At 37.2% G+C, this 57,671-nt stretch carries 54 protein-coding genes (1 of these 54 running past the window's edge); 27 read left to right on the plus strand and 27 right to left on the minus strand.

What is annotated here, in order from left to right:
* The 3 genes from ACFQO1_RS02290 to ACFQO1_RS02300 all read left to right on the plus strand — a co-directional run.
* Nucleotides 1–3,606, plus strand: a 3,606-nt coding sequence (locus ACFQO1_RS02290; protein WP_380216305.1) for a T9SS type B sorting domain-containing protein, incomplete at its 5' end; no start/stop codon positions are given.
* A 58-nt stretch (nt 3,607–3,664) separates the two neighbouring features.
* Complete coding sequence (locus tag ACFQO1_RS02295; protein ID WP_380216307.1) at nt 3,665–4,609, plus strand: PorP/SprF family type IX secretion system membrane protein; 945 nt, start codon at nt 3,665–3,667, stop codon at nt 4,607–4,609.
* Nucleotides 4,610–4,628: 19 nt separating this feature from the next.
* A complete protein-coding gene (locus tag ACFQO1_RS02300) occupies nt 4,629–6,593 on the plus strand; it encodes an OmpA family protein (protein WP_380216309.1) in 1,965 nt (654 codons plus the stop codon).
* 63 nt (nt 6,594–6,656) lie between these two features.
* Here ACFQO1_RS02300 and ACFQO1_RS02305 read toward each other — a convergent pair whose 3' ends face one another.
* From ACFQO1_RS02305 to ACFQO1_RS02320, 4 genes are read right to left on the minus strand one after another with little or no spacing between them, the layout of a single operon-like run.
* A complete protein-coding gene (locus ACFQO1_RS02305) occupies nt 6,657–6,887 on the minus strand; it encodes a hypothetical protein (protein ID WP_380216311.1) in 231 nt (76 codons plus the stop codon).
* 46 nt (nt 6,888–6,933) lie between these two features.
* On the minus strand, nt 6,934–7,188 hold the full coding sequence (locus ACFQO1_RS02310; RefSeq protein WP_380216313.1) for a hypothetical protein: 255 nt from the start codon (nt 7,186–7,188) through the stop codon (nt 6,934–6,936).
* Between the two features lie 43 nt (nt 7,189–7,231).
* A complete protein-coding gene (locus ACFQO1_RS02315) occupies nt 7,232–8,005 on the minus strand; it encodes a TIGR03915 family putative DNA repair protein (RefSeq protein WP_380216315.1) in 774 nt (257 codons plus the stop codon).
* The gene (locus ACFQO1_RS02320; RefSeq protein ID WP_380216317.1) at nt 8,002–9,288 is read right to left on the minus strand and encodes a putative DNA modification/repair radical SAM protein; all 1,287 of its coding nucleotides are present in this window, start codon (nt 9,286–9,288) and stop codon (nt 8,002–8,004) included. Before ACFQO1_RS02320 ends, ACFQO1_RS02315 begins: the two co-directional genes overlap by 4 nt.
* A gap of 99 nt (nt 9,289–9,387) precedes the next feature.
* Between ACFQO1_RS02320 and ACFQO1_RS02325 the strand changes: the two genes are divergently transcribed.
* Nucleotides 9,388–10,158, plus strand: a complete 771-nt coding sequence (locus tag ACFQO1_RS02325) for an XRE family transcriptional regulator (protein ID WP_380216319.1) — start codon at nt 9,388–9,390, stop codon at nt 10,156–10,158.
* Nucleotides 10,159–10,203: 45 nt separating this feature from the next.
* On the opposite strand, the gene ACFQO1_RS02330 is transcribed toward ACFQO1_RS02325, so the two are convergent.
* The 4 genes from ACFQO1_RS02330 to ACFQO1_RS02345 form a co-directional block, all read right to left on the minus strand.
* Nucleotides 10,204–10,443, minus strand: a complete 240-nt coding sequence (locus ACFQO1_RS02330; protein ID WP_380216320.1) for a hypothetical protein — start codon at nt 10,441–10,443, stop codon at nt 10,204–10,206.
* Between the two features lie 41 nt (nt 10,444–10,484).
* Complete coding sequence (locus tag ACFQO1_RS02335; RefSeq protein ID WP_380216322.1) at nt 10,485–10,691, minus strand: hypothetical protein; 207 nt, start codon at nt 10,689–10,691, stop codon at nt 10,485–10,487.
* Nucleotides 10,692–10,710: 19 nt separating this feature from the next.
* Nucleotides 10,711–10,932 carry a hypothetical protein gene (locus ACFQO1_RS02340; RefSeq protein ID WP_380216324.1) on the minus strand — a complete coding sequence of 74 codons (222 nt, stop codon included), beginning with the start codon at nt 10,930–10,932 and terminating at the stop codon, nt 10,711–10,713.
* Between the two features lie 125 nt (nt 10,933–11,057).
* Nucleotides 11,058–12,299, minus strand: a complete 1,242-nt coding sequence (locus ACFQO1_RS02345) for a 3-deoxy-D-manno-octulosonic acid transferase (protein WP_380216326.1) — start codon at nt 12,297–12,299, stop codon at nt 11,058–11,060.
* Nucleotides 12,300–12,436: 137 nt separating this feature from the next.
* On the opposite strand from ACFQO1_RS02345, the gene ACFQO1_RS02350 reads away from it, so the two are divergent.
* The 3 genes from ACFQO1_RS02350 to ACFQO1_RS02360 all read left to right on the plus strand — a co-directional run bounded on the left by ACFQO1_RS02350 (nt 12,437) and on the right by ACFQO1_RS02360 (nt 14,892).
* Nucleotides 12,437–13,594, plus strand: a complete 1,158-nt coding sequence (locus ACFQO1_RS02350; RefSeq protein WP_380216328.1) for a DegT/DnrJ/EryC1/StrS family aminotransferase — start codon at nt 12,437–12,439, stop codon at nt 13,592–13,594.
* A complete protein-coding gene (gene galE, locus ACFQO1_RS02355) occupies nt 13,581–14,612 on the plus strand; it encodes a UDP-glucose 4-epimerase GalE (RefSeq protein WP_380216330.1) in 1,032 nt (343 codons plus the stop codon). Before ACFQO1_RS02350 ends, galE begins: the two co-directional genes overlap by 14 nt.
* Nucleotides 14,613–14,697: 85 nt before the next feature.
* Nucleotides 14,698–14,892, plus strand: coding sequence for a hypothetical protein (locus ACFQO1_RS02360; protein WP_380216332.1), 195 nt, complete (start codon nt 14,698–14,700; stop codon nt 14,890–14,892).
* Between the two features lie 66 nt (nt 14,893–14,958).
* Here the strand turns inward: ACFQO1_RS02360 and fabD are convergent, their stop codons facing one another.
* The 4 genes from fabD to ACFQO1_RS02380 form a co-directional block, all read right to left on the minus strand.
* Nucleotides 14,959–15,840 carry an ACP S-malonyltransferase gene (fabD, locus tag ACFQO1_RS02365; RefSeq protein WP_380216334.1) on the minus strand — a complete coding sequence of 294 codons (882 nt, stop codon included), beginning with the start codon at nt 15,838–15,840 and terminating at the stop codon, nt 14,959–14,961.
* A gap of 81 nt (nt 15,841–15,921) precedes the next feature.
* A complete protein-coding gene (locus ACFQO1_RS02370) occupies nt 15,922–16,422 on the minus strand; it encodes a pyridoxamine 5'-phosphate oxidase family protein (RefSeq protein WP_380216336.1) in 501 nt (166 codons plus the stop codon).
* Nucleotides 16,423–16,521: 99 nt separating this feature from the next.
* Entirely contained in the window at nt 16,522–17,004 is a 483-nt protein-coding gene (locus ACFQO1_RS02375; protein WP_380216338.1) for a dihydrofolate reductase, read from the minus strand.
* A complete protein-coding gene (locus tag ACFQO1_RS02380) occupies nt 17,001–17,480 on the minus strand; it encodes a 2TM domain-containing protein (protein ID WP_380216340.1) in 480 nt (159 codons plus the stop codon). Before ACFQO1_RS02380 ends, ACFQO1_RS02375 begins: the two co-directional genes overlap by 4 nt.
* Before the next feature lie 61 nt (nt 17,481–17,541).
* Between ACFQO1_RS02380 and ACFQO1_RS02385 the strand changes: the two genes are divergently transcribed.
* Entirely contained in the window at nt 17,542–18,615 is a 1,074-nt protein-coding gene (locus tag ACFQO1_RS02385) for an aminotransferase class V-fold PLP-dependent enzyme (protein WP_380216342.1), read from the plus strand.
* On the opposite strand, the gene ACFQO1_RS02390 is transcribed toward ACFQO1_RS02385, so the two are convergent.
* The 10 genes from ACFQO1_RS02390 to ACFQO1_RS02435 form a co-directional block, all read right to left on the minus strand.
* The gene (locus ACFQO1_RS02390; RefSeq protein ID WP_380216344.1) at nt 18,616–18,897 is read right to left on the minus strand and encodes a DUF427 domain-containing protein; all 282 of its coding nucleotides are present in this window, start codon (nt 18,895–18,897) and stop codon (nt 18,616–18,618) included.
* Between the two features lie 68 nt (nt 18,898–18,965).
* Complete coding sequence (locus tag ACFQO1_RS02395; RefSeq protein WP_380216346.1) at nt 18,966–19,937, minus strand: L-histidine N(alpha)-methyltransferase; 972 nt, start codon at nt 19,935–19,937, stop codon at nt 18,966–18,968.
* A 17-nt stretch (nt 19,938–19,954) separates the two neighbouring features.
* A complete protein-coding gene (gene egtB / locus ACFQO1_RS02400; RefSeq protein ID WP_380216348.1) occupies nt 19,955–21,118 on the minus strand; it encodes an ergothioneine biosynthesis protein EgtB in 1,164 nt (387 codons plus the stop codon).
* A 90-nt stretch (nt 21,119–21,208) separates the two neighbouring features.
* Nucleotides 21,209–21,655, minus strand: coding sequence for an energy transducer TonB (locus tag ACFQO1_RS02405; protein ID WP_380216350.1), 447 nt, complete (start codon nt 21,653–21,655; stop codon nt 21,209–21,211).
* A gap of 3 nt (nt 21,656–21,658) precedes the next feature.
* Nucleotides 21,659–22,090 carry a TonB family protein gene (locus ACFQO1_RS02410; RefSeq protein WP_380216352.1) on the minus strand — a complete coding sequence of 144 codons (432 nt, stop codon included), beginning with the start codon at nt 22,088–22,090 and terminating at the stop codon, nt 21,659–21,661.
* A gap of 24 nt (nt 22,091–22,114) precedes the next feature.
* Nucleotides 22,115–22,939, minus strand: a complete 825-nt coding sequence (locus ACFQO1_RS02415; RefSeq protein WP_380216354.1) for a thymidylate synthase — start codon at nt 22,937–22,939, stop codon at nt 22,115–22,117.
* A 142-nt stretch (nt 22,940–23,081) separates the two neighbouring features.
* Nucleotides 23,082–24,821: a NupC/NupG family nucleoside CNT transporter gene (locus ACFQO1_RS02420; RefSeq protein ID WP_380216356.1), complete on the minus strand. Its 1,740-nt coding sequence runs from the start codon at nt 24,819–24,821 to the stop codon at nt 23,082–23,084.
* A 14-nt stretch (nt 24,822–24,835) separates the two neighbouring features.
* A complete protein-coding gene (locus ACFQO1_RS02425; protein WP_380216358.1) occupies nt 24,836–25,465 on the minus strand; it encodes a bifunctional nuclease domain-containing protein in 630 nt (209 codons plus the stop codon).
* Nucleotides 25,466–25,581: 116 nt separating this feature from the next.
* On the minus strand, nt 25,582–26,550 hold the full coding sequence (locus tag ACFQO1_RS02430) for an electron transfer flavoprotein subunit alpha/FixB family protein (protein WP_380216360.1): 969 nt from the start codon (nt 26,548–26,550) through the stop codon (nt 25,582–25,584).
* 30 nt (nt 26,551–26,580) lie between these two features.
* A complete protein-coding gene (locus ACFQO1_RS02435; RefSeq protein ID WP_380216362.1) occupies nt 26,581–27,321 on the minus strand; it encodes an electron transfer flavoprotein subunit beta/FixA family protein in 741 nt (246 codons plus the stop codon).
* Nucleotides 27,322–27,611: 290 nt separating this feature from the next.
* Between ACFQO1_RS02435 and ACFQO1_RS02440 the strand changes: the two genes are divergently transcribed.
* The 6 genes from ACFQO1_RS02440 to ACFQO1_RS02465 all read left to right on the plus strand — a co-directional run bounded on the left by ACFQO1_RS02440 (nt 27,612) and on the right by ACFQO1_RS02465 (nt 36,828).
* Complete coding sequence (locus ACFQO1_RS02440) at nt 27,612–28,592, plus strand: pyruvate dehydrogenase complex E1 component subunit beta (protein ID WP_380216364.1); 981 nt, start codon at nt 27,612–27,614, stop codon at nt 28,590–28,592.
* 113 nt (nt 28,593–28,705) lie between these two features.
* A complete protein-coding gene (locus tag ACFQO1_RS02445) occupies nt 28,706–31,192 on the plus strand; it encodes a DUF5686 family protein (RefSeq protein ID WP_380216366.1) in 2,487 nt (828 codons plus the stop codon).
* 115 nt (nt 31,193–31,307) lie between these two features.
* Complete coding sequence (locus tag ACFQO1_RS02450) at nt 31,308–31,835, plus strand: inorganic diphosphatase (protein ID WP_380216368.1); 528 nt, start codon at nt 31,308–31,310, stop codon at nt 31,833–31,835.
* A gap of 109 nt (nt 31,836–31,944) precedes the next feature.
* Nucleotides 31,945–34,443 carry a sodium-translocating pyrophosphatase gene (locus ACFQO1_RS02455; protein ID WP_380216370.1) on the plus strand — a complete coding sequence of 833 codons (2,499 nt, stop codon included), beginning with the start codon at nt 31,945–31,947 and terminating at the stop codon, nt 34,441–34,443.
* An 80-nt stretch (nt 34,444–34,523) separates the two neighbouring features.
* Complete coding sequence (locus ACFQO1_RS02460; protein ID WP_380216372.1) at nt 34,524–35,792, plus strand: MgtC/SapB family protein; 1,269 nt, start codon at nt 34,524–34,526, stop codon at nt 35,790–35,792.
* Between the two features lie 16 nt (nt 35,793–35,808).
* Nucleotides 35,809–36,828 carry an App1 family protein gene (locus ACFQO1_RS02465; RefSeq protein ID WP_380216374.1) on the plus strand — a complete coding sequence of 340 codons (1,020 nt, stop codon included), beginning with the start codon at nt 35,809–35,811 and terminating at the stop codon, nt 36,826–36,828.
* Here the strand turns inward: ACFQO1_RS02465 and ppk1 are convergent.
* The 3 genes from ppk1 to ACFQO1_RS02480 all read right to left on the minus strand — a co-directional run bounded on the left by ppk1 (nt 36,803) and on the right by ACFQO1_RS02480 (nt 40,339).
* Nucleotides 36,803–38,845 carry a polyphosphate kinase 1 gene (ppk1, locus tag ACFQO1_RS02470; RefSeq protein WP_380216376.1) on the minus strand — a complete coding sequence of 681 codons (2,043 nt, stop codon included), beginning with the start codon at nt 38,843–38,845 and terminating at the stop codon, nt 36,803–36,805. The genes ACFQO1_RS02465 and ppk1 overlap by 26 nt on opposite strands.
* A gap of 95 nt (nt 38,846–38,940) precedes the next feature.
* Nucleotides 38,941–39,558 carry a deoxynucleoside kinase gene (locus ACFQO1_RS02475; RefSeq protein ID WP_380216378.1) on the minus strand — a complete coding sequence of 206 codons (618 nt, stop codon included), beginning with the start codon at nt 39,556–39,558 and terminating at the stop codon, nt 38,941–38,943.
* A 4-nt stretch (nt 39,559–39,562) separates the two neighbouring features.
* On the minus strand, nt 39,563–40,339 hold the full coding sequence (locus ACFQO1_RS02480; RefSeq protein ID WP_380216380.1) for a hypothetical protein: 777 nt from the start codon (nt 40,337–40,339) through the stop codon (nt 39,563–39,565).
* Nucleotides 40,340–40,427: 88 nt separating this feature from the next.
* Here ACFQO1_RS02480 and ACFQO1_RS02485 point away from each other — a divergent pair, with 88 nt between their 5' ends.
* From ACFQO1_RS02485 to ACFQO1_RS02510, 6 genes are all read left to right on the plus strand, one after another.
* Nucleotides 40,428–41,261 carry a GLPGLI family protein gene (locus tag ACFQO1_RS02485; RefSeq protein ID WP_380216382.1) on the plus strand — a complete coding sequence of 278 codons (834 nt, stop codon included), beginning with the start codon at nt 40,428–40,430 and terminating at the stop codon, nt 41,259–41,261.
* Between the two features lie 89 nt (nt 41,262–41,350).
* The gene (locus tag ACFQO1_RS02490; RefSeq protein WP_380216384.1) at nt 41,351–42,259 is read left to right on the plus strand and encodes a GLPGLI family protein; all 909 of its coding nucleotides are present in this window, start codon (nt 41,351–41,353) and stop codon (nt 42,257–42,259) included.
* A 72-nt stretch (nt 42,260–42,331) separates the two neighbouring features.
* Nucleotides 42,332–45,058, plus strand: coding sequence for a carboxypeptidase regulatory-like domain-containing protein (locus tag ACFQO1_RS02495; RefSeq protein ID WP_380216386.1), 2,727 nt, complete (start codon nt 42,332–42,334; stop codon nt 45,056–45,058).
* A 70-nt stretch (nt 45,059–45,128) separates the two neighbouring features.
* Complete coding sequence (locus ACFQO1_RS02500; RefSeq protein WP_380216388.1) at nt 45,129–46,625, plus strand: C1 family peptidase; 1,497 nt, start codon at nt 45,129–45,131, stop codon at nt 46,623–46,625.
* A gap of 7 nt (nt 46,626–46,632) precedes the next feature.
* On the plus strand, nt 46,633–49,908 hold the full coding sequence (locus tag ACFQO1_RS02505; RefSeq protein WP_380216390.1) for a caspase family protein: 3,276 nt from the start codon (nt 46,633–46,635) through the stop codon (nt 49,906–49,908).
* A gap of 106 nt (nt 49,909–50,014) precedes the next feature.
* The gene (locus ACFQO1_RS02510) at nt 50,015–50,626 is read left to right on the plus strand and encodes a DUF4230 domain-containing protein (RefSeq protein ID WP_380216392.1); all 612 of its coding nucleotides are present in this window, start codon (nt 50,015–50,017) and stop codon (nt 50,624–50,626) included.
* Here ACFQO1_RS02510 and ACFQO1_RS02515 read toward each other — a convergent pair.
* The gene (locus ACFQO1_RS02515) at nt 50,621–50,926 is read right to left on the minus strand and encodes a rhodanese-like domain-containing protein (protein ID WP_380216394.1); all 306 of its coding nucleotides are present in this window, start codon (nt 50,924–50,926) and stop codon (nt 50,621–50,623) included. The two genes, ACFQO1_RS02510 and ACFQO1_RS02515, sit on opposite strands and share 6 nt — an antisense overlap.
* Nucleotides 50,927–50,931: 5 nt before the next feature.
* Nucleotides 50,932–52,659 carry an aromatic amino acid hydroxylase gene (locus ACFQO1_RS02520; RefSeq protein WP_380216396.1) on the minus strand — a complete coding sequence of 576 codons (1,728 nt, stop codon included), beginning with the start codon at nt 52,657–52,659 and terminating at the stop codon, nt 50,932–50,934.
* A gap of 70 nt (nt 52,660–52,729) precedes the next feature.
* On the opposite strand from ACFQO1_RS02520, the gene ACFQO1_RS02525 reads away from it, so the two are divergent.
* The 7 genes from ACFQO1_RS02525 to ACFQO1_RS02555 all read left to right on the plus strand — a co-directional run.
* Entirely contained in the window at nt 52,730–53,296 is a 567-nt protein-coding gene (locus ACFQO1_RS02525; RefSeq protein WP_380216397.1) for a TetR/AcrR family transcriptional regulator, read from the plus strand.
* A gap of 70 nt (nt 53,297–53,366) precedes the next feature.
* Nucleotides 53,367–54,440: a 1,2-phenylacetyl-CoA epoxidase subunit PaaE gene (gene paaE / locus ACFQO1_RS02530; RefSeq protein ID WP_380216398.1), complete on the plus strand. Its 1,074-nt coding sequence runs from the start codon at nt 53,367–53,369 to the stop codon at nt 54,438–54,440.
* Nucleotides 54,441–54,481: 41 nt separating this feature from the next.
* Complete coding sequence (gene paaA, locus ACFQO1_RS02535) at nt 54,482–55,438, plus strand: 1,2-phenylacetyl-CoA epoxidase subunit PaaA (protein ID WP_380216399.1); 957 nt, start codon at nt 54,482–54,484, stop codon at nt 55,436–55,438.
* Nucleotide 55,439: 1 nt separating this feature from the next.
* Nucleotides 55,440–55,724, plus strand: a complete 285-nt coding sequence (gene paaB / locus ACFQO1_RS02540) for a 1,2-phenylacetyl-CoA epoxidase subunit PaaB (RefSeq protein WP_380216400.1) — start codon at nt 55,440–55,442, stop codon at nt 55,722–55,724.
* A gap of 93 nt (nt 55,725–55,817) precedes the next feature.
* Nucleotides 55,818–56,573: a 1,2-phenylacetyl-CoA epoxidase subunit PaaC gene (gene paaC / locus ACFQO1_RS02545; RefSeq protein WP_380216401.1), complete on the plus strand. Its 756-nt coding sequence runs from the start codon at nt 55,818–55,820 to the stop codon at nt 56,571–56,573.
* A 37-nt stretch (nt 56,574–56,610) separates the two neighbouring features.
* Nucleotides 56,611–57,114 carry a 1,2-phenylacetyl-CoA epoxidase subunit PaaD gene (paaD, locus tag ACFQO1_RS02550; RefSeq protein WP_380216402.1) on the plus strand — a complete coding sequence of 168 codons (504 nt, stop codon included), beginning with the start codon at nt 56,611–56,613 and terminating at the stop codon, nt 57,112–57,114.
* Between the two features lie 126 nt (nt 57,115–57,240).
* A protein-coding gene (locus ACFQO1_RS02555; protein ID WP_380216403.1) for an enoyl-CoA hydratase-related protein crosses the window boundary here: on the plus strand, nt 57,241–57,671 show its 5' portion. Its footprint extends 352 nt past the window's final position; the window shows 431 of its 783 coding nt (coding positions 1–431); its start codon is at nt 57,241–57,243; the stop codon falls past the right edge of the window.

The raw sequence follows: 57,671 nt of genomic DNA on the forward strand, positions 1-57,671 counted from the left end.
GGTGGTGATGGCGGACAGTATGGAACGGGTGATCCACTTACATTATCAGGTGGCGGAGTAGATGCCAACGGAGCAGTGACTGCTTCGGGAGCGTATCCAGCCCTTTCATCTACCTTCCCTGCAGATACAAACGGAAACAGCATTTCTAATCACTTAGAAGATGGTCCAGATTTCGACATGGATGGACAAGTAGACGGATGTGACAATGATGATGATGGAGATGGTGATCCAGATGTATCAGATCCAGATCCACAAGATCCTTGTATTTATGATCCATCTAATCAGGAGTATTCTAATACTTCTCTTTCCTATCAAAATTTAGATTGTGATGGTGACGGAGTAACCAATGGCGATGAGATAGATCCAGATGGTAATGGTATCGACGAAGGTAATGGTACAGATCCATTAGACCCATGTAGTTTTAATCTAGATGATCAAAATTATACTTTAACAACTCAAGAGTTTAAAGACTTAGACTGTGATGGAGATGGAGTAACTAATGGAAATGAAATTGATCCTGACGGAAATGGTATTGATGAAGGAAATGGTACAGATCCATTAGATAATTGTAGTCTTGTATACACAGATCAAACTGTTGACCCAAGTACAGCATGGATAGATGGTGATTGTGATGGTGACGGAGTAACCAATGGTCAAGAGGTTATAGATGATACAGATCCCACAGATCCATGTGAGTATGATTCAGATAGTCAAGATACTGCAACAACAAGTGCGGTGTGGGATGCTTTAGATTGTGATGGAGATGGCGTGACGAATGGCGATGAAATAGATGATATGACAGACCCATTAGATGAATGTAGCTTAGACTATACAAGTCAGACAATAACGCCAAGCGCAGCTTGGTTAGCAGGAGATTGTGATGGCGATGGCGTAACGAATGGCGATGAAGTTTCAGATGATACCGATCCAACGGATCCTTGTGAATATGATCCGGCAAGTCAAGATGTAACAACTGTTTCTTCGGAATGGGAAACATTGGATTGTGATGGCGACGGAGTAACCAATGGAGATGAAGTTTCCGACGGAACAGATCCACTAGACGAATGTAGCTTGGATGTTACAAGTCAGACTGTTGATCCAAGTACAGCATGGATAGATGGAGATTGTGACGGAGATGGAGTAACCAATGGTGATGAAGTGATAGATGGTACAGATCCTGTAGATCCTTGTGAATATATGGCAAGTAGTATCTCTGGTCCTCAGAGTGCTGCATGGGAAGCTTTAGATTGTGATGGTGACGGAGTAACCAACGGACAAGAAGTAGCAGATGGAACAGATCCACTAGATGAATGTAGCTTAGACTATACAAGTCAGGATACAACTGCAAGTCCAACTTGGTTAACAGGAGATTGTGATGGCGATGGCGTAACGAATGGCGATGAAGTTTCAGATGATACCGATCCAACGGATCCTTGTGAATATGATCCGGCTAGTCAAGATGTAACAACTGTTTCTTCGGAATGGGAAGCACTGGATTGTGATGGCGACGGAGTAACCAATGGAGATGAAGTTTCCGACGGAACAGATCCACAAGACGAATGTAGCCTGAATGTTACAAGTCAAACAGTATCTCCAAGTCCAACTTGGATAGATGGAGATTGCGACGGAGATGGAGTAACCAATGGTGATGAAGTGATAGATGGTACAGATCCTGTAGATCCTTGTGAATATATGGCAAGTAGTATCTCTGGTCCTCAGAGTGCTGCATGGGAAGCTTTAGATTGTGATGGTGACGGAGTAACCAACGGACAAGAAGTAGCAGATGGAACAGATCCACTAGATGAATGTAGCTTAGACTATACAAGTCAGGATACAACTGCAAGTCCAACTTGGTTAACAGGAGATTGTGATGGCGATGGCGTAACGAATGGCGATGAAGTTTCAGATGATACCGATCCAACGGATCCTTGTGAATATGATCCGGCTAGTCAAGATGTAACAACTGTTTCTTCAGAATGGGAAGCACTGGATTGTGATGGAGATGGCGTAACCAATGGAGATGAAGTTTCCGACGGTACAGATCCACTAGACGAATGTAGCCTGGATGTTACAAGTCAGACTGTTGATCCAAGTACAGCATGGATAGATGGAGATTGCGACGGAGATGGAGTTACCAACGGTGATGAAGTGATAGATGGTACAGATCCTGTAGATCCTTGTGATTTTATGTTAGAGAATGCGACGGTTCCAATGACTCCTGAATGGGAAGCACTGGATTGTGATGGAGATGGAGTTACTAATGGTGATGAACTAAATGACGGAACCGATCCTTTAGACCCATGTGATTTCTTAGTGGCAAGTCAAACACTTCCAACTACTGGTGACTTTATGTTAGCCGATTGTGATGGGGATGGTGTGACAAATCAAGACGAAATCAATGATGGAACAGATCCAACAGATCCTTGTGACTTTGTACAGACTAGTCAGGACTATACAATAACTACTCAAGAATTCCAAAACCTAGATTGTGATGGTGACGGAGTTACAAATGGGAATGAAATAGATCCAGACGGAAATGGTATAGACGATGGTAATGGTACCGACCCATTAGACGAGTGTAGTTTAGAGTATACAGATCAAACCGTAACGCCAAGCCAAGCTTGGTTAACAGGAGACTGTGATGGTGATGGAGTAACCAATGGTCAAGAAGTTATAGATGATACCGACCCTACAGATCCATGTGACTATGATCCGGACAGTCAAGATCTTACTACAATTAGTTTTGAATTTGATCAATTAGATTGTGATGGCGACGGAGTTCTTAATGGTGATGAAATCGATGATGGAACAGATCCTAATGATCCTTGTGATTTTGTATTGACAAGTCAAAGTGTTGCGCCTTCAGATGAATGGAATATGTTAGACTGTGATAACGACGGGTTAACGAATGAAGAGGAAGTAACTATTGGTACAGATCCATTAGATGAAGATACTGACGGAGACGGTGTCATAGACGGAGATGAAGTTAATGACAATACAGACCCATTGGATGAATGTGATTTGGTATTTGAGAATCAATCGGTCACTCCTTCAGATGAGTGGTTTACATTGGATTGTGATGGTGATGGTGTAACAAACGATCAGGAAATAGAGGATGAAACAGACCCAACAGACCTTTGCAGCTTTAATTGTGAGAGTATAAATCTAGAAATTGTGAGTCAGGAATTCCTGGATGCAGACTGCGATGGAGATGGGATCTCTAACGGTGATGAATTGAGTGATGATGATGATGATGGATTGTGCGATTTTAATGAAGACAACAATGGAGATCCAAACGATGATGTAACGATTTTCGATATTATTACTCCAAACGGCGATGGACTAAACGATGTATTTACCATTAGAGGATTACAAAATTTCCCAGATAATACTGTTGAAATTTACAACCGATGGGGAGTGTTGGTATTCGATACTGTAGGATATGGTCAAAGCAACAATTTCTTTAGAGGGTTCTCTGATGGAAGATCGACCATAGACAGAGATGAAGCATTGCCAGTTGGTACGTATTATTACATAGTTAATTATGTGAATGATGCTGGTGAAACAGTACGTCTTGCAGGTCCATTATACATTAATAGAAAATAAATTATATAAAATATCCTGTCGGAAAATTATGCTTTCGGCAGGTTAAATAATCATAACTATGAGAAAATTATATATAACTGTTTTAGCACTGTTGTCTCTTGGGTTTTATTCTGAAAATTCTCAGGCACAACAAGATGCACAGTACACGCAATATATGTACAATACATTGAGCTTTAATCCTGCTTACGCAGGGGCGAGAGATGTTCTGAGTTTTGTGGGAATATATCGCAGTCAATGGGTGGGTCTTGAAGGAGCGCCTAGAACTTTTACTGCATCATTACATTCTCCTATTGGAGAGCGTGTAGGATTAGGATTGAATGTGACCAACGATGAAATATTTATTGCAAGAGAAACATACGTTGATATAGATTTTAGTTATACCATACCAATCTCAGATAACGGAGGTCAGTTGGCTTTTGGTCTTAAAGGTGGAGCGCATCTATTGGATATTGACTCTAATCGTTTAAATACTGGTGGGTTTAACAGCGGTGATCCCGATGCAGAAATTAATGTAGACAATAAATTCTCTCCGCAAGTAGGAGTAGGCCTCTACTATTATACCGATAAATTTTATTTGGGTGCAAGTGTTCCTAATTTGATTGAAACCGAACATTTTGATGACTCTAATAATAGTAATAGCTCTAGTACCGCTTCGGAAAGGGTCAATTACTATTTTATTACAGGATATGCTTTTGATCTTTCTGAAAATTTAAAGTTCAAACCAGCAGTACTAACAAAATTTGTTAGCGGAGCACCACTCCAAGTTGATGTTTCAGCAAACTTTTTAATCAATGAAAAAATAACATTAGGAGCTGCCTATCGATGGAGCGCGGCTTTTAGTGGAATGGTTGGGTTACAGGTTACAGACCAATTACTACTTGGTTTTGCTTATGACAGAGAAACAACAGAATTACAACAATACAATGATGGCTCTTTTGAAGTGATGTTACGATACGAACTGTTTAATAGAAAGAAGCGATTAATTTCACCAAGATTCTTTTAATCGAAAAAAACAATTACACATGAAAAATTATTTTAAAAAGTCTCTTGTTTTTGTTTTCCTATTTTCCATTTCATTCTCTATTGCTCAGGAGAAGAAGATGGCAGATGCAAACCAAGATTTTAATGATTATGCATTTATAGATGCTAGAGAAGCCTACTTAAAAGTGGCAGAGGACGGGTACCGTGACGAGAAACTACTGGAGCGTCTTGGCGATTCGTATTACTTTACAGCAGATTATAAAAATGCTGCAAAATGGTATGGAGCCTTGTATGATACTTCAGAAAGCATAAAACCTGAATATCTATACAGATATGCACTCTCATTAAAGAGTAATCAACAATACAACGCTTCTGATGCGATTATGGAGGAATTTCTAAATGCAAAAGGCTCAGATTATCGTGCAAAGCTGTACCAAAATGAACGAAACTATTTACAGGAAATCGAACAACAATCTGGCCGATTTGAAATGATGTCTATTGGATTTAATTCCGCCCTTTCAGATTTTGCCCCTTCTTTTTATCAAGGAAACTTGGTGATTTCTTCCAACAGGAATAAAAATGGCGTGAGCCGACTAATCCATGACTGGAACGACCAACCTTTTTTAGACCTTTATTTTGTTCCTACAGGAAAAGAAGATTCTTTAGATGACGTGGATAAAATGACAAGCGCAATTAATACAAAATACCATGAGTCGACATCGGTCTTTACCAAAGATGGAAATACAATGTATTTCACTCGGAATAATTTTACCGAAGATGATTATAAATCAGACTCGAATGGAACAAATCGTTTAAAACTGTACAGAGCTAAGAAAAATGGGAAAGGGGACTGGGAAGTTTCAGAATTGCCTTTTAACAATGATGAATATTCAGTGGCGCATCCTGCTTTAAGTAAAGATGAAAAAACGTTATATTTTTCAAGTGATATGCCAGGAGGCAAAGGGATGAGTGATTTATATAAAGTTACAATTGAAGGAGATGGTTTTGGTACTCCTGTTAGTTTAGGTGATGGAATCAATACCGAAGGAAGAGACACGTTTCCTTTTATAAGCTCGGAAGATCGTTTGTATTTTGCTTCAGATGGACATATAGGTCTTGGAGGTTTGGACGTATTTGTAACCGATAGGGAAGGTGATGGTTTTGGTAATGTATACAATGTAGGGAAACCTATAAACAGTCCTATGGACGATTTTAGTTTTATTATTAACGGAACAACAGGATTAGGATATTTTGCAAGTAACAGAGAAGGGGGTGCTGGTGATGATGACATTTACAGTTTTCAAAGGTTAAAGGATCCTATGAATAGTAGTACAGCGTGTACTCAAAGGGTAGAAGGGAGTGTGTTGGACAAAGAAAGTAATGAAGCCATAGCGGGTGCCAAAGTAATGCTTCTGAATGATAGTGGAGATGTCATTGAGTCTGCACTTTCTGGCGCAGATGGAAGTTTTAGTTTTTTGACTCTTGAATGCTCTAGCCAATACGCTGTACGTTCTTCAAAGACAAATTATACAACAGCCGAAAAACCTTTCGCTACTCCAAATTCTTCAGGAGTCATTAAAAAGACACTATTTATGAGTGGGGGAGCAGATCTTGGAGTAACCCCTGCAGGGATTGGTACAGATTTAGGGCTCGTTTTAGGACTCAACCCTATCTATTTTGATCTGGATAAGTCAAACATTAGATATGATGCAGAAATAGAACTTCGAAAAGTAATCGCAGTAATGAAAACCTATCCATCAATGAACATTGATGTACGGTCACATACAGATAGCCGCGCAGATGATGCCTATAATATGGCGCTTTCAGAAAGACGTGCAGCTGCAACAGTAGAATATCTAGTAAATAATGGAGGAATTGACCGAAGCAGACTAACAAGCAAAGGATACGGTGAAACACAATTAACCAATGGTTGCGTAAACGGAGCAACCTGCGATGAAGGAGCACACCAGCTAAACCGAAGAAGTGAATTTATCATAATTCGGTAATTCTGAATAAAAATAAAAAATCCCGCTACTAGCGGGATTTTTTTATGGGATTTGTTGACAAGATTAATCGTCATCGCCATTTACATCATCCGTATTATTGATTTCTTCATCAATTTCCTGTCCTGCGTTGTCCGCAGCGTTTTCGATTTCATCTCCAGCTCTTTCAAGATTGTTTTCTGCGTCTTGTGCAGCAGATTCTACAGTGTCTTCTGCTTTTTCTTCTGTAGTTTCTCTACATGAAGAAATAGAAACGATTAAAGCTAATGCTGCAAATGTGGTAACTAATTTTCTCATTTTCTTTTTGTATTGGTTTATATATTTTAGTAAGATACTATTTTTTTTAATTATCATCGTCACCATTGACATCATCGGTACCGTCAATTTCTTCTTCGATCTCATCTCCAGCATTTTCAATAGCATCTCCTGCGTCTTCGACTGCTTCTTCAATGGCTTCACCTGCTTTTTCGAGGTTATCTTCTGTGTCTTGCGCTGCAGCTTCCAGAGCGTCTTCTGCTTTTTCACCCGTAGTTTCTCTACACGAAGAAATAGATACGATAAGCGCTAAGGCTGCAAGGGTTGTCATTATTTTTTTCATTATTGGTTGGTTTTAAATTAGTAATGGTTAAAAATACCAAAATTTAAGAAAATGGAGACTTTTCAGAAAGATATTTCCAATATCTCTTAGGAACATGCTGCACGTGAAGTTTCATATTCTTTCGGGATTCAATATTGGTGCTCTTAAAATAATTTTTCCAGAGTGTTTGGTATTGAAGTTCATGTTCGGTAAAATAAACAGAACTTGCAGAAGCAGTATTTACATCAGATGTAAGATCAAGAGTCACAGTAGTCACTTTTTTTAGATCGTAATAGATACCATAAGTGCGTTTTAGATCGTAAATAAGCCATCGCTGATCTGCATACCTGTTCTTAAAATGTGCAGCATTTAATGGTAGCACATTAAAATCTGGACTAACGGTTGCCATATACATATCATCTTTTGTTAGTCTGAAACGCACAAAAGCATCCATTCTGTGCTTTTCTCTGTCTACCATTTTTACAATTTTGCTGATCTTAAGTATCGTAGGATTCGCAAAATTGCCTGCGATATTTTTTTCTGAAGCGATAGCGTTTTGAATATACCAAAGCAGGTCATTTTCAATAGAAGGAAGTTCACTTAAATATGCTTTGTAAAGCTTTGTTCTTTCTGAAGCTTTAATATACTTTAGTAAGCCTTTCCAGACCCTGTCTGCTTTTTTTTCTTCAGTAATGACCATTTGAGTAGCGTCAAAAAAAGTTTCCGAAGCTATGGATTCTTTCTGAATAATCACATGTTTCAGCTTGTACTCAAACACATAAAAAACCACACTCAAAAATCCTTCAAAAGTTTCATCATATACCAAAATAGTTCTCATACTACCATTAAACTTTCCGAAGAACTAAACAAATTCAACTGATTTCCATACGTTTTCTGAAACTTGCTTTTCGATTCTTGAAGAATTAAACCTTTGATTTGTGCAGCAGTTCTGTCTTTTACTTCAAAATCTCTGGAATCACAAACCATAAAGTATTTGGCGCGATTAAAAGCAATTCCAATCGCTTTTAGATGCTCCCAATTGAGCTTTCGATACCTTCTGGCTTGTGTGATCTTATGCACACTTTTCATTCCCACTCCCGGAATTCTAGCAATCAATTTTGGATCTGCTTTATTAATGTCAACAGGAAAATGTTCAAGATTACGTAGTGCCCAACTTAATTTCGGATCAATATCAGTATCAAGATTTGGATTTTCTTTAGTTAAAATCTCTCGAATATCAAAACCGTAAAACCGTAATAACCAGTCTGTCTGATACAATCTATTTTCGCGTAAAACGGGGACATCGGTACCAATAGAGGGGAGCCGCTCGTCATAACTAATGGGAACATAACCTGAATAATACACCCGTTTCAGTTTAAATTTTTTATAAAAATAGGCAGATGTATACATGATTTCCGCATCGGTTTCGCCACTGGCTCCTACGATCATTTGTGTGCTCTGTCCAGCTGGTGCATACACGGGAGTACTTTTAATAAGCTTTTTTTCATTTTTATACTGAATGATCTCGTTGGTCACTTTCTGCATCGGTTTGATAAAATCTTTCCTGTCTTTGTCGGGTGCCAATAATTTGAGTCCTTTTTCTGAAGGAATTTCGATATTGACACTCAGTCTATCTGCATATAGGCCAGCCTCTCTCATTAATTCATCACTCGCTCCTGGAATCGATTTTAAATGAATGTAGCCATTAAAATTCTCTTCTTCCCGTAGCTTCTTGGCCACTGCTATGAGTCGCTCCATAGTATAGTCGGCATTTTTAAAGATGCCACTGCTTAGAAAAAGACCTTCAATATAGTTGCGTCTGTAAAAGTTGATGGTAAGATCCACAACTTCCTGAACTTTAAAGGCAGCCCGTTTGATATCATTACTTTTTCGTGTCACACAATAAGCGCAATCAAAAATACAGTGATTGGTAAGTAGAATCTTTAAAAGTGATACGCATCGTCCGTCTTCGGTATAGGTATGGCAGATGCCCATACCGCTGCTATCGCCCAAGCCTTTATTCTTGTTGGTTCTTTTGCTTCCGCTGGAAGAGCAGGAAACATCATATTTTGCTGCATCTGCAAGAATGTTTAGTTTTTCTTTAATACGTTCAAAATTCATAGACTTGGATTTATGCCAAAAATATGGAATAATTCCGATTTAATGGAAAATATCCACTAACTTATTTGGATATATTCCTAATAATAGTAACTTTACAGTATGGATACAGAACTTTCTATTGAAGCAAGACGTTTTAAAAAGGTGCGTGAAGAGCAGCACCACACACAACAATCATTTGCAGAATTACTGGAGATTGGGGCTACTACGGCAGATATTGAGCGTGGAAAAACCAAAATTACTGGTAAAGTAGTTATGTTATTACTACATCTTTTTAATATTAATCCGATGTGGCTCTATGGAAAGAGCTACACTAAGATTGTAAATCTAGAAGGTGGGGATGTAAGTCCTAAGGTCGTAACATTAGATATTGAAGAGCGCGATACCATTGCATTGGTCAATCAGAAAGCTGCTGCCGGTTATCCGCATAATATACAGGATGTAGAATGGTATGAAACATTACCTGCATTTTCTATTCCATTACCAGAATATCGTAATGCTACATATAGAGGTTTTCAGGTAGAAGGAGATAGTATGCTCCCCAATATCAGACCCAATGAGTGGGTATTAGGAAGAGCGGTACCTAGTATTGCCGAAGCAACAGATAGTAAGATTTATATAGTCGTATTACACGATTCGGTATTAGTGAAAAAGTTACAAAAAGTACCTAATTCACCTCATAAAGTACGCTTGATTTCTTTGAATACGGAATATATCCCCATAGACGTTGATATAAAAAATATTCAAGAATTGTGGCAAGTAAACAGTAAGTTAACTTTTGGTGTTGAAGAGCCTTCCGAAAGTAATCTATTGCGACAACTCCAACAATCCATGGATGATTTAAAGGGACAGATTACAAAGTTAAATACATAAAAAAAGACCTCATTTTGAGGTCTTTTTTTATTGATCGATTAAGATCTAGTTGTTGTCATCCGTTTTGATTTTAAGATCACCATCGTCGGTCTTGATCTTAATTTCATCACCGTCTGCTTCTTCGATCTTGATCTTGTCACCGCCATCTTTAATTTCGATGTCGGCACCTTCTGCTCTCGCATCTTCCAGAATTTGTTCTGTTTCGGTTTTAGCCTCTTCCTTCTCTCTGCAAGAAGTAAAAGAAACCGTAGCGATTGCTGCTAGTAATAAAATTACTTTTTTCATTGTTTTATAATTTAAAAAGTTAGGGTTAGATTGTTATGATTTTAGTTGTCGTCTTCACCCGTCATAGTGTCTTCAACGTCATCTGCTGCATCTTCGATCGCATCACCTGCGTCATCGATTGCATCTTCAACGTCATCTGCAACATCGTCTGCTTCAATTTCTACTTTTGTTTCTTTTGTTTCTCTACAGGATACAAAAGAAGTAGCAAACATTGCTACAATAGCTAAACTTAAAAATACTTTTTTCATAATGGTTTGTGTTTATTAGTTAATCGTCGTTTCCTATTTTGTCAATTTCTTCGTTAATTTCTTCATTGACTTCTTTGTCAATTTCTTTTGCAGTTCTTTCCAAAATACCTTCTGCATCATCATCAGTAGCTTCTACTTCTACTTCTCTTACAACTTCTTTCGTTTCCGTTTTAGTCTCTCGACAGCTTGTAGTTGCAAATGTTGCAAAAACTAATGCCGCAGCGATCATTACTTTTTTCATAATAAGTGGGTTTGTGTTATTTATGTTCAAAACTACGGATTTTAACATTTGACCAATGATAAAGTTTTATTAAAGTTTCTGTAGTTCTTAGGGAGTCTTTTTTTAAAATTCCATCAAACGGAGCTTTAATTCAGTAACTTAGAGATATGATTTAGTATAATTTTTGTTGCTCCCGTATTTTTATTTACAAAGTGCCCAGCAATCATTCCTGTTTTACTTCTAAAAACGGAATCTTCTATAAGTTTATCTATGATGCTAGTGCATTCTTCTTCTGAAGCAATAGAAAACAAGCCGGCAAGGGATTGGAGTCGGGCTGCTTCGGGGAATTCTTTATGATGTTTCCCTATAATTACAGGAACACCAAAAGTAGCAGCTTCCAATATATTATGTAAACCCGTAGAACCCATGGCGCCACCTACGTACGCGATATCTGCATAACTGTATATTCTGGTAAGTAACCCAATATTGTCTATAATCAATACGGAATATTCATCAAGTTTTTTTCCTTCCTTTTCTGAAAATAAGACCGATGGCACCTTGAGTTTATTTCTAAAACGTTCAATTTTGGATGCATCCAGTTTATGTGGAGCAACAATATATTTTACATTTTCTGAAGCTTTTTGCATTGATTCTAATAAAACAGCTTCATCCTCTGGCCATGTGCTTCCGCAGACAATACATAAAGAATTTTGTAAAAAGTCGGCAATAAAAGGGAGTGAATTATCCTGTTCTATTTGATGTGAAACCCTATCAAATCGAGTGTCGCCGCTTATTGTGATGTTTTTAAAGCCAATAGAAGTTAACAAATCTTCAGAAGCTTTATCTTGTACAAATAGATGATCAAACGTTTGTAAAGCTTTCCGCATAAATTTTCCATAAAATTGAAAGAAGACCTGATCTTCGCGAAATAGTCCAGAGATAAGTACTGCAGGAATATGCTCTTTGTTTAACTGAAAAAGATAATTGGGCCAGAATTCATACTTAATAAAAAGTGCCAATTTAGGTTTTGCCAGTTTAATAAACTTTCTAGCGTTTGCTGGGGTGTCTAACGGAAGATATACAATAACATCTGCGAGAGTACTGTTCTTTTTTTGTTCATAGCCCGAAGGTGAAAAAAAGGACACTAATATTTTATAACCAGGAAACTGCTTTTTAAATGCTTCCATAACAGGAACTCCTTGTTCGTATTCGCCTAAGGATGCGCAGTGAAACCAGATTGTTTTATCTTTTTCGTTAATTTTTTTTCTAAGAATTGAATAGGTGTCACTTCTGCCCCGCACAAATAATTTAAGTTTAGCGCTAAAAGACTGAGCCGCCCAGAGAAAGGGCATAGCGAAATAGGTTGCTATTGTGTAAAGGGTTTTCATAGAGTTGTTCCGTAAAAATACAGTACTTTAGGTTAATAGCTGTCTATGAAATTTTAAAAATAAGGATAGGGGTGTTAATTGATTGTTGACCGTATTTAAAATCCGTATTTTTACAACAATATTATATTTCAAAGTAGATGAAAAAAATTCAAATGGTAGACCTTAAAGGTCAGTATCAACATATTAAAGAACAGGTAGATGCATCGGTATTAGACGTTATTGAATCTACCGCATATATCAATGGGCCAGAAGTTCATGACTTTCAAAAGGAATTAGAAGAATACTTAGGCGTAACACATGTGATTCCTTGTGCCAATGGCACCGATGCGCTACAGATAGCAATGATGGGACTAGGCCTAAAACCAGGAGATGAGGTGATCACTGCCGATTTCACATTTGCGGCAACCGTGGAGGTAATTGCTCTTTTAGGACTTACACCCGTGCTGGTTGATGTAGACCCAATAACTTTTAACATTGATATAGAGGCAATTAAAAAAGCGATTACTCCAAAGACCAGAGCCATTGTACCTGTTCATTTATTTGGATTAGCTGCTCAGATGGACGAGATCATGGATATTGCAAAGGCAAATGATTTGTATGTCATTGAAGATAACGCTCAGGGAATAGGAGGCACCTATACAACTCGGGATATGGCGAAACCAAAGACAGGAACCATAGGTCATGTGGCATCAACCTCATTTTTCCCATCAAAAAATTTGGGTTGCTATGGAGATGGTGGAGCTATTTTTACGAATGACGATGAACTGGCCCACATCATAAGAGGTATAGTAAACCATGGAATGTACGAACGATATCATCATGATGTCGTGGGAGTAAATTCACGTTTAGATTCCATACAAGCAGCAGTACTACGTGCAAAATTACCTCATTTAAATGAGTATAATACCAAACGTCGTAATGCGGCTAGAAAATATACCGCTGCCTTTTCGGGAATTGAAAATATTATCACACCTACAGGCTTTTGTGATGCTGGAAATTCTATCTGTGATGTATGTGATTGTCACGTGTTTCATCAATATACGTTGCGAATAACTAATGGAAAGCGAGATGATCTTGTGAAACATCTAAATGCTAACGACATCCCTTGTGGAGTTTATTATCCAATCCCGTTGCATTTACAAAATGCGTATAAGGACGATCGTTATAAGGAATCAGATTTTCCTGTGACCAATCAGTTAGTAAAAGAAGTTATCTCATTACCAATGCACACAGAACTGGACGACGAACAAATTGACTTTATTACTAAAACAGTTATCGATTTTGTCACGAACTAAAAAAATATTGGTTACAGGAGGCCTAGGCTATGTAGGTTCTCACACTGTAGTTGCGTTGCAAGCATCAGGCTTTGAAGTTGTGGTCGTTGATAATTTATCAAATACTACAATTAATGTTTTAGAAGGTATTACCAATATTACAGGTAAAGCGCCAGTTTTTGAAAGGCTCGAATTACGAAATAAACAAGATGTTATCGATTTCTTTAAACGCCATAAAGATATTGATGGGATTATTCATTTTGCAGCCAGTAAGGCAGTTGGAGAGAGTGTTGAAAACCCATTGTTATATTATGAGAACAACCTAAATACTCTTATATATTTACTTCAGGAGAGCAAAGCACATAACATTAATAATTTTATTTTCAGTTCGTCTTGTACTGTATATGGTGAACCCGATACGTTGCCTATTACCGAAGATGCCCCTATAAAAGTCGCTACTTCTCCTTACGGAAATACCAAGCAGATAAGTGAAGAAATTTTAGGGGATGTGTGTGCTGTTTCAGAAATGAAAGCCATAGCATTGCGTTATTTTAATCCCATTGGAGCGCATCATTCGGCTCAAATAGGAGAGCTTCCGGTTGGTGTTCCGCAGAACTTAGTGCCATTTATTACCCAGACTGCAGTTGGCATTAGGAAGGAATTGTCTGTCTTCGGAAATGATTATGACACGCCCGACGGCAGTTGCATACGAGATTATATTCATGTGGTGGATCTGGCTGAAGCTCATGTCGTAGCGCTTCAGCGCTTACTTCAGAATAAAGATGCGAGCAAATTTGAAGTTTTTAATATTGGAACTGGCAAAGGAAGTTCGGTTTTGGAGGTGGTTCATGCGTTTGAAAAAGTAGCCAATCAAAAACTAAATTATACGATTGTAAACCGACGCCCTGGAGATGTGGTTGCTGTCTATGCAGATACTACAAAAGCAAATAAAGAATTGGGTTGGAAAGCCAAAAACTCTATGGAAGAAGCTCTTAAAAGTGCATGGAAATGGCAGCAAAAACTTAAAAGTACTAAATAACAGTCGCTTAACGAAGGTTTAACGACTATACTTTGGGATTGGACACATAGTTTTGTTTCTTTGCACAGAATTTAAAAAGTATATAATGAAGTTAGTTTCAGTGAAACGAAAAACGAAGCAAGAAAAGAGATTTACAGAAGATATGGGTATTCTTACCACCAATGTGGTGTATATCCAAAAAACATTACTTAATATTCTTCCAATCAAAACTGTCCATAAATACAGAGAAACGTATTATGGTGAGGTCAAAGATTGTGATGATTGCAGATTGAGTGCATAAATAAAAAAGTATTAAAAAGCCCGAAGTGATCGCTTCGGGCTTTTTTTATTCTATAATATTATATAACTATAAGGTAGCTTTCTCTGTTTCTGCAGATCTATCTATTTTTTTTACAAGACCTTGTAATACATTACCTGGGCCCACTTCAATAAAATGAGTCGCTCCATCTTTAATCATATTTTGTACACTTTGAGTCCATTTGACAGGAGCCGTTAATTGAAATATTAAATTTTTCTGAATTTCTGCCGGGTCAGTTACTGCAAACGTAGAAACATTTTGATAAATAGGGCAGGCAGGTGCTGTAAATGTAGTACCTTCAATAGCGGCTGCCAATTCCTCTCTGGCGGGTTCCATCAACGGACTGTGAAATGCTCCTCCAACTGGAAGCAACAAGGCCCGTCTCGCTCCTGCTTCCTTTAATGCTTCGCAAGCAGCATTTACTGCTTCAATTTCTCCTGAAATAACCAGCTGTCCAGGACAATTATAATTAGCCGCAACGACTATCCCAGTAGTGTCTGCACAAATCATTTCTACAACATGATCTTCCAGCCCTAACACGGCTGCCATGGTCGAAGGTGCTTCTTCACAAGCTTTTTGCATGGCTAATGCACGCTTATAAACCAATCGTAATCCATCACTAAAAGCTAGTGTCCTATTAGCTACCAACGCCGAAATTTCACCTAAAGAATGTCCTGCTACCATATCCGGTTTGAAGCTATCTCCCATAACTTTAGCCAGGATGGTTGAATGTAAAAAGATAGCTGGCTGCGTAACCTTAGTTTCTTTTAACTCATCTGCAGTGCCTTCAAACATTATTTTTGTAATATCAAAACCCAGCACTTCATTGGCTTGAGAGAATAAATCTTTTGCTTTAGAAGAGGCTTCATATAGATCTTGCCCCATTCCTGTAAATTGTGCCCCTTGTCCGGGGAATACGTATGCTTTCATAGGTTGTATTTTGTCGTGTAAATTTAACATAAAAAATCCCCTTTTTGAAGTTTCAGAAAGAGGAATAATTTTTAGGATAAATTAAAGCTTCAGTTTTCCAGTAGTCCCAATATCTTGTTTTTCTCCTGTAATAGCACCTTTTGCCATTTTGAAGAGGTTCACTAATTTATTACTGCCACTATCCCAATAGGCAGCTTCAGAAGGAATAAATTTAATAACCGAAACATTTGGGTCATCTTTCCCGTCAAACCAGATATTGTCAGTTTTTCCGTAGAGCTCTTCAATCATAGCTTTGTCTTTTGTAATCTCGGCTGTGCCATAGATACTTAGAAATTTCATATCACTTCCACCACTATACATTAATTGCACATTACTATCTTTTTGGATATCTGCATTATGATCGCTGTCTGCACCACTTAGAAACCAAATGTTTCCAAGATCGTCCACTTTTTTGGTGCTCATAGGAACAACACTTAGAGGTTGTTTTTTTAAGTTGGTCGCCATCATGGTAAAATCGACATCGGTAGCGATATCTTTTACTTTTTTAATGGCTTCGCTATTATAAAGGTTTTGTGTACTCATAGTTTTTTTCTTTTAAAGATACCATGAAATATGGGCGATTACGCACAAAGAAATATTAAACTCTTTCGAAAGGAATGTTAATTATAGGGGTTGATAATCTTATTTACGAATCCAAGTTTCGTAGGTAAAGGAGAAGTCGTGTTTCTCATCTTTAGAATGAAAAATACTTTCTGAAAGTTCCCATTCTGAAGTGGGGATTTCCGGAAAAAAAGTATCCGCATCAAAAGTTCCATGAACTCTGGTAAGTTCTATTTTGTCTGAAACTTCTAAAGCCTGTTTGTAAATTTCTCCGCCGCCAATTATAAATGGTTGTGTGTCTGCTGAAGCTTTTATCAAGGCCTCATCTAATGAATGTACTACGACAGCACCTGGTTTTGAATAATTTTTATCACGCGTAATAACTACATGAGTTCTGTTGGGAAGTGGTTTAGGGAAGCTCTCAAAAGTTTTACGCCCCATTATAATGTAATGCCCAGTTGTAAGCTTTTTAAAACGCTTAAAATCATCTGGTAAATGCCAAACGAGATCATTGTTTTTGCCCAATTCATTATTCTCGCCAGCTGCAGCAATCATAGTAATCATACGTCTTCGGGAGGAAGTAGATTGGGGTCTTCCTTTTTTTTTAGGTCGATATTTTCTGTTTTGGTATCGTCAAGTGCTCTAGTTTCTTTTGCAATCTTTACTTCTTTTTCAGTTACTTCTTTAATGGCTTGTTTTTTAAGCTCATCAATTCTCTCTTGTTGTTTCGCTTTTAATTTTTCAAGCTGACGATCTTCCCATTCTTTGCCCATAAATTTATCTATGACAAAGACATTGAATAAGTGAATTAAAAATAGAAATAACCAGATTAAAATGGCCCAGACAAACCAATCTTTAATAAAAAACTCTTGTCCCTTATTAAGAACGCCTCCTAACACAACTAAAAAAACAGAACCAATTAAGAACACTATAAAGTGCCACATAAGGTTCTTTTTCTTTTTTATTCGTTTTCTGGCATATTCGTATTGTTCGCGTTGATCGGCGCCAATTCTTTCAGATTTATTAGCTTTTGAAAACATTGTTGGTTACTTTTAATCTCCTGTAAAAATACACGAATTTCGTTGTAACTCCTACCGCCTTATGGAAGATTTAAGAAAACAATTTCCAGTACTTTCAAAATATACGTACCTTAATACAGCTTCATCAGGGCTATTGTCCAATGATTTAATTCAGTGGCGCCGAGAAGAGGATAAAAAATTACACGAGAATGGAAGTGTTCACAGAGATACACATAAAATACAAATTGAAAGTATTCGCTCCAGTATTGCCCGCTTCTTTACGGCAAAAAATAATGAGGTTGCCTTGGTTCCCAATTTTTCTTTTGGTTTAAACACGTTGATCGAAGGTTTCTCAAGAGGTCAAAAAGTATTGCTTCTTAAAAATGATTATCCGTCAATTAATTGGGTATTTGAACATCGGGATTTTGATGTGTGCTATGCTGCTATAAATGAAAATCTTGAAGAGAATATTGAAGCAGCTATTGCTCGTCATAAACCAGATATACTGGCTTTTAGTCTCGTACAATATCTTACTGGAATTAAAATAAACTTTGATTTTATAAAACAACTCAAAGCATATCATCCCAATCTTATGATCATTGCAGATGGCACGCAGTATTTAGGAACTGAGTCTTTTAGTTTTAGTGAAAGTGGTATTGATATTTTGGGCTGTAGTGCCTATAAATGGATGTTGTCTGGATATGGAAATGGATTCATGATGATCAAAGAGGCGGCACAGCAACCTATTTTTCCGAGTACTATTGGGTTCAATTCAGCAGACGGAATATATAGTAAGCAAAATGATATTCCTTTTGTAAAAAGATTAGAGCCAGGACATCAGGATGTATTGACCTATGGAAGTATTGAACAAAGTATTCAGCTTATGGAGAGGGTTGGAATAGAGGATATTTCAGAAAAAAATAAACAGCTAACTGATTTTGCTGCAGCCCAATTTTCAGAAAAAGGCTTGTTAAAAGATTCTGTACTAAAAAGAAAGGAGCATTCTACCATCTTTAGTATTAAAGGAGATGAAGTGGTCTTTCAGAAATTAAAGAAAAACAATATAATTTGTTCTCAAAGAGGGGATGGCATTCGAATAAGCTTTCATTTTTATAATACGAAGGAAGAGATACAAAAAGTATTGGATTTCGTCTAATTATTCTGTTATTTCAACACCTTTCCAAAAGGCGATATAGCCTTCAATTGGTTTTGCGGCGTGGGAAGTAGTTGGGTAAAACCAAGCCGCATCTTTGTTTAGCTCTCCATTAACGTTTATTGAATAATAGGAAGCATTACCTTTCCATGGACAATGTGTTTGAGTAGCACTTTTGCTGAAAAATTCCTTTTTAATTGAACTAGGTGGAAAATAATGATTGTTCTCAATAACAATGGTATCTTCACTTTCTGCGATTATTTGATGGTTCCAGATTGCTTTCATAATTGAGTTAAGTGAGTATTAAAATTCAGGACAAAAAAAGGATACATTTTTCTATAGTTAATGGGTCACTATTTTTTCTTCAAAATATAATTTTTATAATATTTCTTACTATCTGAAAAAGAAGTTTCAATTTGAAGGCCAGCTTCATTTGCCAACCAGCTTACAATGTCATCATTGTATTTTTGAGAAATTTCTGTATGAATCGTCTCCCAAGGTTTAAAGGTAATATTAAGTTGAAGCGTATCAATAAAAACATTCATGGCTTTTGTAGCGACTAAAAAACTTTTTGCGGTTCCGGTTTCTGGGTCGTACACTTCCCAGTGTTTAAAATGATCAGGTTCAAAATTTCCTCCTAGCTCATTGTTAATTCTAAATAGCAGATTTTTATTGAATGCGGCAGTGACACCTGTATCGTCATTGTATGCGTCTAAGATGGTTTGCGGATTTTTTTTCTGGTCAAATCCTATAAATAACACATCATCTTTATGCATGGTATTTTTTAACTGAGTTAAAAAGTCAATTGCTTTTGGATGGAGTAAGTTTCCAATATTTGACCCTAACACCATAATTACTTTCTTACGAACATTGTATTTTTTAAGTCGTTCTAACACTTCAAAATATTCGCCTGTTTCACCTTCAAAGTTCAATTTGGAAATTTCTTTGGCTAATGTTTCTGAAAGTGAAGAGATCGCATTTTGGCTAATATCAATTGGTTTGTATGTAAAGTTGATGTCCCTTTGAACGAGATACTTGAGTAGTATTTTTGTTTTTTTACCATCTCCAGCTCCTAATTCTATAAGGTCGAACCCTGAATTGGTTCCGTAAAAAAATCTTGAAATCGCTTCTTTATGGTCTGATAGAATTTCGAACTCACAATCAGTTAGATAATATTCTGGAAGTGCCATGATGTCCTGAAAAAGACGATCTCCTTTTTTATCATAAATAAATTTTGAAGAAAGATATTTAGGAAAGCTAGTAAGCCCTTGATATACCTCTTTTTTAAAAGCAGTGTCTAAATTAGGTTTGGTCTCGGTGTGCATGCTCGGATAGGTCGTGATTATTTAGCAAGTCTTACTCCTGTAAACTGCCAGCGCAATTCTGGTTGAAAAAAATTGCGATACGTATGTCTAGTATGTTTAGGTGCAGTGGCGACAGAACCTCCCCGAAGCACTTTTTGATTTACCATAAATTTACCGTTGTATTCGCCAATAGCTCCTGGAGCTTTTGTATACCCTGGATACGGCAGATAGGCACTTTCAGTCCATTCCCAACGATTTCCCCACTTAAAATTAGCTTGAGCAGCTTCCCATTCAAATTCGGTAGGAAGCCGGCAGCCTTTCCATTGTGCAAAAGCAAATGCTTCGTAATATGAAATGTGTGATAAGGGTGCCTCTGGATCTAATTTTTGTAAGCCTTGTAAAGTATATTGATACCACTCACCATCAATCGTATGCCAATACATAGGCCGAGTTATGTTGGATTCTGAAAGCCATTCCCAAGCATCTGCATGCCAAAAATTGAAGTCTTTATAACCACCATCATTTATAAACTCCAGATACTCCTCATTGGTAACTAGGGTGTTCGATATACTGTATTTTTGAAGATACACCTTATGTCTATTTACTTCATTATCATAATGAAACGTATTTTTATCTGAATGGCCTATCTGGTAGATGCCTTCGGCAATTGATATCCATTCCTGATCAATAGTTGTAATTTTATTTTCTGAAAAATCAGTACTATATTTTGGAAGTAAAGGATTATTACCAAGAATATATTTGATGTCTGTAGTTAATAATTCCTGATGTTGTTTCTCATGGTGAATTCCCATAAGCAATAATTCTTCTACTTCTTTAGAAATTTTGCTAGTTAGTAATTCCTTTATTTCATTGGTAACATAATGTCTGTAATCGTAGACTTTGGCAACTCCTGGGCGAGACATATTTCCACGATCGCTTCGAACCACTCTTTTGCCTACAGATTCATAATAACTATTAAAAACAAAGGCAAAGTCTTTATGAAATAATTTGTAATCTTTTTTAAAGTGCTTCAGAATAAATTCTTCATAAAACCATGTAGTATGTCCTAAATGCCATTTGGGTGGGGATACGTCCATTATGGGCTGTACCACGTAATCTTCAATTTCAAGAGGCTTGCAAAGTTTTTCGGTATAACCTCTTGTTTCAGTAAAAAGAGAAAGTAAGGTATCTGTTTGTGTCATAAAAAAGGGAGTCGGTTTTTTGCCGACTCCCTAAAGATAATACTATATGCTGTTTAGCTAAAATATATAGGCGTTAAACAGTTGTTAAACTCAGTTTTTTCGTTTTCTTTTCCTCACGTCTTTTTTTGTTACTCTAAATTTTATAGGTAAATTATACAAAACTCTAACGGGGATACCTTTCTGCATGCCAGGTTTCATTTGAGGTACAGATTTAACGACGCGTTTTGCTTCGTTTTCTAGGTTTTGAGTAGGTCCCTTTGCATCGACACGATCAATATTTCCCTCTTTGTCGACGACAAAAACTACAGAAATTTTATAATCTCCAGCCTCTAAGTTTTCTGTGAAATACAGTTCTGTATTAAAATGAGCAGCAACAAATCGTTGCATGTTTGTACTCATACATGCTTTTCTATCTTTATTATTGTCATATCCTTCACATCCACTATAAATAGGAGGTATTTCGATAACGGTACTAGAATCTTGGGCAAATACTGGAGCCGCAAAAATTAATAAAATAATTAATAAAGATAAGCGCATAGATTATTTGCCAGTTTTAAAGGTAAAAGGCACCGTGTATTGTATCGCTCTAGGTTTCCCACCCATCATGCCTGGCTTTGACATTTTAGGCATGGCCATTATATTTCGTTTTGCTTCCTCTTGTAGTGCTTTTGTACCTCCTGTAGCACTTTTGATTTCAGGAAGTCCTTTTTCATTGATGATAAAATTGACTACCACTTTTCCTTGTACATTCTTCTTGTATTCTTCGGCTGGATATTTAAAGTTTTTTGCGATATGTGTGGCTAATTTTTTCTGAAAACAAGCATCACGCTGAGCAGCACCTCCGTTTTCACACCCTGGCCAGACAGGAGCAATTTCTTTCATGGTTAAGGTATTATTTTTCATCGTTCCCCATTCTTGAGCAACCATTGAAGAACTGGCAATTAAACAAAGTAGGATTAAGATTTTTTTCATTACTGAATGTATTAATATTTAGGGTTACACGGCAACTGCGCCTTTTATATGTGGGTGCGGATTATAATCCACAAGGGTAAAGTCATCAAATTTGAAGCCAAATATATCTTTTATGTCTGAGTTTAGCAACATTTTAGGTAAAGGTCTCGGCTCTCGGGACAATTGAAGTTTAACCTGTTCCATATGATTACTGTAGATGTGAACGTCGCCAAACGTATGGACAAAATCTCCGGCCTCATATCCGCATACCTGAGCCACCATCATGGTAAGTAATGCATAAGAGGCTATGTTAAAGGGAACACCTAAAAAAACATCGGCACTTCGTTGGTACAATTGACAGGATAATTTACCATCTGCAACGTAAAACTGAAAAAATGCATGACAAGGCGGTAATGCTGCTTTTCCATTAGCAACATTCTCGCTAAACGGAACACTTGTGTTTGGCATGACACTAGGGTTCCAAGCGCTAACTAACATTCTTCGACTATCAGGATTGGTTTTAAGTGTCTCGATAATATCTTTGATCTGATCTATTTCTTCATTATTCCAGTTGCGCCATTGATGTCCATACACAGGTCCCAAATCGCCGTTATCATCTGCCCATTCGTTCCAGATACGCACTCCATTTTCTTGAAGGTACTTAATATTAGTATCGCCATTTAAGAACCATAAAAGTTCATAAATAATACTTTTTAAATGTACTTTTTTGGTCGTAACCATTGGGAAACCTTCGCTAAGGTCAAAGCGCATTTGATAGCCAAAACAACTTTTTGTACCTGTACCTGTTCGGTCTTCTTTAAAATTTCCGTTTTCGAGTACATGGTTCAGTAAGTCGTGATATTGTTTCATAGTAATTTCCTGCAAATACAGGAATTTCTTTAAGGGTTCAACAATTATTTAGAGATTTTAAATCTAAAAAAGCTTGTCGAGTTATTAAACTAATATATAATAGATTTATTATAAGTTATTAACGGGAAATTAGCTTACAAGACTATCCAATAAGCATTCCTGCAATGGTAGCAGTTAAAAGGGCTGCAATAGTTCCTCCAATTAAGGCTTTGATTCCAAATTTTGCTAACGTAGTTCGCTGCGAAGGAGCCAAAACGCCAATACCGCCAATTTGAATTCCGATAGAAGCAAAATTAGCAAAACCACACAATGCATAGGTTGCAATTACAATAGATCGGTAATTTATGATGGTTCCTGCTTCTTTCATTCCGCTTAAAGAAGCATAGGCAAAGAACTCGTTTAAGATTGTTTTCTCACCCAACAACTGCCCCACAGCAGTGATGTCCTCAGCCGGGACTCCAATAATCCATGCGATGGGAGCAAATACATTTCCTAAAATATATTGCATAGAAAAACCATCATAACGGCCTTCTGTGGTAGAAGCAATCCAGTCATTTAAACCAGTGGGTGCTCCAATCCAATCTACTGTGATCCAATTGAAAACGGCAATAACTGCTGTAAATACCAATAACATGGCACCTACGTTGACTGCTAGTTTTAATCCTTCAGTCGTTCCCCTAGAGATCGCATCTAATACATTGGTTCCAATTTTGTCTTTACTAATATCTAATTTTTTATCCACCTTTTCGGTTTCAGGATAAAGCATCTTAGCAATAATAATAGCAGCCGGAGCAGACATAATGGATGCTGTTAATAAATGTTTGGCAAAGATGATTTTTTCAGCATCGCTATCACCACCTAAAAAGGCGATGAATGCTGCCAGAACACCACCAGCTATGGTTGCCATACCACCTACCATAAGACACAGCATTTCAGATTTGGTCATACGGTCTAGATAGGGTTTTACAACAAGTGGTGCTTCGGTCTGACCAATAAAAATATTGGCTGCCGCAGCAAGACTTTCAGCTCCAGAAAGCCGCATGGTTTTACTCATTACCCATGCGAACCCTTTTACAAATTTCTGTAGAATTCCGAGGTAATACAATAATGAGGTAAAAGCCGAGAAGAACACTATAGTGGGTAGTACTTTAAAGGCAAAGATGTACCCAAAAGTATTCATGTCTGTTACCAGTCCGCCAAAAAGAAATTCGGCTCCTTTTTCAGAAAAATTTAAAAATGTCACCACCTTATCGCTTATCCAATCGAATATTGTAGCCACAAAGGGCACTTTTAAGACCAATAATGCAAAAATGAGTTGTAATGCGAGACCGCTTCCTACCAGCCTCCAGTTAATTTTTCTTCGGTTGGCACTTAAAAGAAAACAAACCAATAGTAGAAAAAACATGCCTAGCATGCCACGGCCAATACTATTTACACTAATTCCTACGCCTTGATCAGGGTCAAGTTTTAAATTGCTGGCACTGGTATCTTCCAAAGTTTCAGAAATTGTGACATCGGTAACTTCCGTTTGAGAGGGGGCTGTTAATTTGTATGTGATTGTATTTTCTGAAAATATGAGAGTGCTGTCTGTTAATTCTGAAACTCGGAATCTTCGAATGGTGTCTGTGGGCTCACTGAAAAATACAACCAATAAATTATTCTGAAAGATATAATCTCCCGAAGCCTGCAAGCTATCCATCGCAGCTATTGAATAGCTGAAACTTCCTTCTTTTATTGATAGGTCGTCGCTTTCAGAAACAGGAATAACGCTAGCTCCTGAAGCATCTTCAATACTAGAAAAATTCCAATCTCTTTCAATGGTTTGACCAGATGCAATTCCGAAGAACATAAAAAAGGCTAGAAGAGTAATGGAAAGTCGCATGCGTACAATTTAAATTATTTTCTTTTTGAAATTTCGTCGCGTATATGTGCTGCTTTTTCGTAGTCTTCACTTGCGACGGCCTGATCCAGCATTTCATTAAGTTCTCGCTTAGAATAGGTTGTATAATCTTCGGTCTTTGAAGGCGCCGATTCTTTATCACTTCCCAAAAGCAGTTCTTCAATTACAATATCTTCCTTTTTTGAGATATCTTCTTTTTTCTTCTTTTTTGAAGTCTTTAAGTAGATCCCTGCTTTGTCCAAAATAGCTTTATAAGTGAAAATTGGAGCATTAAATCGAAGTGCTAGTGCAATGGCATCACTAGTTCGGGCATCTATAATTTCTTCAATTTCGTCACGCTCGCAAATAATACTCGAATAGAAAACACCATCTACCAATTTATGTATGATTACCTGCTTTACGATAATTCCAAATCTGTCTGAAAAATTTTTAAAAAGGTCGTGGGTAAGTGGGCGAGGAGGTTTTATCTCTTTTTCAAGTGCAATGGCAATGGATTGTGCTTCAAAAGCACCTATTACGATAGGAAGTTTACGTTCCCCTTCTTCTTCGCTCAAAATAAGTGCATAGGCACCATTTTGAGTTTGGCTATAGGATATTCCTTTAATGTTTAATTTTACTAAGCTCATTATCAGCAGCTAGTGAGTGTAATTGATAGTTATAGACTTTCAGAAAAAAACAAAAAGCCATTCAAACAAGGAGTACTTATCTGAATGGCCTCATTTTGGGCACAAATTAACAAAAATTATGCGTTTGCCGCCTTAAAGGCTTTTAATTTTTCATTGAGTTGTGGAACTACTTCGAAAGCGTCACCTACAATTCCGTAATCTGCTGCTTTAAAGAAAGGTGCTTCTGCATCATTATTGATCACAACTTTTACCTTAGACGAGTTAATTCCAGCAAGGTGCTGAATCGCTCCACTAATTCCAATAGCGATATACAAATTTGAAGCAACAGGCTTTCCTGTTTGTCCTACGTGTTCACTGTGAGGTCTCCATCCCATATCACTAACAGGCTTCGAACAGGCTGTTGCTGCTCCAAGAATATCGGCCATTTCTTCAATCATTCCCCAGTTTTCGGGTCCTTTAAGTCCACGGCCACCAGAAACTACGATTTCGGCATCTGCAATGGTAACTTTATCGGTTGCTTTGTCTACGGAAACTACTTCCACAGAAAAATCGTCTGCTGCTAATTCTGGAGTAAACGATTCTGTTGCTCCAGCTGCGCTGTTTTCTTTTAATCCGTACGCATTTTTTGCCAAACCTATGATTTTTACATCGGTTGTAATTTCGGTAGTGGCAAATGCTTTGTTGGTAAATACGCTGTGTGTAACTTTAAATGGAGAAGCACTTACGGGTAGTTCGGTTACGTTTGCAACATAGCCAGCTTCAAGATTTACGGCAACTAAGGGTGCCATAAATTTACTGTTGGCACTGGATGTTAGCACAACCACCTTTGTTTCTTCAGCTTTTGCAGCCTGTGCGATCACATCTGCATAGGCTTCTGCATTAAATTTGTTTAATTTATCATTAGAAACTTCTAATACTTTATCGGCACCGTAAGTTCCCAATTGAGAAGCATCTCCACCATTGATTGAAACTGCTGTTACGCTAGTTCCTAGCATATCTGCGACCCCTTTTGCATAGGAAACTGCTTCGAATGCTATTTTTTTAAATGAACCTTCTTCGGATTCTGTATATACTAATACTGACATAATTTTTCTTTTGTTTGAGATTTATGACTGTTAAATCACTTTCGCTTCGTTGTGTAGTAAGTTGATCAATTCATCAACGCTGTCGACTAATTTTACTGCGCCTTTTGGAGCTGGTTTTTGGAAAGATACGGTTTGTGTTTCGCTAGCTGCATCTACAGGCTCCTTTACAGTTAATGGCTTAGAACGCGCCTGCATAATACCTCTCATATTAGGAATTCGAAGATCGCTTTCTTCTACCAATCCTTTTTGTCCGCCTACCACTAATGGCAAAGAAGTTTTTACTGTTTCTTTTCCACCGTCAATTTCGCGTATTGCAGTAGCATTAGTGCCTTCAACTTCAAGGCTGATACAGGTATTTACAAAATTTGCTCCGGTTAGTTTCGCTAGCATGCCAGGAACCATTCCTCCATTATAATCAATCGATTCACGACCTCCAATAACAAGATCATATTCTCCGTCTTTAACAACGGTTGCCAATTGTTTTGCTACTGAAAATCCGTCGGTAGCAGCAGTGTTAACTCTAATAGCTTCATCTGCACCGATTGCTAGGGCTTTTCTCAATGTTGGTTCTGTTTCTGGACCTCCTACATTGGCAACATGTACCGTAGCACCTTGTTTCTCTTTAAACCACATAGCTCTTGTTAGGCCAAATTCGTCATTCGGGTTGATTACAAACTGCACACCGTTGGTGTCAAATTTTGTATCACCTTCGGTAAAATTAATTTTTGAAGTAGTGTCAGGGACGTGACTTATACACACTAATATTTTCATAATCATGCCCGCGAAGGCGGGTATATCTTTTAATTAAACATCTATTTTAAATATAACAGCCATAAAATTTACTTCGTATTTTCAGTAAAATGAGATTCCTCACGATGTTCGGAATGACAGCAATCTAAATGATTGTAATTAGCTGTTTAAAACGGATGTCAAAGATACCAAATTTTATTCAGAAATACTATGCGTGCATAGTAAATTTTTGACAAATCTTTCAGAAAAACTATTTAATACACCTACAAATAATACTATTTTTGTTTTTTAGTTTATTTGATAGGTACAATATGAAAACACTACAATTTAGAGAAGCGATTTGTGAGGCAATGAGTGAGGAGATGCGCAAAGATGAAAGCATCTACTTAATGGGAGAAGAAGTTGCAGAGTACAATGGAGCCTATAAGGCAAGTAAAGGAATGTTGGATGAGTTTGGAGCAAAACGTGTGATTGACACCCCGATTTCTGAACTTGGTTTCTCAGGAGTTGCCGTAGGTTCAACAATGACAGGCAATCGTCCCATTGTAGAATTCATGACTTTCAATTTTTCATTGGTTGGGATTGATCAAATCATTAATAACGCTGCTAAGATTCGTCAGATGAGTGGCGGACAATTAAAATGTCCTATCGTGTTTAGAGGACCCACGGGCTCTGCTGGTCAACTTGCTGCAACACATTCTCAAGCTTTTGAAAGCTGGTTTGCAAACACTCCAGGTCTTAAAGTTGTAGTGCCAAGTAATCCTGCAGATGCAAAAGGATTGCTTAAAAGTGCGATACGGGATGATGATCCGGTCATTTTCATGGAGAGCGAGCAGATGTATGGAGATAAAGGGGAAGTGCCAGAAGGAGAATACTTAATTCCGTTAGGCGTTGCTGATATTAAACGAAAAGGAACAGATGTAACGATTGTTTCCTTCGGAAAAATCATTAAAGAAGCTTATAAAGCTGCAGAGGATTTAGCTAAAGACGGAATAGAATGTGAAATTATCGACTTACGAACCGTACGTCCAATGGATCACAAAACTATTTTAGACTCTGTTAAGAAAACCAACCGACTTGTCATACTTGAGGAGGCATGGCCTTTTGGAAATGTAGCTACCGAAATAACCTATCAAGTGCAAAGTCAGGCATTTGACTATCTTGATGCGCCTATTATAAAAATAAATACCGCAGACACACCTGCACCCTATTCACCTGTCCTTTTAAAAGAATGGTTGCCCAACAGTGAGGATGTTGTAAAGGCAGTTAAAAAGGTGCTATATAAAGAGTAAACCTGTTTTCAATAAAATTTATTTAAACTTTTAGCAAATCTTTAGGGAACATCCCTAAAGATTTGTTCTTTATTTGCGGTATTGTTTTTGGAGCGTTCCGCCTTATATTACTTATGAAAAATTTTCTATTTTCTTTCTTTTTGCTATTTAGCGCCATTGTTTTCTCTCAGACAAAGGTGAGTGGTGTGGTTAAAGATGCTTCAGGTGTTTCGGTTGCCTATGCCAACGTCATATTTAAGGATTCAAACGAAGGAACCATAACCAATGAAGAAGGTCGTTTTTACTTAGAAAGCGACGTTTCGTACGATACAGTAGTTTTTTCTTTTATAGGATTTGGTAGTAAAGAAGTTGCTTTAAATAAAAGAGCAACGTACGAGATGGAAATTATTCTAGAAGAAGAAACAGGCACGCTCGATGAAGTTGTGATTTATACGGGGAAAATTTCAAAAAAAAATAATCCAGCACTCGATATACTCGAAAAAATATGGCGCAACCGAAGAGATAATGGTGTTAAGAAGTTTGATCAGTATAAATATGATAAGTACGAAAAACTTGAATTTGATTTAAATACAATTGATAGTGCTCTAATAAAAAGTAGCGTTTTTAAAGGAATGGAGTTTATTTTTGAGCAGACCGATACTTCAAAGGTCACTGGAAATACGTATCTGCCAATTTTTATTAATGAGGCTTATTCAAAAGTATATGGAGACAATATTATTAATGAAGAAAAGGAGGTGTTAGAAGGAAATAAAAATTCTGGATTTGATAATAACAATACTCTAATTGCTTTTATTAAGGATCTTTATAACGATTATGATGTATACGATAACTACTTAAAGTTTTTTGATAAGGCTTTTACGAGTCCGCTTTCAAGAACAGGGAAAGATGTTTATAATTATGTTTTATTAGATAGTGCATACCGAGGAAACAAATGGTGTTATAATATCATTTATTATCCAAGACGTAAAAATGAACTGACTTTTAAAGGTGATTTTTGGGTAAATGACAGTACCTGGGCAATTACCGAAATTAATATGCAAGCGACCAAAAGTGCCAATGTAAACTGGGTTCGCGAAATTTATATTGAACAGGAATTTGATGTATTAAACGACTCAACTTTTCTTATAAAAAAGGATTATTTTTTAAGTGACTTTAGTTTCAGAAAAAAAGAAGGTGCGCGAGGTGTCTATGGAAAGAGAACAACCTTATACGACAACTTTGAATTTGATAAGCCAAAGGAAAAATCATTTTACAGCAAACAAGTAGACCCCTACGATTATGCAGTATACAATCGTTCTGATGATTTCTGGAAAGAACGTCGCATGGAAGAGCTTAGTAAAGATGAGGTAGGAGTTTATAAGATGTTGGATACGTTAAAGACGGTTCCCCGATTTAAAACTTTATATAATGTAGGTTCTGTGTTAGCAACAGGCTATTACGAAGCAGGTAATTTTGATATTGGTCCAGTATTCTCTGTCTTTGGCTTTAATGAAGCCGAAGGACTGCGAATTCGTCTGGGAGGTCGTACCTATTTTAGTCAGAATGACCCGTGGAGAGTTGAAGCTTTTGGAGCTTATGGATTTAGAGATGAACGCTTTAAGTATGGTGTTTCGGCAAAATGGCTTCTAGATAGAAACTCTAGGCTAATTATATTTGGTGGCAATCGTAAAGATGTAGAACAAACGGGAGCCAGTCTTACAAATAGTACTGATGTGTTGGGTAGAAGTCTTGCTTCATCATCACTTATTACTGTGGGTGCCAACGATAGGCTAAGTAGAATCAATCTAACAACCGCTGGCTTTGAATTTGAGCCTTCCAAAAATTTTATAACGCGACTTACGGGATCGTATAGGACCTTAGAGTCGGCAACCGACACTTTTAGTATTGATTACTTCGATGAGAATGGAGAAATCCAGAGCACTATTTCTCAGCCCGAAATTACATTAGGATTAAACTATACACCAAATAGAAAAACATCAGGGTATGGTGTGGAGCGTACGGTGATTAACGGCGGAAACTTCCCTACATTTTATTTGGGATATACCTATGGCCTCAAAGATATGCTCGGTGGAGATTTTGAGTATTCAAAAGTTCAGGCGTTGTATACGCAACCCTGGAATATTGGAGGTTTTGGTAGAATGTACACTACTGTTGAGGTAGGTAAAATATTTGACCCAGTACCCTTAAGTTTGTTAAGTCCAATTCCTGGAAATCAAACACTTTTTAGTATTTATAATAGTTTCTCACAACTTGATTTCTACGAATTTGTTAGTGATACCTATGCATCTTTCCATATGCAGCATGATTTTGGCGGAAGGATCTTTTCACGGGTTCCCTTACTTCGGAAACTTAATTTGAGAGAAGTAATTGGTTTTAGAGCTGTTTATGGTCAAATAAGTGATGAAAATATTGCCTTAAATGCATCAAATATAGTCTATCGTGCTCCCGAAGATATTTACTATGAGTATAGCGTAGGGATAGGAAACATCTTTAAGATTTTCCGACTTGATTTTAACTTCAGAGGAAACTATTTAAATGAGGCTGAAAACCCAGATGCCAGAAAATTTGGAGTTACTGGTGTTTTCGGGTTTGAGTTTTAAGGGAAACCTATGGTTACTAAATAAAAAGATTTTTTTCTTCGGAATCGTTTGCCTTTCCGTAGTATAAAATCTATAGATTTTCATTACTTTTGCACCCCCTTAAAAAAGAAGAATTATGAGTCCGAAAGGAAGAGAAACTTTTGATGTATTGATTGAAATTCCAAAAGGAAGCCGAAATAAGTATGAATATGATTTCGAATTAAAAAAAATCCGTTTTGATAGATTGCTTTTTTCATCGATGATGTATCCTGCAGATTATGGATTTATTCCCCAAACATTAGCGCTCGATGGAGATCCATTAGATGTTCTTGTATTAGGAACAGAACCCACTTTTCCTATGTGCGTTGTCGAGGTAAGACCCATTGGAGTTTTTCATATGGCCGACGAAAAGGGACCAGATGAAAAAGTAATTTGTGTGCCAGTGTCAGACCCTATTTGGAATCGATTAAGTGATTTAAGCGATATGAACGCACACACCGTTAAAGAAATAGAACATTTTTTTCAGGTATACAAAGACTTAGAAAAGAAGCGAGTTGATGTAGGCGGCTGGGGAGATGCAAAAGAAGCATACGATATTGTTTTAAAATGTGTGGATCGTTATGAAAACAGCGATCATAAAATTAAAGGAAACTTTCTTATATAATCTACTTTCTCAGTAGATGATAGCCCTTCAGAATTTGATTTCTGAAGGGTTTTTTAATTCTCTTTAATTTTAATACTTTAGCGGGCTGAAATAAAAACCAAAAAAGACAATGGAACAGAACATTATTTATGTGCCTATAGCACTTGCAGTATTAGGATTGATATTTATGCTCATTAAAATGAGTTGGGTAAAAAAACAAAACCCTGGTAACGATCGTATGCAATATATTTCTAAAAGTATTAAAGAGGGAGCGCTCGCTTTTCTTGCTGCTGAATACCGCTTGCTGGTAGTCTTTGCTGTAATCGCTTCAGCATTGCTTTATTTAGTATCTTATTTAGTTCCTTCTACAAGCTGGATGATTGTACCTGCATTTATTATTGGAGCTATCTTTTCAGCTCTGGCAGGAAATATCGGAATGCGTATTGCTACCGAAGCAAATGCACGTACCGCCGAAGCAGCTAAAACTTCTTTGCCTAAAGCACTAAAAGTTTCTTTTGGTGGGGGTACTGTAATGGGGCTTGGTGTGGCAGGTCTAGCTGTGTTGGGATTAAGTTTAATTTTCTTGTTCTTTATGGGTCAATTTATGGGCCAAGAAGGTTCATTCTACGATAATATGACCATCGTTTTGGAAGCTCTGGCAGGGTTCTCTTTAGGAGCAGAATCAATTGCACTTTTTGCACGTGTTGGTGGAGGTATTTACACAAAAGCAGCCGATGTAGGGGCAGACCTTGTTGGTAAAGTAGAAGCTGGTATTCCAGAAGACGATCCTCGTAACCCTGCAACAATTGCAGATAATGTTGGGGATAATGTTGGGGATGTAGCAGGTATGGGTGCCGATTTGTTTGGTTCGTACGTAGCAACAGTATTGGCGGCTATGGTACTAGGAAACTACGTGATTAGAGATATTTCCTTTGCTAATGGTGACGTATTTACCGATTCGTTTAACAATATGGGTCCTATATTATTGCCATTAGTAATTGCAGGAGTAGGAATATTGGCATCTATTATTGGAACATTCTTAGTAAGTATTAAAAATAATGATGCGAAAGAAAGTAAGGTGCAAGCTGCACTTGACAGAGGAAACTGGGTAGCTATTATCTTAACATTGGCTGCATCATACTTCTTAATTGACTGGATGCTACCAGCTACTATGGAAATGAAATTTTTTGGCGAAGGTGTTAAAACAATAGGATCTATAAATGTATTCTGGGCAGCATGTATTGGTCTTGCTGTAGGTGCTCTAATTTCTATGGTAACTGCTTACTATACCTCTTTAGGTAAAAAACCTGTAATGGATATCGTCGAAAATTCTTCAACAGGTGCCGCGACGAACATTATCGCTGGTCTTTCAGTAGGAATGTATTCTACATTTGCTTCTGTAATCTTATTTGCAGCAGCTATTTTTGGATCCTACGAACTCGCAGGATTTTATGGAGTGGCTTTAGCAGCTTCAGCAATGATGGCGACCACTGCAATGCAATTAGCAATTGATGCCTTTGGTCCAATTGCAGACAATGCAGGAGGGGTTGCAGAAATGAGTGAATTAGAACCTCACGTTCGTGAGCGTACAGATATATTAGACAGTGTTGGGAATACAACTGCAGCGGTAGGAAAAGGATTTGCAATTGCATCTGCTGCCTTAACAGCTTTAGCATTATTTGCAGCCTACGTAACTTTTACAGGAATTGATGGTATTAATATCTTTAGAGCAGACGTTCTTGCCATGTTATTTGTTGGAGGAATGATACCAGTGGTATTCTCTGCTATGGCTATGAAATCTGTTGGGAAAGCTGCAATGGAAATGGTCCAAGAAGTGCGTCGTCAATTCCGAGAAATTCCTGGAATTATGGAAGGAACGGGTACTCCAGAGTATGCAAAATGTGTAGATATTTCAACAAAAGCAGCGCTTAAAGAAATGATCTTACCTGGACTGTTAACTATTATTACTCCAATTCTTATCGGACTTCTATTTGGAGCTGAACCATTAGGAGGCTATATGGCTGGTGTTTGTGTAAGTGGCGTTATGTGGGCTATTTTCCAGAACAATGCTGGTGGAGCCTGGGATAATGCAAAAAAGTCTTTTGAAGCAGGTGTTATGATTAATGGTGAAATGACTTATAAAGGGTCAGATGCTCATAAAGCAGCTGTAACAGGGGATACTGTTGGGGATCCATTTAAAGACACCTCGGGACCTTCAATGAACATCCTTATTAAGTTAACTTGTTTGGTAGGTCTTGTAATTGCTCCAATTCTAGGAGGACACGGACTTGAAAATGATGCAGAGGCAATGAATACAGAAGAGGAAATGTATTTTATTGATGAAGACGGAAACAAAACTGTGTTAACTGAAAGACAAGTTGAACTGATTGAGACAGACGGAAACGCAACAATACAAGGTGGAGAAGATTTGAATAATAAAACCGAAACTTTTGTTGAAATGTTGAAAAATGAAAATAATGATCAAGTGACTGCAAATGTTGAAATCAGAAGAACCGTAAATGGTGAAACAACCGTTGAAAATAGAACTTTTACAGGAACTGAAGATGAAGTTCGTGATCAGTTAAAAGATGTGGAAGGTGTAAAAATTAAAATAAAAGATAAAGAATAAAATTCTTTACGTTAAAAATAAATTAAACCCCGACCTTGGTTCGGGGTTTTTTTGTGGAAATTTTATAACTTCACGTAATTATGAATTACGATGATCTCATAACATTAGGAATTGCCTTTGGTCTCGGGATGCTTATTGGGCTCCAAAGACAGCATACCGACAATAAAATGGCGGGTGTTCGCACCTTCACATTGATTTCAATCTTGGGAGTCGTTTCTGGGTTTTTAACAAGAGATTTTGACAACCCCTATATCCTGCCTGCTTTAGGAATTTCACTTACAGCATTTTTGGTAGTAGCAAACGTCGTCAAACTTAAAAAAATTTCAGAAACAGATGTAGGTCAAACCACCGAAGTCGCTGCTTTACTAACCTTTGCTATAGGAGCTTATTTGGTCTTAGGAAGTCAGGTTATAGGAGTCATTGTAGGGGGATCTATGGCAGTATTGTTATATGTAAAAGAACATCTTCATACCTTTATTGAAAACTTAAAAGATAAAGATTTATCGGCTATTATGACCTTTGCCGGAATCTCATTGATCATCCTTCCTATTTTACCCAATCAAACTTATGGACCACTTGATGTACTCAACCCTAGAAATATTTGGATGATGGTAACCCTTATCGTAGGGATTAGCGTCGTAGGGTATTTTATCTATAAGTTTGTTGGTAAAAATGTAGGGATAATTTCCAACGGAATTCTTGGGGGCCTCATTAGCAGTACGGCAACTACGGTTAGTTATGCACGTAAAACTGCTAACACTAAGAATATAGGAAAAATGGCAGCTTTTGTCATCACAGCAGCTTCAACTGTTGCCTTAGCAAGAGTTATGGTAGAAATTGGAATCGTGATTCCAGAAAAGCTACCCCAGCTCATCGTTCCTTTGGCCGTTGAATTTATTTTTATGGTAGTACTGTGCATCATACTTTTCTATCTTATTAATAAAGACACTTCCGAAGAGAGTGAAATGCCAGAGCCTAAAAATCCTGCACAATTTAAGAGTGCATTAGTTTTTGGATTTCTGTACGGTCTTATACTTCTGGCAGTCGCATTTACCAAAGAAACCTTTGGAAATGAGGCGCTTTATGTAGTTTCTATTATTAGCGGTTTAACAGATGTTGATGCCATTACACTCTCACTTTCACAATTAATGAAAGGAGGAGGTTTAGAAACCAGTAGTGGCTGGAGGTTAATTTTGTTAGCCTCTTTATCAAACCTAGCATTTAAAGGCGTAATGGCAGTTACGTTAGGGACTAAAAAATTAGGGAAATGGGTTGGTATTTCTTTCGGACTTTCAATTATTGCTGGTTTATTACTCATGTGGTTATGGCCCGATAGCTGGCATTTTTAATCCAAACTATACATTAATGGCATTTTTTAAAAAAGATCCGCTGCAGATTATAGCCTTTCAAAGTTATGCAACAGATACACACTTATACATTCGAGGGAGGGCTCTAGAAGATGAAAATATCGATCTATCAAAACGTGGCTTTTTAAGTTTGCTTCGGAATACCTGGAAGCGTTTTGAAACTGATGAAATTCCAAATGTAAAGCTGAAAATTATTTTACCCAATAATACCTTTCTTTATACTACGACAAATAGCAAAGGGTATTTTAAACTGGAAGAAAATCTTGAAAATTTACAATCTCTTGCAAATTCTGAAGGTTGGCTCAATTATAAAATTCAGTTTGAGGATCAATTTCCAGACAGAATTATAAATAACAACAACAGCTTTTCGGGCGAAGTTCTCATTCCTTCAACCAATAGTAGCTTTGGTGTGATAAGTGATATTGACGACACAATTTTAACTACAGGAGTCGTTTCAAAACTAAAATGGCGACTTATTTACAATACCTTATTTAAAAATGCTGAAAGCCGAAGCCCTTTGGAAGGCGCAGCAGAATTTTACAACCAGCTACACAGAGGTGCTTCAGGAAAAGAAGCAAACCCGTTTTTTTATGTGAGTCACAGTCCGTGGAATTTATATCGCTACCTTGAATTGTTTCTTCAAAAGAATACCTTTCCGAAGGGGCCCATATTACTGCGTACGTTAGGAAATCTTTTCGGAAAAAAAAGTGCTGGTGAAAAACCTCAAAAACAAAAAGAAATTGTCAACATTTTAAAAACCTATCCTGAAAGGCAATTCATTTTAATTGGCGATAGTGGCGAGCACGATGCAGACATCTATATAGAAATTGCCGAAGCGTTTCCGGGACGTATCAAAGCAATTTACTTAAGAAGTGTTAAACACAAAAAACGAATGCTGCGAATAAGAGGGTTGGTAGATAATTATAAAACTGTTCCAGCATTATTGGTGGAAAATGCAAGTCAAGCTATCGAACATGCTAAAGAACATAACTTTATTTCTTCAGACTCTTTGATTTGAAATACTCGTAAGTAGCTAATTGTGATTGTACTTTAGGATTATCATTTTGTACATATTCATTTTTTTGCTCTGCATCAACAATACGGGCTTTAACATTATCCTTTAATTGAATATCGATCAAATCCCGAATGGTTTTATGATGATCTTTATCAAATATAGGGGTTACGACCTCTATTCTGTGGCTTAAATTACGTGTCATCCAGTCGGCAGAGCCAATGAATAATGATTCTTCTCCAGCGTTCCCAAAAATATAAACACGACCATGTTCCAGAAAACGGTCAATGACAGAAGTCACTGTTATATTTTCACTCTGATTTTTAATTCCAGGGACCAGAGAACAGATTCCACGAATTAACAGATCAACCTTTACGCCAGCAACACTAGCACGATATAAAAGTTTGATCATTTCTTTATCCTGAAGACTATTCATCTTTAAAATAATATAGGCGTCTTCTCCTGCATTTGCCAAGGCTATTTCCCGATTTACAAACTCAATAAATTTTACTCTTGTGGTAAAAGGTGACACCAGCAGGCGCTTTGTTTTGGGAACTATGATTGTTCTGTCCAATACCAGAAAAACTTTGTTCAACTCTTTGGTCAACTTCTTATGAGCTGTCATGAGCCCAAAGTCTGTATAAAGGGTTGCTGTTTTTTCGTTAAAATTTCCTGTGGCTATATAGGCATACCGCTTGGTTTCTTCTTCAACCTCTCTTTCAATTAATAGAATCTTACTATGAACCTTAATATCTGGATAGCTGTAGGTAACTTTTGCGCCATTCTTTTTAAAGATCTCTCCCCACTTTAGGTTATTTTTTTCGTCAAACCTGGCTTTAACTTCAATAAAGACAAATACATCTATTCCGTTTTTCGCGGCAAGGACAATGGCGTCGTTTAGCCTACTTTCCTCAGCAGCTCTATAAATTGTAATTTTTAATGCTCTTACTGTTTTGTCGACAGCTGCCTCTTCAACGAGGCGAATAATGGGTTCAAATGATTGATACGGATAGTGCATCAATTGATCTTTGTCATCTATCGCTTCAAAAATACTGTCGTATTGTGTAAGCATAGGATGCTCTAGGGGTGTTAAGGTATTGTTACTTAATTTTTTATCTGAAGGATTTGGAAACCCAAAAAAATCTTTAAAATTATGGTAGGTGCCACCTTGAACGACATCGGTATTGGTCACATCCAATGATTTTTTTAATGCTTCGACCAATGTAGTAGGAGTCGTAGCGTCAATTAAAACGCGGGTAGCCTGTCCTGTGCTTCGATTAGAAAGTGACTTTTTGATTTTTTCCATAAGGTTTCCCGAAAATTCATCTTCAATATATAATTCGGCATCCCTTGAAATTTTAATCGAATGAAAATTCAGATTTTGCTCACCCTGTGGTGTCTGACGAAGATTAAATTTTAAAATATCATCAATAAATGTGATATAGTGTTTCCCGTTTTGCTTCGGAAAAACAAAAAATCTAGGTTCATCTTTAGGGATTTCTGCAATTATAAATTCATCTCCTTTTTCTGCGACAAGATAAAGAGTTTCATTTTTAACAAAAAGGCTTTTAGAGCCATTGAGTGGATAGGTTTCTATTTTCAGCTTGTCTTTAAGAATATCCTCATAATAGTTTTGAGCGACTAGTTTTTGAGTCGAAGAAAATGCTTTTTGACCAATAAGAAAAATATTTTCTTTTTCTAACGCGGGAATAATTTGTGAAGTAAACACAGTCCCAAATTCTTCCTGCTGAAGATGAACTTGTTTTTTTATTTCACGCAATACCTTATTAGGTTTGGAGATTAGTTTTTTACGAAGGGGTTTTACAATGTCTTTTATCTGTCGTATATCTGAAACTCGAACTCTAAAAAATTCATCTAAATTGGATGAAAAAATCGCAAGGAATTTTATGCGCTCATACAGAGGATTTCTCGAATCTGCAGCTTCCTGAAGCACACGATGGTTAAAGCGCAACCAGGATAGATCGCGGTGGTAATATTTGGTATTATAGAGATTTCTTCCCATGTTTACATCCCAAAAAAGCGGATGTCTTTTAAATTAAAATGCAAAGGTCGGCATTAATAAACGGTAGGAATGTTTGGAAAATGTTAAGGTTTAAATTATTTAAACAACCCTCCAAGTTCAGCATCAATTTTATTGAAAATTTCTCCAAGATGTTCTGGATTATCAACAAAATCAATATCATCCACATCTATAATTAATAACGGACCTTTGTCATAGTCATGAATCCATGCCTCGTAACGTTCATTTAGCCTGCTTAAATAATCAATACTGATAGAGTTTTCATATTCGCGCCCTCTTTTGTGAATTTGGCTTACAAGATTTGGAATAGAACTACGTAGATAAATTAATAAATCGGGTCCTTCGGTTACACTTTCCATAAGGTCAAAAAGGGAACGGTAATTTTCATAATCCCTATTGGTCATAAGCCCCATGGCATGAAGGTTCGGTGCAAAAATAAAAGCATCTTCATAAATAGTTCTATCCTGAATCACATCTTTTCCATTTTCTCTAATGTCAAGGATTTGGCGAAAACGACTGTTTAGAAAATAAATCTGAAGGTTAAATGACCACCGTGCCATCTCATTATAGAAGTCATCCAGATATGGGTTGTCTTCTACATCTTCATATTGTGGTTTCCATTTGTAATGCTTGGCTAACAGTCTGGTAAGAGTAGTTTTTCCGGAGCCAATATTTCCTGCAATCGCAACGTGCATGCTTTTATTTTTTAGGTTGGGTTAGGGTAAATGTGTGTACTATATTGTTGTGATAAATATACAGGAAATCTTGGGTTAGCTGCAAGTTTGAAATGGGAATTGTTGGTGTTTTAATGTTATTAAATTCTAAAGCACCCCGTTTTAAATAAAACAGATTTTTAGAGTCGGTTACCATAAGACTTTCATTGTACTGCGAACTGTTTGTAATTCCGTTAATAGAAATAGTTTGCACAATACCTCCATAGGTGTTATAGATTCGAAACATGGTATCGGTTGCTAGATAACAATAATTAAAATTACTTGTAAAGGTCATTACATCGCCAGAAATTGGTTGAGAGATTGGAATCCTTTCTTTTGTTCTGTAATTGTAAAGTTCTACTTGCTGACTATCACTATTGAACAACCAAAGCCTATTGTTGCCAGCGTTTCTGGCAGCAGCGACATTTATAAAACCAGGAAGGTTATTAAAAGAAAATCGTTCAATTTCTGCCAATCTATTGTCTACTAAAACAACGGTGTTGGTATCCTTAAAAAAAATAACAATATTTAATGGGTTGATAATATCTACGGAAGCTATTTCGCCTAATTCAAAATCGTTATACACATAATCTCCTTTGCTTCCTTTCTTAAATAAAGTCATGTCTTTTACATAATACAGATTGTTGTAAACGTCAAAACCAATAAATAAATCAGCATCTAAAGGAGTCGTTTTTAATTCTTTAATTTCCTGAGAGAAACTAAACTGAACTATAAAAAGGAGTAAAAAAGAAACAATTTTCATACTCGTGAAGATACAAAATACTCACAGGCCGTTGTCATGTAATAGTTATAAATTATTTTCGTCTTTCATAAAACTAAAACAGCCACTTATGAAAACCAACAAACTACTCTTTATCACTCTAACCTTCTTCTTTACGATTACGTTAACTGCTCAGAAAATTCAGGGAATTGCAACCTATAAAACAGACCGTAAGGTAGACCTAAAATCTGATGATTCTAAAATGGATGATGCCATGCGTGAGAGTATAGCAGCACAATTAAAGAAACAATTTCAGCGGGAATACACACTTACTTTTAATACTGAAGAATCTCTATACATTCAGGAAGAAGAGGGGCTTACTGCACCTTCTCCAATGTCTTCAGGTGGAATAACCATAACTGTTTCAGGAAATACGGATGTTCTATATCGCAATACAAAAGAGAACCGTCTTGTAAATCAGACAGAAATTATGAGTAAGGCTTTTTTAATAAAGGATTCACTTTCAGCAATAGATTGGAAATTAGAAAAAGAGATCAAAAATATTGGAGAATATACGTGTTTTAAAGCTACCTATACTCGAGAAGTAACAGAACAGACATTTGATAGTGCTACCAACGAAATGGTTGAGGTGAAAAAAGATCGAGTAACCACCGCCTGGTATACCTTGGACATTCCTGTGCAACATGGACCGGCTGAGTTCTGGGGATTACCTGGATTAATTCTTGAAATTAGCGATGGTGATTTAACCATATTATGTTCAAAAATTGTTTTGAATCCTGAGAAAGGGATAGCTATTCAGGAAGCAGATAAAGGAAAAGTAGTGACACAAGAAGAATTTAATGCCATTCAGAAGAAAAAAACAGACGAAATGATGGAGCAATTTCAAAATAGCAGTCGAAGAAACGATGGGTCAACCCGTGTGATAAGAATTGGCGGTTCCTAAGCAACGCGTTAAACCTTTTTCTGTAAATAGAGTCGAAGCTTTTGTAACAATTTACAGTAATTGGTACTAACACACTATAAAATTAGATTATGAAAAAGGTACTTATACTTGCACTATTATTAATTTCGACTGTTTCTTTTGCGCAAACCATAAGCGGAAAAGCCTATTATCAATCCAAAACAACTGTTGATACAGATCAGTTTGGAGGAGGGGAAATGAGTGAAGAGATGAAAAAGCAAATCATGGAACGAATGAAAAGCTTTTTGGAAAAAACATACATCCTCACCTTTAGTGGCAGTGAATCAATTTATAAAGAGCAGGAAAAACTAGAAGCAGGATCTGGTTTTGGAGGCATGGGAGCGATGATGGGTAGTTTTAGTGCTGGAGCACAGTATAAAAACTTAAAGACCAATCAAATTCTTGAGGAGCGTGAATTCTTCGGAAAGAAATTTCTTATCAACGACACCATTACAAACCTTGAATGGGAAGTAGGAAAAGAATCCAAACAAATTGGTCAGTATCTTGCTATCAAAGCTACGGCGGTTAAAAAAATTGATCCAAACGATTTTGAAATGGCACGACCTAGAGGGCGCCGTGGAGAGAGAGGAAGAAACAGAGATGCTGAAGAAGATTCAGAAAAAGTTGCAGATACTACTCAAACGGAAAGTGAGGATCCTTTTGATCAGATTGAAATACCGAAGCAAGTTATCGTGACAGCATGGTTTACTCCTCAAATACCTGTAGCGAATGGTCCAGGAGAATATGCAGGCTTACCAGGATTAATATTAGAATTAAATGTAGAACGAACTACCATCTTATGCTCTAAGATTACACTAAATACAAAAGAGACAGAAAGTATTGAAGCTCCTAACAAAGGAGAAGAGGTTACCAGAGCAGAATACAATAAAATCATCAAAGAAAAGATGGAAGAAATGCGCGAACAATTTAGAGGTCGCGGAGGTAGAGGTGGCGGAAGAGGCCGCTTTGGAGGATTCTAAATTTCAAAAAGCAACCTATTAAACTAACACCTTCTTTTCGATTGTAAGCGAAAGGAGCAACCAACCTATTACATGAAAAAACTATTATTTCTCCTAATTCTAGCATGCAGTTTTATAACGAATGCTCAAAGTATAAAAGTTAAAGGAGCCATTAAAGACAGCCTGGGAGTACCGCTCGAATTGGCAAATGTTGTAGCCTCGATTAAGGCAGATGGCAAACTAGAATCCTATGCGATTACCAATTACGAAGGGAATTTTCAATTATCCCTTCCTAAAAACAATACCTACGTATTAAAAGCTAGTTTTTTGGGATATACTCCGCAAGAAAAAGAACTTACCGTACCCGCAGAATCTGAAGATATTAATCTGGATTTTATTTTAAATCCATTGGCAGATCAATTGGATGGTGTCGAAATCACCTATGAGATGCCTGTCACGGTAAAAGGGGACACCATAGTGTATAATGCAGATTCCTTTAAAACCGGTGAAGAACGAAAACTAGGCGATGTATTAAAAAATCTTCCAGGAATAGAAGTTAACGACGATGGTGAGATTGAAGTAGAAGGAAAAGCGGTAACCAAAGTTATGGTCGATGGTAAAGATTTCTTTGACGGAGACTCTAAATTAGCTACTAAGAATATTCCTTCAGATGCAGTAGACAAGGTGCAGGTACTTCGAAATTATAACGAAGTTGATCAACTTAGAGGTGTACAGAACAATCAGGATAATGTTGCTATCAATATTAAATTAAAGGAAGGAAAAAAGAACTTTTGGTTTGGAGAAGTTACTGCTGGAGGAGGAACTGTGGGTGATGACGAAGCAGGATATTTGGCACATCCTAAATTATTTTACTACAGCCCCAAGTACAGTTTGAACTTTATAACAGATTTTAATAACATAGGGGAAGTACCTTTTACATTTAGGGACTATTTTAATTTTACAGGAGGTTTCAGAAACTTTAATCGAGGGGGTGGCACCAATTTTTCAATTAGCGAAAGTGATTTAGGGTTTGCGGTTGCACAAAATAACCGAGCGAATGAAATTGAAACCAAGTTCTTTGCAGGAAATTTTAGTTATGCAGCTACAGAAAGTTTGGATTTAAGTGGCTTCGGAATACTAAGTGATAACTCGACGAACATTGTCAATAATTCGATACGAAGGTATATTGCATCTGGAAGTGTAGAAAACACAAACAGTATCAACGACCAGACAAGCCGATTAGGAATGCTAAAACTTAGTGGAGTGTACAAGCCAAATTCAAATCTTCAGGTTGACTATGATTTACTGGCAAAAGGCTCTAAGCAAGTTCAGGATGATTTAACGACCTCTATTTTTGATGGAAACACGAACAACATTGTAGAAGGAAAAGAAAATACTCCTTTTTCGGTCAATCAAAATGTGAATGCATACTATACGTTGAATGAGGACCATATTTTTGCAGGTCAGATCCAGCATTTATATCAGGATGAAGATCCATTTTATAACGCTATAACAGACCTATTGCCATTCCCAGGAATATTACCTGTTGATCAAAATCAGGATCGGTTTGATATCAATCAGAACAAGAATGTAAGGACAAACAAAATTGATGGAAAAGTAGATTATTACTACATACTTAATAATGTAAGTAATTTGAACTTTACATTAGGAACAACCTATAGCAACCAGCAGTTTGGCTCCAATATTTTTCAGATTTTGGACAATAATAGCCGTGTTAATTTTTCTGAAACACCACCGGTTGATGGTGAAAATCTGCCCCTTATTAATGATGTGGAATTTGCTTTTAGTGATGTATTTTTAGGACTGCATTACAAGCTGAAAAGTGGTCAGTTTATTATTACACCCGGACTTACGCTTCATAATTATAATGTACGAAGTGACCAGTTAGGGACTTCTACTTCAGAGAATGACTGGAAGGTATTACCAGATTTTAATATTATCTGGAATATTAAAAAGAGTGAAAGTCTTCGTTTTAATTATGATGTTTCAGCACAGTATACAGATGTTAATGATTATGCCGAAGCGTTTGTGTTTAATAATTACAACCGACTTTTCCGTGGAAATAGAAATTTGGAAAATGCGCTTTCTCATAATTATAGTCTAGCTTATTTCAGTTTTAATCTTTTTAATAACACCAATGTAAGCGGAGCTTTAAATTATACAAGAAGGTTAAACGGATACAAAAATGACACAGAGATCATTGCAATTAACCAAGTGAGTTCTCCATTTAATATTGACAGTAATTTTCCAGATGAAACTTTTTCTGCCTTCGGAAGATTTAGCAAGCGAATTAAGAAATTTCAGATCAATCTAAGCGGAAATTTGGCACTAAACAGATCAAATAACCTTATCAACGATGCTATAAGAGAAAGTGAAAGTTTTACTCAGAACTATAGCGGAAGCGTACGCACTAACTTTAGAGACTGGCCTAATTTTGAAGCTGGATATCGCTTAAACATCAATCAGTATGACAATGGCGGATTAAGTCAGACATTCTTTACACAACGACCCTTTGCCAATGTGGATGTACGGTTTTTAAAAGATTTTACTTTTGATGCAGAATGGGATTACTACAATTATAGTAATGATGAAAAAACGGTAGAAAATACGTATTCATTTGTCAATGCAAACCTCTATTATCAAAAAGGAGATAGTCCCTGGGAATTTAGAGTGCAAGCAACTAATATTTTGAATACTGAGTTTATTAATAGTGATAATTTTAATGAACAGTTTAATACAACTTCACAGTATTTTGTACTTCCACGTATTTTAATGTTTGTCGTCAAATACGAATTGTAAAAATAGGGCAATTGCCCTATTCCAAGAGAGTTAGATTGCTGGTAATTTTATAATGTAAAAACCATACATTATGAAAAAATTACTTTTTGCACTAGTATTAGTCACGTTTTATGCTTCGGCACAAGAGTATCCTACCGGGATGATCTGGGATGAAGAATCTTACCGAAGCATACCTTACAAAGTTCAATTTACAGCATCGACCTATGATAATCTCCCTACATCCTATTCTTTGGAGAAATGGGTGCCAATTCCTGGAAATCAAGGACAATATGGAACCTGCGTAGCCTTTGCAGCAGCCTATGGGTTGCGTACTACGATGTATGCAAAAGATTATAATATTACAGATAAGCAGCAAATAACACAAGCAGCTTTATCCCCCTCTTTTGTATATGAAGCGATACGTAGAGAGGAAGATGTAGCTTGTAATATGGGTGCTAATCCTAAATTAGGGATGGAAGCATTAAAAGTGTTAGGAGTTCCAACCATGGAAACAGTACCTTATAAATGCAACCCTGTCATTTCTACCGATGCACAACTAGAAGCCATAGATTATAGAATTAGAGATTATCAAACCTTATTCTTTTATGATGAACAAGCTCCAATGGTGCGTGTCAATGCAACTAAGAAAGCACTCTCTGAAGGATATCCAGTCTTAATAGGAATGAAACTTCCAGAAAGTTTCTTTGCCGCTAAAAAAGTTTGGAGATCAAAACCTACAGATAAAGGAACACTGGCAAAAAAGCATGGTCACCATGCGATGGTGGCTGTCGGGTATGACGATAATTTTGAAGGAGGGGCTTTTAGAGTATTAAACAGTTGGGGAACTGCCTGGGGAGACAATGGATACATTTGGGTGCCGTATAAAGAATATGATGAATGGACCTTAGGAGCATTACAACCATATAGTTATTATAAGAAAAAAGATGAAGTCAAGCCAGATGTGATTCCAGACGATAAGCCTGATGTAAAACCAGAGCCAGATCCAGAACCCATTGCCAAAAAATTACCGGAAGGAAATCTGCGTTTTGAGCTTAACACTAATGAAGACATGCAGGTTACCCGTATTTCGACCAGAAATCTGGTGGTTGAAGATGACGTAGAAGGAGAAGACCTCGTAGCCTATAGAACGACAAGTTCGTACCCTTCAGGAACACGGTTTCGTTTTTATCTAGAGAATAAACATGAAGGCTATATTTATGCTTTTGCAACAGACCTTACTCAAAAGATCAATAAAATTCTTCCATACGATGATGGGATGTCACCTATTATAAGTGAAAACTCTACGATAGCTTTCCCAAGTGAAAAGAAAGTAATCAGAATGGATAACAATCCTGGAACTGACTATTTATTAATTCTTTTCTCACAACAGAAACTGGATGAAAAAGCTATTCAAAATAAAATGCAGAATACTCCTGGCGGACTTACCTCAAAAATAAAAGCTGCTTTAGGAAGCAAACTTATTGACAAATCGATGATACAATATGCTGCTGGGGAGGCTGGATTTAAAGTCAAAGAAGGAGCAGAAGGTTATGTAGTACCGCTGATGGTTGAAATTTCACATAAATAAATCTGCCATGAAAAAACTACTAATTATTCTTTGTTTAATTTCATGTTACGTAAGTACTACGTACGCCCAACAGGACTTTGTAGTGCAGAGTGTACATGCGCAGGGAGCCAGTAAGTCCCTATTGGATGACAGTCGGGAATTACTCATTACGTATGGATACCAAGATCAAACCATCAAATTTTGGAATGAAAAATCAGGTCTGTTACTAAAAACCATCGACTCACAAGACTATGTAAGTGATATGGTTTTAAATGCAAAAGATGGAAAACTGTATGTATTATCATCCAATACTATTATTATCTACAGTTTAGAAACATTTAAAGAGATTTCTCAACATCCATTAGGAAGAATATATGATATAGAACTTTTTGAAGCAGATGGGTACAGAAGTTTGGCGTTGTTTGCACAGGATGATAACGGTAAACAAGGAATTTACGCATTAAATGACGCTACAGGTGAATTCATAGTTGGAAATACTCCCGTTTATCCTGGTGACGGCGAGGTTTCTCATTTTCAGTTTAGTAAGGATAACACTCGTGTACTCGTACAGTCCAATCTTATGGAAAATTATGTGTTTTCTTTCGATACAAATCAATATTATGAAGTAAAAGGGTATGCCTTGGCATTGCTAGATAATGGTGATTTGATCATGGGAGAATATGATGGTAATGCTGGAAAGGCTTATTATATTAGGCAAGATCCGGTTACACTAAAGCAACTATGGAGACAAGAAGTCAAACTCGAAGGGGTAGCTGGATATGAAGGCGTTTTTCTGCCCTTTAGAGGAGATGTTACTGTAAATAGCGATGGCCAATCCATTTGGGTAGCTCCAGGTACTAGTTTGTTTGTCGAATTGGATGTCAATCTTGGATTCATATTGGGTAAGATTTATAGAGAAGAACAGAAAACCAGTCTGATGGCTTCAGGTAATTATTTGTATGCACAAAGCGGTATCGACAAACCTTTTGCAAAATTTAAAAGGTACCAAAACAAACCTGTTCAGGAGTATGGTCATAATGTATTGGAGCCTCAACAAATTGTTACCTATATTGGAGAAAATGAGGTTGAGATCTTATTTGCTGCAAATTATGGAGCACATACGTTTTCTCTTTTGGCAAGTCCAAATGTGTCAAGATTGACAAAATATAAGACCAATTATAGGGATGACTATAGCGACGGAATGTTTCAAGTCGATCAGAACAGTAAAAGGGTTTTTTCAGTTACTAAAACCTCAGATCCAATAAAGGTTTTTGAGCGTGGTAATGCCGAAAGTTTTGAAAACTTAATAAGCAATATAAAAGACGTCCGGTTTTTTGATTATAGTCCTAATACAAACCTGCTAGCAACCATTTCTAGCAATGGATTACGTGTGATAGATACTGAAAAGAAAACAGAAGTATTTTCTAAAATAATAGGAAAAGACCTCCCTTTCGTAGATAGAGGGTTAGACATTGCGCCTAACAATAATACCATTTTATATGCTACCAAAGAGGTTTCGGGTACGAGTGATTTAAGAGATGAATTAACCTATTTCGATTTTGCTTCAGGCCAAGAAAAATGGACAAAAAATGCACGGTATTCTTCCTTATACCATATTAAGAATGGTCAACAAATCCTAGCAGTGAATAATACGTCCGGAAACATGGAAGTTTTGGATCCCGATACTGGAAATGTACTAAGGTCTTTTCCATTGAACTTTAAGGGATCTGTACTGGAAAGCGCTTTAGCTCCAGATGAAAAACATATCGTATTTTCTGGATATAACACTGATTTTTTTGTTTTTGAAATTGCTTCGGGACGTTTGGTAAATTCTTTTACAAATAAAGATTTTCAATATACTCCAGGTACTTTTGTCTCCAATACAGTGGTGAGTGTTTCAGTGTCAGGAGCGATTAAATTTTATGATATACTTACTTCCAAAGAAGTACTAAGATTGTATCTGTTTCAGGATGGAGGATGGATTACATATACTCCTGAAGGCTACTTTGAAGGATCACAATCTGCGTGGGATAAAGTAGCTTTTGTAAACAATAAAAAAGCAATACCGCTGGAAAGTGTATTCGATAAGTTTTATACCCCACGCTTACTACATAAGGTGTTGTTTGACAAATCTGTAATTAAAAGGGATGACATCAAAAATCTTAAAAGTCCTCCTACTGTTAAAATAAATTACAAAGAAGGAAACCGAAATTTAACCGTCGAAGATGATGTTGCCGAAACATCAATAACAACTCAAAACGCAAGTGGGGAAGTAATCCTTACCGCCAATGCCAATGGAGATCGTATTGCAGAATTCAGGTTGTTTCAGAATGGAAAATCTGTAACGAATAACAGTAGAAACTTAGTAGTAGAAGATGATGTAGTCGTTTCTGGAACTGAAAAAACATTTAAAGTAACCCTTGTGGAAGGAACTAATGAATTTGTAGGTGTCGCCATAAACTCTCAGGGTACAGAAAGTCGTCCTGAAAAACTAACCGTTATCTATAAACCTGCTAAGTCTACTCCAGCACCACAAGGAATTCAGGCGCATGTTTTAATTGTAGGGATTGACACTTATAAAAATCCGAAGTATAATCTTAATTATGCGGTGGCAGATGCGACCAGTTTTTCTGAAAGTTTACAAAATGGAGTCAAAAATATTACGTCAAAAATAAATTTATATGAAGTGAAAAACGATGAAGCTGTAAGAGAAAATATTATTGCAAAATTCACCGAAATTGCCAGTACTGCTAATCCGCAGGATATCTTTGTGTTCTATTATGCAGGCCACGGCGTTGTAAGTCAAGATGATGAGAAGGATTTTTACCTGGTGCCTTATGATGTAACACAGTTGTACGGAAATGATGGGGCTTTAAAACAAAAAGGAGTCTCAGCAAAAGAGCTCAAGCGAATAGCAAGCGGGATTCCTGCTCAAAAACAATTATATATTCTGGATGCTTGTCAGAGTGCAGGAGCATTGACAACGATTGCAACACGAGGTGCCGCCGAAGAAAAAGCGATTGCACAGTTGGCAAGAAGTACCGGGACACATTGGTTAACAGCTAGTGGAAGTGAACAATATGCGACCGAGTTTGATGAGTTAGGTCATGGGGTGTTTACCTACGCCTTGTTAGAGGCACTTTCAGGGAAGGCAGATAGCGGCGATAAACGCATTACGGTAAATGAACTAAAAGCATATATTGAAAGTCGCGTTCCGGAAATTTCGGCTCAATATAAAGGGAGTCCTCAGTATCCTTCAAGTTTCGGATTTGGACAGGATTTTCCGGTAGGAATTAAAAATTAGGTTTTTTTTAATGTTGTGTTTAAAACGTCGTTTCGAAATGGAGCGACGTTTTTATTTTCTGAATTTTTGTTGCTGAAAATCGTATCTTTCCTTAAAACTTTCAGTAATGAGAAAAATCCTTTTAGGTGTTGTACTAACGTTGTTTATTGTCTTCGGGCTACGCTATTGTGAACACAATAAAGACGAACGTGAGCAATTATATGAAAGCTCAAATCTTATTGAAAAACAGCTTCGAAATGTTGGAAAGCTTATTGTGACGGAAGGCTCTTATGCACAGGTTTTTACCTATAAGGATACCGAAAAACTAATGGGTTTCCTAGACGCAAAAAAAAGAGCGTTGGTGGTGGTGAATGCTGAAGCAACTATCGCCTATGATTTAAGCCAGATTGAAACAAGCATTGACAAGGATTCCAAAACAGTCACAATTTTAAAAATCCCAGAACCAGAACTAAAGATCAATCCGAATATCGAATATTACGATGTTACTCAAGATTATTTGAATCAATTTGAGGCAAAAGATTATAACCTTATAAAAAAGCGTGTCGATAGATTGTTGAGGGAGAAGATCGAAGCTTCAGATCTAAAGACAAACGCACAGAATCGGCTAATTTCAGAGCTTCAAAAAATCTATATTCTAACTAGTTCTATGGGTTGGACACTTCAGTATAATGAGACAAAGATCAATGCAGAAGTCGAATGGCAAGATTTAAAACTATAATTTCTTTTTAAGTGAGGCCCATCCACCGCCATTTGTGGCTTTAATGCCATTTTTATTTAAAATTCCAGCAGCCTGACCACTTCTTCCACCACTTAAACAACAAGTGATTATGGGTTTGTTCCAGCTTTCAATTTCTTTTAATTTTTTAGGAATCTCGTTTAAAGGAATGTGCTTAGAACCAGCAATATGTCCAGCATCGTATTCCTCCTGTGTTCGAACATCCAAAACCACTCCACCTCTTTTTTTAAAGTCGTTTATTTTTGAATTTCTTGCTCCGAATAAAAAATCTAAAAACCCCATAATTCCTATGTTATAGTTTGTTCAATTAAAAGTAGTCCATCATCAATTAAATGTGCAATTTTTGGACGTTGCTTTTTCAGTGCTAAAAGATAAGAAAGTATGTCTTCAGAATGTGTTAACTCATACACCTCAAGCGGCAACAACCAATCTTTTGGAAAGTTAGCTGAAACTGTTTTAAAAATTTTAAACAGGCTCTCTCTATTTTTAGTGGTCTTTCTCAACTTCCGTACTTTTTGATACAGTTCATTTAATGTTCTTTCATCATCGGTCATTTGTGTCTTTTCAGAACTACTTAATGAATGCATTTCCACTTTAAAACTTAAATAATCTGCTGCACCCGCAAAGGCCGAAACAATTTCTTTTCCAACGGCCATGTCAAAATCGCCATCTTCAGGAGAAAATAAAATTTCATCGTTATAGGTTACGTAACAATCTGTAAACTGAATGAGCATTAATTCTCCTTTCAAATTTCGAATGCCCGTAACGTTCATTCCTTTGACATGGATTCCGCTTTCAAATTCAAATTCGATGGGCTTTCCGTCGTAAAAATCATAGGCAGCTAAATCACGCGGACCCATATTCTCAATGGCTAGATTGATTCCTTTCAGTTTTCCTAGCGGAGATCTAAATCCGTGAGTATGTCGTTGTACACCATGACCTATCACTTCTTTTTCACGGTAGGCAAGCGCTGTTTTTCCTTCAGTTTCAAAATAAACAACTTCATTATCTTCGTTTTGAATCATTCTGGTAAAATGACCAGAAATCTGTAAACCGGTACTAATTTCTATAGTTCCCAACTGCTTACTCTCAATCAGTTTGTGCAGTCCACGCCAACCCCCTTTTCGTACTGCCATCGTATTGGCGAATTCTTCCAATACTTCCTGCAAATAAGCAAAATCGGGTGTGACATAAAGCTGAGGTTGTGGTTTCGTAATATCAAAATCCTGATAGGCAGCATCAATAGAATATGGAACTTTTTTTACTTCCTCTTTCATGCACCACACACTTTCTCCTATGGAGCTTAATAGACCGGCTCCGTAAATTTTTGGGGCTGAAACTGTTCCTACCATTCCGTATTCAACGGTCCACCAGTGAAGGTTTCGTATCAATGAAATTTCAGAAGGAGTTACTTTTTTCTGCTGAAGCGATTCCACTCTTTTTTCAGCAGCAAGAATTTTTTCTTCGGAAATGCCTTCGGCTTCTTTCAGAATAGACAATTCGCGAACTGCTTCGTACATTTCTATATCATGCGCACTCGATATGGCTTTGGCGCCTACTTCCCCAAAACGTCTTAAATATTCGGCATAATCGGGACTGGCAATAATGGGGGCGTGTCCAGCTCCCTCATGAATAATATCGGGAGCAGGTGTATATTCTATATTTTCAAGTTGTCTTATATCACTCGCAATAACCAACACTTTATACGCCTGAAACTCCATAAAAGCATTGGGCGGTATAAATCCGTCAACGGCTACCGCAGCCCAGCCTATTTCTTTTAGGATACGGTTCATGCCGTACATCGACGGAATTTCATCAATGGAGATACCTGTTTTTTGTAACCCATCTAGATAACTTTCGTGCGCAACTTTGCTTAAATAGTCAACGTTTTTACGCATCACAAATCGCCATACCGCTTGATTTATCGGTGTGTATAATTCGTAGTTTTGAGGTTTTATATACTGCTTTAAATGAGGGGGCAGTCTATCGAGCAATTCGTTACTTTCAACATTCATGTTTCAAAAGTAGCAACTTACCACCGAACCTTTCATAAAATATTTATAATAGTTGGTTATCTTCGTAAAGATGCAAATTACCCGTAAGCAAGAAATAATTTCAGTAGCAGCTCAACTTATCAAAGAAAAGGGCTATAACGCAGTCTCTATGCGTGACATTGCTATTGCTATGGATATGAAGGCAGCCAGTCTTTACAATCATATCAAAGGAAAACAGGAAATTCTCGCTACGCTCATTGTGAATGTTGCTGAAGAATTTACCAACGGAATGAAATTCATTCTTTCAGAAGATGCATCGGCCCTAAAAAAAATTGAAAAAATTATTGAAATCCATATCGATATCACAGTTAACTATTCCGAAAATATTGCAGCACTCAATAATGATTGGATGCATTTGGAAGGAGATGCTTTAAAAAAAGTAGTTCAGATGCGAGATGACTACGAAAATAATTTCCGTAGCATTATAAAAAAAGGAATTACTGAAGGTGATATACAACCAAAACATCCTGAAGTCATTTTATTTTCGATACTTTCAACGCTTCGAACGCTATACCTTTGGAGTGAAAAAAGAGGAAAAATGGATGTCAATATCCTAAAAAAAGATATGGTTTCTGTCCTTATAAAAGGGATTGTTTAGAGAATGTTAAACCGTTTGCACATCTAACTAACAATCGTTAGTTTTGTATAAATTTTACGACCAAAAGAACGTGGCTACATTTCACAAATTAAGAATTAAGGATATCTATAAAGAAACTGATGACACATCGGTGGTTACTTTTGATGTTCCATCACATCTTGCCGAGGATTTTAAATTCCGTCAAGGACAGCATTTAACCTTGAAAGCAGATATTAATGGTGCCGATATTAGGCGATCGTATAGTTTGTGTTCCAGTCCTTCAGATGGCGAATGGAAAGTGGCTGTAAAACAAATTTTAGGAGGCGTTTTTTCAACATACATTAATGAGCACTTAAAAGCGGGTGATGAATTTGAAGTCATGGCGCCTAGCGGTAATTTTGGTGTAGAAGTTTCCGCAGACAAAGCCAAGAACTACTTGTTTTTTGCAGCGGGTAGCGGAATTACACCTGTATTATCCATGATTAAAAGTCATTTGGTGTCAGAACCTAAGGCAACTTGTAAGCTATTTTATGTGAATAAAACAGCGAAATCAATTATCTTTAAAGAAGAGTTGGAACAGTTGCGTAATAAATACTTCGGAAGGCTTGAGATCTATTATTTTTTAACAAAGGAAAGAAGGGATATAGAACTGTTTAATGGCCGATTTGATGACGAAAAGATGGAAGTATTGACGAAAACGTTTATCGACATTCCAGATACCAACGAAGTTTTTTTATGTGGTCCAGAAACGATGGTCAACTATGTGAGTGAGTATCTTGTAAATGCAGGATTACCTAAAGAAAATGTACATTTTGAATTATTCGTTACGGGTCTTACCGAAGAAGATAAAGCGAGACAGGAACGACTGGCGCAACAAAACGTAGAAGGAACTGAAATTACGATCGTCGACGGTGGAAAAGAATTTACCTTCACCATGACCAAAGAATATGATAATATTCTCGACGCAGCTCTAGGCGCTGGAGCAGACCTTCCGTTTGCATGTAAGGGCGGAGTTTGTAGCACCTGTAAATGTGAAGTTTTAGATGGAAGCGTAGAGATGAAAATAAATTATGCGTTGGATGATAAAGAGGTCGCTCAGAATTTAGTATTGAGCTGTCAGGCTGTCCCAACCACAGATAAAGTAAAAGTAGATTTTGATGTTTAACTAGCTCGACGCATAAAGTTTAGAGCCTAAAACAGAAGATTATGAGCAATGAACAGATTAAGAATTTAGAAGAAATTTTTGAAGCACGTATTGCGCGTGATGAGAAAATAGAGCCTAAAGACTGGATGCCGGAGAAATACCGTCAGACACATATTAGGCAAATGTCACAACATGCCCACTCCGAAATTGTAGGAATGCTACCTGAAGGAAACTGGATTACCAGAGCTCCTTCATTACGACGAAAAGCAGCGTTGCTCGCTAAGGTTCAAGATGAAGCAGGTCATGGATTATATCTCTATTCTGCTTGTGAAACATTAGGGGTTTCGCGTGATGAATTATATGAGCAATTACACTCCGGAAAAGCAAAATATTCTTCCATCTTTAATTATCCTACAGTAACCTGGGCAGATATGGGAGCAATTGGCTGGTTGGTCGATGGTGCTGCAATTATCAATCAGGTGCCGTTGTGTAATACCTCTTTTGGACCGTATGCAAGAGCGATGGTGCGTGTTTGTAAGGAAGAAAGCTTTCACCAACGTCAAGGTTTTGAGATTATGCTAAAGCTATGTAATGGAACACCAGAGCAGAAAGAGATGGCACAGGATGCGTTGAACAGATGGTGGTGGCCAAGTTTAATGATGCTAGGCCCAACAGATGCCGAATCGGTACACACCGAACAATCTATGAAATGGAAACTGAAACGTAAGTCGAACGATGAGCTTCGTCAGCAATTTATTGATCAGACCGTACCACAAGCGGACATTTTAGGATTAACAATTCCAGATCCTGACTTAAAGTGGAACGAGTCCAAAGGCAGTTATGATTTTGGAGAAATAGACTGGGATGAATTCTGGCAGGTAGTCAAAGGTCATGGTCCTTGTAACAAACAAAGAATGAAGGCCAGAGTAGATGCCTGGGAAAATGGAGCATGGGTACGTGATGCAGCGATGGCATACGCAGAAAAGAACGAAGCTAAGAAATTTAAAAAAGCAATCTAAGATGAGTAAGAATTGGCCCTTATGGGAAATCTTCGTAAGAAGTAAAAACGGATTGGAACATCGTCATTTTGGAAGTCTCCATGCGGCAGATGCAGATATGGCATTAGAAAATGCACGCGATGTGTACACGCGCAGAAGCGAAGGAGTAAGTATATGGGTAGTAGAAAGCAAGCATATTACTGCGAGTAACCCTGAGCACAATGGTGAATTGTTTGAGCCTGCACAAGATAAAGTATATCGTCATCCTACCTTTTACGATCTACCAGACGAGGTAAAGCATATGTAATACAACTATCATACTGAACTTGTTTCAGTATCTATCAAACTTTTGAAATGTCATTCTGAGCCTCTCGAAGGGCAAAATTAGAATTCCTTAGTAATGAAAAACGAAAATCTATATAATTATATTCTCGGTATTGCCGATAACAGCCTTATACTCGGGCAACGTCTAGGTGAACTCTGTGGTCATGGTCCAACACTGGAAACCGATATTGCCGGAACTAACATTTCTCTTGACTTAATAGGTCAATGTAGAAATTACTATCAGTATGCTGCGAAAATAAAGGGTGAAGAGAAAACCGAAGATGATTTAGCTTTTCTTCGATTAGAACGAGAGTATAAAAATGTGTTGCTTGTAGAACAACCCAATACCCATTTTGGATATGTAATGGGACGCCAGTTTTTATTTGATGTATACCATCTCATGTTTATGACCGAGTTACTAAAAAGCAAAGACGAAACACTCGCTGCTATTGCAAAAAAAGGGATTAAAGAGGTAAGTTATCACAAACGATTTTCGGGAGATTGGGTCAAACGATTGGGAGATGGTACCGATGAAAGTAATGCTAAAATGCAGGAAGCAATTGATGATCTCTGGACCTATACAGACGAACTTTTTGACATGACCGCAGCAGATAAAGCAATGGCTGCCGAAGGGATTGGAGTAGATGTTTCAAAACTGAAAGACGCCTACTATAAAGAAGTTTCAGAAGTAATACAAGAAGCAAATCTAAAACTGCCGGAGAGCAAGTACTTTATCCGTGGTGGAAAGAAAGGGGTTCATAGTGAACACATGGGATACTTGCTTGCAGATTTACAATACATGCAGCGAACTTATCCCAACATGGAGTGGTAAATTGCCTTGATACCGGAGAACTGATTTAAAAAGAATAATGACTTTAACTCAAACCGCAAATATAGACACGCACTTAATTCCAATTCTGGAACAGGTAAGTGATCCTGAAATCCCCGTATTAACAGTGTTAGACCTTGGAGTCATACGGGAAGCTGTTGAGATAAATGATGTCATTCATATAAAATTAACCCCTACCTATTCTGGTTGTCCTGCCATGGATGTGATTGGAGATGACCTAGAAAAGGCATTTTCAGAAATAGGAAAAAAAGTTACTATCGAATTGGTGTTGGCTCCTGCATGGAGTACTGACTGGATTAGTGAGGTAGGATTGAAAAAAATGGAGGAATACGGTATCGCCAGACCGTTGTCTGAGACAGCCGATAAAGAGGTACTCCTCGGAAATAAGAAATTAGTAAAATGTACCAATTGTGGGAGCACAAATACCCATTTGGTAAGTCAGTTTGGTTCGACCGCTTGCAAAGCATTGTTTAAATGTGATGCCTGCCAGGAGCCATTCGATTACTTTAAATGTTTAAAATAAAATTAGTAGGGCGTTCCCACAGAAGCTGGCTTTCGCCAGATCTGGGTCGGGCTTTCGGCAGTCGCTTCCAGATAAAGAATCTGGAGAGCTCCAACAAAGCCTCAATCCCTAACTCAAAAAATAAATATGAGTAAACCCATAACAAAAAAAATCACCGAAGGTGTAGCTACACTCACGTTAAACAGGCCAGACGTATTTAATAGTTTTAACCGCGAAATGGCACTATTGCTTCAGGAGGAGTTGGACGCTTACGCAACAGACGATACAGTAAGAGCTATTATTTTAACAGGAAACGGAAAAGCATTTTGTGCGGGTCAGGATATTGGTGAGATCACAAACCCAGAATTAAACCCTGGCTTTAAAAAGATACTTGACGATCATTACAATCCTATTATAAAACGAATCCGTTCGATTGAAAAACCTATTGTGTGTGGAGTAAATGGAGTAGCTGCGGGAGCGGGTGCTAATATTGCATTGGCGTGTGATGTGGTAATTGCTTCAGAAAAGGCAAGTTTTATTCAGGCATTCAGTAAAATCGGGTTGATTCCCGATAGTGC

This window comes from Jejudonia soesokkakensis (assembly GCF_042664795.1).
Lineage (GTDB): Bacteria > Bacteroidota > Bacteroidia > Flavobacteriales > Flavobacteriaceae > Jejudonia > Jejudonia soesokkakensis.

Excerpts from the sequence above, each read along its gene's own strand:
- ACFQO1_RS02435 (WP_380216362.1), bottom strand. The coding sequence starts at position 27,321 with ATGAAAATATTAGTGTGTATAAGTCACGTCCCTGACACTACTTCAAAA.
- ACFQO1_RS02300 (WP_380216309.1), top strand. The coding sequence starts at position 4,629 with ATGAAAAATTATTTTAAAAAGTCTCTTGTTTTTGTTTTCCTATTTTCC.
- paaA (WP_380216399.1), top strand. The coding sequence starts at position 54,482 with ATGAGCAATGAACAGATTAAGAATTTAGAAGAAATTTTTGAAGCACGT.
- ACFQO1_RS02360 (WP_380216332.1), top strand. The coding sequence starts at position 14,698 with ATGAAGTTAGTTTCAGTGAAACGAAAAACGAAGCAAGAAAAGAGATTT.
- ACFQO1_RS02350 (WP_380216328.1), top strand. The coding sequence starts at position 12,437 with ATGAAAAAAATTCAAATGGTAGACCTTAAAGGTCAGTATCAACATATT.
- ACFQO1_RS02460 (WP_380216372.1), top strand. The coding sequence starts at position 34,524 with ATGAATTACGATGATCTCATAACATTAGGAATTGCCTTTGGTCTCGGG.
- ACFQO1_RS02325 (WP_380216319.1), top strand. The coding sequence starts at position 9,388 with ATGGATACAGAACTTTCTATTGAAGCAAGACGTTTTAAAAAGGTGCGT.
- ACFQO1_RS02505 (WP_380216390.1), top strand. The coding sequence starts at position 46,633 with ATGAAAAAACTACTAATTATTCTTTGTTTAATTTCATGTTACGTAAGT.
- ACFQO1_RS02525 (WP_380216397.1), top strand. The coding sequence starts at position 52,730 with ATGCAAATTACCCGTAAGCAAGAAATAATTTCAGTAGCAGCTCAACTT.
- ACFQO1_RS02395 (WP_380216346.1), bottom strand. The coding sequence starts at position 19,937 with ATGCACACCGAGACCAAACCTAATTTAGACACTGCTTTTAAAAAAGAG.
- ACFQO1_RS02475 (WP_380216378.1), bottom strand. The coding sequence starts at position 39,558 with ATGCACGTTGCGATTGCAGGAAATATTGGCTCCGGAAAAACTACTCTT.
- ACFQO1_RS02320 (WP_380216317.1), bottom strand. The coding sequence starts at position 9,288 with ATGAATTTTGAACGTATTAAAGAAAAACTAAACATTCTTGCAGATGCA.
- ACFQO1_RS02305 (WP_380216311.1), bottom strand. The coding sequence starts at position 6,887 with ATGAGAAAATTAGTTACCACATTTGCAGCATTAGCTTTAATCGTTTCT.
- paaC (WP_380216401.1), top strand. The coding sequence starts at position 55,818 with ATGAAAAACGAAAATCTATATAATTATATTCTCGGTATTGCCGATAAC.
- ACFQO1_RS02420 (WP_380216356.1), bottom strand. The coding sequence starts at position 24,821 with ATGCGACTTTCCATTACTCTTCTAGCCTTTTTTATGTTCTTCGGAATT.
- paaD (WP_380216402.1), top strand. The coding sequence starts at position 56,611 with ATGACTTTAACTCAAACCGCAAATATAGACACGCACTTAATTCCAATT.
- ACFQO1_RS02375 (WP_380216338.1), bottom strand. The coding sequence starts at position 17,004 with ATGATTACTATGATTGCTGCAGCTGGCGAGAATAATGAATTGGGCAAA.
- ACFQO1_RS02310 (WP_380216313.1), bottom strand. The coding sequence starts at position 7,188 with ATGAAAAAAATAATGACAACCCTTGCAGCCTTAGCGCTTATCGTATCT.
- ACFQO1_RS02465 (WP_380216374.1), top strand. The coding sequence starts at position 35,809 with ATGGCATTTTTTAAAAAAGATCCGCTGCAGATTATAGCCTTTCAAAGT.
- ACFQO1_RS02330 (WP_380216320.1), bottom strand. The coding sequence starts at position 10,443 with ATGAAAAAAGTAATTTTATTACTAGCAGCAATCGCTACGGTTTCTTTT.
- ACFQO1_RS02445 (WP_380216366.1), top strand. The coding sequence starts at position 28,706 with ATGAAAAATTTTCTATTTTCTTTCTTTTTGCTATTTAGCGCCATTGTT.
- ACFQO1_RS02415 (WP_380216354.1), bottom strand. The coding sequence starts at position 22,939 with ATGAAACAATATCACGACTTACTGAACCATGTACTCGAAAACGGAAAT.
- ACFQO1_RS02520 (WP_380216396.1), bottom strand. The coding sequence starts at position 52,659 with ATGAATGTTGAAAGTAACGAATTGCTCGATAGACTGCCCCCTCATTTA.
- egtB (WP_380216348.1), bottom strand. The coding sequence starts at position 21,118 with ATGACACAAACAGATACCTTACTTTCTCTTTTTACTGAAACAAGAGGT.
- ACFQO1_RS02405 (WP_380216350.1), bottom strand. The coding sequence starts at position 21,655 with ATGCGCTTATCTTTATTAATTATTTTATTAATTTTTGCGGCTCCAGTA.
- ACFQO1_RS02340 (WP_380216324.1), bottom strand. The coding sequence starts at position 10,932 with ATGAAAAAAGTAATGATCGCTGCGGCATTAGTTTTTGCAACATTTGCA.
- ACFQO1_RS02490 (WP_380216384.1), top strand. The coding sequence starts at position 41,351 with ATGAAAAAGGTACTTATACTTGCACTATTATTAATTTCGACTGTTTCT.
- ACFQO1_RS02370 (WP_380216336.1), bottom strand. The coding sequence starts at position 16,422 with ATGAGTACACAAAACCTTTATAATAGCGAAGCCATTAAAAAAGTAAAA.
- ACFQO1_RS02295 (WP_380216307.1), top strand. The coding sequence starts at position 3,665 with ATGAGAAAATTATATATAACTGTTTTAGCACTGTTGTCTCTTGGGTTT.
- fabD (WP_380216334.1), bottom strand. The coding sequence starts at position 15,840 with ATGAAAGCATACGTATTCCCCGGACAAGGGGCACAATTTACAGGAATG.
- ACFQO1_RS02430 (WP_380216360.1), bottom strand. The coding sequence starts at position 26,550 with ATGTCAGTATTAGTATATACAGAATCCGAAGAAGGTTCATTTAAAAAA.
- ACFQO1_RS02500 (WP_380216388.1), top strand. The coding sequence starts at position 45,129 with ATGAAAAAATTACTTTTTGCACTAGTATTAGTCACGTTTTATGCTTCG.
- ACFQO1_RS02450 (WP_380216368.1), top strand. The coding sequence starts at position 31,308 with ATGAGTCCGAAAGGAAGAGAAACTTTTGATGTATTGATTGAAATTCCA.
- paaB (WP_380216400.1), top strand. The coding sequence starts at position 55,440 with ATGAGTAAGAATTGGCCCTTATGGGAAATCTTCGTAAGAAGTAAAAAC.
- ACFQO1_RS02455 (WP_380216370.1), top strand. The coding sequence starts at position 31,945 with ATGGAACAGAACATTATTTATGTGCCTATAGCACTTGCAGTATTAGGA.
- ACFQO1_RS02515 (WP_380216394.1), bottom strand. The coding sequence starts at position 50,926 with ATGGGGTTTTTAGATTTTTTATTCGGAGCAAGAAATTCAAAAATAAAC.
- ACFQO1_RS02440 (WP_380216364.1), top strand. The coding sequence starts at position 27,612 with ATGAAAACACTACAATTTAGAGAAGCGATTTGTGAGGCAATGAGTGAG.
- ACFQO1_RS02345 (WP_380216326.1), bottom strand. The coding sequence starts at position 12,299 with ATGAAAACCCTTTACACAATAGCAACCTATTTCGCTATGCCCTTTCTC.
- ACFQO1_RS02390 (WP_380216344.1), bottom strand. The coding sequence starts at position 18,897 with ATGAAAGCAATCTGGAACCATCAAATAATCGCAGAAAGTGAAGATACC.
- ACFQO1_RS02485 (WP_380216382.1), top strand. The coding sequence starts at position 40,428 with ATGAAAACCAACAAACTACTCTTTATCACTCTAACCTTCTTCTTTACG.
- ACFQO1_RS02335 (WP_380216322.1), bottom strand. The coding sequence starts at position 10,691 with ATGAAAAAAGTATTTTTAAGTTTAGCTATTGTAGCAATGTTTGCTACT.
- ACFQO1_RS02315 (WP_380216315.1), bottom strand. The coding sequence starts at position 8,005 with ATGAGAACTATTTTGGTATATGATGAAACTTTTGAAGGATTTTTGAGT.
- ACFQO1_RS02510 (WP_380216392.1), top strand. The coding sequence starts at position 50,015 with ATGAGAAAAATCCTTTTAGGTGTTGTACTAACGTTGTTTATTGTCTTC.
- ACFQO1_RS02425 (WP_380216358.1), bottom strand. The coding sequence starts at position 25,465 with ATGAGCTTAGTAAAATTAAACATTAAAGGAATATCCTATAGCCAAACT.
- ppk1 (WP_380216376.1), bottom strand. The coding sequence starts at position 38,845 with ATGGGAAGAAATCTCTATAATACCAAATATTACCACCGCGATCTATCC.
- ACFQO1_RS02410 (WP_380216352.1), bottom strand. The coding sequence starts at position 22,090 with ATGAAAAAAATCTTAATCCTACTTTGTTTAATTGCCAGTTCTTCAATG.
- ACFQO1_RS02480 (WP_380216380.1), bottom strand. The coding sequence starts at position 40,339 with ATGAAAATTGTTTCTTTTTTACTCCTTTTTATAGTTCAGTTTAGTTTC.
- ACFQO1_RS02495 (WP_380216386.1), top strand. The coding sequence starts at position 42,332 with ATGAAAAAACTATTATTTCTCCTAATTCTAGCATGCAGTTTTATAACG.
- ACFQO1_RS02385 (WP_380216342.1), top strand. The coding sequence starts at position 17,542 with ATGGAAGATTTAAGAAAACAATTTCCAGTACTTTCAAAATATACGTAC.
- ACFQO1_RS02380 (WP_380216340.1), bottom strand. The coding sequence starts at position 17,480 with ATGTTTTCAAAAGCTAATAAATCTGAAAGAATTGGCGCCGATCAACGC.